Here is a 57,671-nt window from a genome sequence, read left to right as displayed (position 1 = left end):
CACCGGTAAAGCGGATGCGGGAACCCTTGTCCACCAGAGTGGCGTAGGCCAGGGTTTCGGCAAAGCCCCAATCCACCAGCTTCTCGCCAGCGGCCATCAGACGGCGGTCTTCGTAAATCTTCTCGACCTGACGCTGTAGCACGTGAGTGGCCGGATACTGGCTCACCCGCTCGCCGAGGCTCTTAAGGTGATCCATCGGCACGGCACTCTCATAGGCCATGTTCCAGTCGTGGCCCAGATAAGGGGTCCAGTCGACGGAGTGCAACTCCATCGGCCGCCACTCCTTGCTCACCCGCTCGCCGCGATCCAACGCTTCGCGATACTCGTTGACCAGTTCGGTCGCCCGCTCCTGAGCGAGGCTTCCCTCGGCCACCAGCTGATCGGCGTAGATCTTGCGCGGGGTCGGGTGCTGCTTGATCTTCTGGTACATCAGCGGCTGAGTGGCGCTCGGCTCGTCCGCTTCGTTGTGACCGTGACGACGGTAGCAGACCAGCTCGATCACCACGTCGCGTTTGAAGGTGTTGCGGTAATCCAAGGCAATCTGGGTCACCAGCACCACGGCTTCCGGATCATCCCCGTTGACGTGCAGCACCGGCGCCTGCACCGCCTTGGCGATGTCGGTGCAATATTCGGTGGAACGCAGGTCACGGATATAGGAGGTGGTGAAACCAACCTGGTTGTTGATGACGATGCGCACCGTCCCGCCGACACCATAAGCACGGGTCTGGGACATGTTGAAGGTCTCGGCCACCACGCCCTGACCGGCCATGGCCGAGTCACCGTGAATGGTGATGGGCAACACGCTGGAGCCATCCTTGTCACCGCGACGATCCATACGGGCACGGACCGAGCCGATGACCACAGGGTTGACGATCTCGAGGTGAGAGGGGTTGAACGCCAGCGCCAGGTGGACGTTGCCACCCGGGGTGGCGAAGTCGGAGGAGAAGCCCATGTGGTACTTCACATCACCGGTACCCCAGGATTCGCCATGCTTGCCGGCAAACTCGTCGAACAGATCCTGAGCGCGCTTGCCCAGCACGTTGATCAGCACGTTGAGGCGACCGCGGTGGGCCATACCGATAACGGCCTCTTTGCAGCCCTGCTCACCGGCGCGACGGATCAGCTCCTTGAGCATGGGGATCATGGCGTCGCCACCTTCCAGCGAGAAGCGCTTGGCTCCCGGGAACTTGGCGCCCAGATATTTCTCCAGCCCTTCGGCAGCGGTCAGGCTCTCGAGGAAACGGGTCTTCTCTTCGAGGGTGTAGCTCCCCTTCCCTTCAATGGATTCGAGACGCTGTTGCAGCCAGCGCTTCTCTTCCGTGGAGGTGAGGTGCATGTAGTCGGCGCCGATGGAGCCGCAATAGGTCTTCTTCAGCGAGGCGTAGAGGTCGGAGAGCACCATGGTCTCGCGACCGATGGCGTAGGAGCCCACATTGAAGGTGGCCTCCATATCTGCGCCCTGCAGGTTGTGGAACGCGGGATCCAGTTCGGCAACGGTTTCACGCTGCCACAGGCCCAGCGGGTCCAGATTGGCATTCTGGTGACCACGGAAACGGAAGGCGTTGATCAGCTGCAATACCCGCACCTGCTTGGCATCCACTTGCGGATCGGAGACGGGGGCACTGTAGCGAGAGGGATCCTTGGCCAGACGACGGAAATAATCGCGGACCTGGGAGTGGGGTTGTTCAACCGCATGGCCATTGACCTGGGGCAGCTCGCTAAACAGGCTGCGCCACTCGTCGGACACGGAGTCAGGATTTTCCAGGAAGGATTCGTACAAATCCTCAATATAGCTTGCATTCGCACCAGCCAGGTGAGATGACTCCAACCAGGCCTTCATCACGCCGTTATGCATTTCTATCCCTTGTACTTCTTGTTACTGCTGCGCAGCTTGTAGGGGTCAAATAGCCATCCTGCCACGGGTGGGATGGCTATCCAGAGGTCGGGCCAGCACCTGGCCGGCCCTGATACTAAACAGCCCGATTGAGCAACATCGACTTGATCTGGCCAATCGCCTTGGTCGGGTTCAAGCCTTTCGGACAGACGTTCACGCAGTTCATGATGCCATGGCAGCGGAACACGCTGAAGGCGTCGTCCAGATTCCCCAGTCGTTCGGTGGTCGCGGTGTCGCGGCTGTCAGCCAGCCAGCGGTAGGCGGCGAGCAGCCCGGCCGGACCGATGAACTTGTCGGGATTCCACCAGAAGGAGGGGCACGAAGTGGAGCAGCAGGCACAGAGAATGCACTCGTACAGGCCGTCAAGCTTGGCGCGCTCTTCGGGGGATTGCAGGTGCTCACGCACCGGCGGCAACTTGTCATCATTGATGAGGAAGGGTTTGACCTTCTCCCACTGGGTGTAGAACTGGGTCATGTCGATCACCAGATCACGGATCACCGGCAGGCCGGGCAAGGGGCGGATAACGACGTTATTGCCCTTCTTCAGCAGGTCGGAGAGCGGGGTGATACAGGCAAGACCGTTCTTGCCATTCATGTTGAGACCGTCTGATCCACAGACCCCTTCGCGGCAAGAGCGGCGGAAGGCGAGCGTGGGATCCAGCTCTTTCAACTGGATCAGTGCGTCGAGCACCATCATGTCGGAACCTTCAGGAATATCAAGACGATATTCCTTCATATGGGGGACGTTATCAACATCCGGATTGTATCTGTAGACAGAGAATGTGACGTTCATAGGGCTGGCTCCGCAATCAGTAAGTCCGGACCTTGGGCGGGAACGCCTCACGGGTCTTGGGTGACATGTTGACAGCGCGACGGGTCATGGACTCGGTGTCCGGATGATAGAGGCTGTGGCACAGCCAGTTCTCATCGTCGCGATCCGGGAAGTCGAAGCGGCAGTGAGCACCGCGACTCTCGGTACGGAAGTTGGCGGCAACCGCCGTGGCAAACGCCGTCTCCATCAGGTTGTCCAGCTCCAGGCACTCGATGCGCTGGGTGTTGAACTCTTTGGAGGTGTCATCCAGACGGGCTGACTTGAGGCGTTCGCGGATAACCTTGAGCTCGGCCAACCCTTCTGCCATCGCAGCACCTTCGCGGAACACCGAGAAGTTATTCTGCATGCAGCGCTGCAGGTCTTTGCGGATCTGCACCGGGTCTTCCCCGTCACGGCAATTTTCCCAGCGGTTGAAGCGGGCCAGTGCGGCATCCAGATCCGACTCGGAAGCATCGCGGCCGTGATCCATCTCGCCCAGGGTGTTGACCAGATGCATGCCGGCAGCGCGGCCAAACACCACCAGATCCAGCAGGGAGTTGCCACCCAGACGGTTGGCACCGTGTACGGAGACGCAGGCAATCTCGCCCACCGCAAACAGACCGACCACCGGTACATCGTTGCCATTCTTGTCCTGAGTCAGGCACTGGCCATTCACGTTGGTCGGCACGCCGCCCATCATGTAGTGGCAGGTCGGAATGATCGGGATCGGCTCTTTGACCGGATCCACGTGGGCGAAGGTGCGAGAGAGCTCGCAGATCCCCGGCAGACGGGATTCCAGCACCTCTTTGCCGAGGTGATCCAGCTTGAGCTTGATGTGCGGGCCCCAAGGACCATCGCAGCCACGGCCTTCACGGATCTCGATCATGATGGAGCGGGCCACCACGTCGCGACCGGCCAAGTCCTTGGCGTTCGGGGCGTAACGCTCCATGAAGCGCTCGCCATCTTTATTGAGCAGATAGCCGCCTTCACCACGGCAACCTTCAGTTACCAGCACCCCTGCCCCGGCGATGCCGGTCGGGTGGAACTGCCACATTTCCATGTCCTGCACGCCGACGCCGGCACGCAACGCCATGCCGACACCGTCACCTGTATTGATGTGGGCATTGGTGGTGGACTGGTAGATACGACCGGCACCGCCAGTCGCCAGCACGGTGGCCTTGGCCTTGAAGTAGACCACTTCACCGCTCTCCATATCGATGGCAGTACAACCCACCACATGGCCATCCTGGTTTTTCACCAGATCCAGCGCATACCACTCGGAGAAGACGGTGGTCTTGTTCTTGACGTTCTGCTGATAGAGGGTGTGCAGCAGGGCGTGACCGGTACGGTCGGCGGCCGCTGCGGTACGGGCAGCCTGCTCGCCACCGAAATTCTTGGACTGACCACCAAACGGACGCTGGTAGACAGACCCGTTATCGAAACGGGAGAAGGGCAGCCCCATGTTCTCCAGCTCATAGATAGCCTCGGGGCCGGTTTTGCACATGTACTCGATGGCTTCCTGATCACCGATGTAATCGGAACCTTTTACCGTGTCATACATATGCCACTGCCAGTTGTCATCGTGGGCATTGCCCAGCGCAACCGTGATCCCGCCCTGGGCGGAGACAGTGTGAGAACGGGTTGGAAAAACCTTGGACAACAGAGCGCAGCTCTTGCCGGACTGGGCAATCTGCAGCGCGGCGCGCATACCGGCACCACCGGCACCAATCACCACCGCATCAAATTCACGAGTTGGAATAGTCACCTTACACACCCCACAGCACGACGAAACCCGTCATCAGATAGACAAACAGCACCACGACCAGGGCAAATTGCAGCGCCCCGCGCAGCCCTACCGGCTTGATATAGTCAGTCAGCACCTGCCACAGACCAATCCAGGCGTGGATCAGTACGCAGAGCAGGGTCAACAGGGTGAATACCTTGGTGAATGTTTTGGCGAAGAAGCCTGCCCACACCTCGTAGGTGATGTCGTTGAACGCGACAAAGCCCACCAGATAGAGGACATAACAGGTCATGATGAGGGCGGTGGCGCGGATCAGGATGTAATCGTGAACGCCGCTGCGCCCGAAGGTTGCAGAATTGGTTACCATACAAGCACTCCCGCCAATACAGCCAGGATCGCGGTGATCACGAAGGCCACGCGGGCGCTCTGATTGCCGGATTCCAGCTCTTCCCAATAGCCCATATCCATGACCAGATGACGCAAGCCGCCCACAATGTGGTATGCCAGCGCAGTCAGGATCCCCCACAGCACGAGTTTGACCAGGAAGTTGTCCATGATGGCAACCACGGTTTCAAACCCTTCGGGAGAGGCGAGTGAAGTACCAAGCATCCACAGCAAGATGCCCAGTGCAACAAAGGTAATGACCCCTGAAACACGGTGCAGGATGGATGCAATGGCAGTGACAGGAAAGCTGATCGTCTGTAGGTCGAGGTTGACCGGTCTCTGTTTGTTTTTCACGCTTGCCCACTCAGCTCCATTGAGCACGTTAGTTATTGTTTTAACTCACACTTGAGGGCACGGAATGGTGATTGTTGGTTTTTTGTTACCAAAACACTCTGAAAAAGCCAAAACGCGAGTTTTCGGTTTCACATCAGGCTTTGCCAAAGCGTTTCAAACACCCGCAGCCATGACCCACGTGGCGCAGTATATCGGCGGCCTTAACCGAAGACAATCAATTAGCTACAAAGAAAACACAAAACCGCAAACTCGATCGCATATTTAATTTAACATTTCATTAATGCCATTAATGGGGTTTCAGCAAAATTGACATTGATAAGGAACTCTGTTTCAAATAAGGCGCTCCAGCCACTTCGGTATGGGTAACAACCTTTGCCAGCGTCATAAAAGTCGTAATAGAGTAGGACTGGAACCAAATTATAAAGAGCAAAGGAGACGTGCTATGGCTGATAAGATAGCCACCCTACACCTGCCCGGAAAAGATCCGGTCGAACTGCCGATCCTCTCCGGCACCATCGGCCCGGATGTCATCGATGTCAGAAAATTGGGATCACAGGGGTATTTCACCTTTGACCCCGGTTTTATGGCCACCGGTTCTTGCAAATCTGCCATTACCTACATTGACGGGGATCAGGGTGTCTTGCTGCACCGTGGTTACCCCATCGCCCAGTTGGCCACCCAGGCCACCTATCTGGAAGTCTGCTATATCCTGCTGTACGGCGAAGCGCCGACCAAGGCGCAATATGCCGAATTCGAACGTCTGGTCACCCGCCACACCATGGTGCACGAGCAGATCGCCTTCTTCTTCCGCGGCTTCCGTCGTGACTCCCACCCCATGGCCATCATGTGCGGTGTAGTCAGCGCCCTCTCCGCCTTCTATCACGATGCCCTCGACATCAATAACGAGCAGCATCGCGAGATCTGTGCCTTCCGTCTGCTCTCCAAGATGCCGACTCTGGCCGCCATGTGTTACAAGTACTCCATCGGCCAGCCGTTCATGCAGCCGCGTAACGCCCTCTCCTATGCCGGTAACTTCCTGCACATGATGTTTGGCGTGCCGACCGAAGAGTACAAGGTCAACCCCATCGTTGAACGCGCCATGGATCGTATCTTTACCCTCCATGCGGATCACGAGCAGAACGCCTCCACCTCCACCGTTCGTCTGGCTGGATCCTCCGGTGCTAACCCGTTCGCCTGTATCGCCGCGGGGATCGCCTCCCTGTGGGGACCGGCCCACGGTGGTGCCAACGAAGCCTGCCTGCGCATGCTGGAAGAGATCGGCTCGGTGGATCGCATCCCCGAGTACATCTCCAAGGCCAAGGACAAGAATGATCCGTTCCGTCTGATGGGCTTCGGTCACCGTGTCTACAAAAATCACGACCCTCGTGCCACTGTGATGCGCGAAACCTGCCACGAAGTACTGACCGAGCTGCAGATCAAGGATCCGCTGCTGGACGTGGCCATGGAGCTGGAGCGTATTGCGCTCTCCGACCCCTACTTCGTCGAGAAGAAACTCTACCCGAACGTGGACTTCTACTCCGGCATCATCATGAAGGCGATCGGCATCCCGATGAGCATGTTCACCGTGATCTTCGCCATCTCCCGCACTATCGGCTGGATTGCGCACTGGAACGAGTTCCACTCAGACCCGGACAGCAAGATTGGTCGCCCACGCCAGCTCTACGTGGGCCACCCGCTGCGCGAGTTCACTCCACTCGAGCAGCGCTAACCACTGCGCTGATATGGTTTGTTACAAAGGCGGTCATTGACCGCCTTTTTGTTTGCCGCTCTAATGCCCCCTTTCGCGTTAAGGAGTCCATTATGAAACCACTGTTTATCAGCGCAGCCTTGCTGCTGACCGCCTGCCAGAGCGCCCCCGCCTCGTCACAGGGGGAGACCCTCTATATCAACAGCCAGTTGGTCGATTGCGTCGGGGTTGGCCCAATGCAGTGCATGCAGGTTCGCAGTGATGAGCAGCAGCCCTGGACGCTGTTCTACCAGAATATTGAAGGTTTCCAGTTCGAGCCGGGTTACCGCTACCAGCTCACTGTCAGCAAGGAGCAGCTCACCGATGTGCCGGCCGATGCCCCCTCCGTGCGCTATCAGCTGATCAAGGTGGTGAACAAGGTCGCCAGCAAGTAACAAACACGATCAAAAAACGGGGGATGGCTGATGCCATCCCCCGTTGGTTTATGGGTACTGCGCCTCATCAGGCACGATCAGGTCGGCGCCAGCGCCATATGCAGCAACGGATAGGGCTTGCCCTGACCATCCAGCGGCGAGCGACCCGTCACTGTGAATCCCATCTTCAGATAGAAGCCCACCGCCTGTTCGTTCTGCTCGTTAACGTCAACCAGCGTCGCGCCGCACTGGCTGATGGCATGGGCCACCAGCAAACGCCCCACGCCACTGCCGCGCGCCTCGGGAGCCACAAACAGCATCTCCAGCTTGCCCTCGTGTACCCCGCTAAAACCCGTAATGTGCCCCTCTTCTGTGCGGGCACAGTGCAGTGTCACCGCATCGAAGTAGTGCTCCAGAATAAGCGGTTTGAGCGCGAGGATCTCGGCCTCGGGCAGAAAGTGGTGGGTCGCCCGCACCGAAGCCTCCCACAGATCGATCAGGGCCGGATAATCGGCCCGGGATACCGGAACAATCGTCATAAAATAACTCGATATGATAACCAGCGGGAAGAGACACCTTCCCGCTGGCAACGGTGATTAACGCGCCTGCACCGCCTGCAGCAGCACCGACATATCAGCGCCAAAGTTGCGGCTGCAGATCGCTTCGCGAATATCCGCTTCGCTATAACGGCTGCCCGGATAGACCACCACGCAGGAGGTGTCGCCCGGTTTGAGGAAGTGGGTCTCGCCAAACGGGGTATAGCGGGTGGCACCGATACTGATGAGCGCATGGGGAGGATGTCCCGCCTGCGCCAGCAGTCCCTGAATGTGCTCCGCCGGCCCTTCATCCTGCTGATGATTGAACTTGTCGATGGCCCAGTCGAGCAGCTTGCCGTGGAAGTAGCTGTAGTCGATGGCGGCGCTGTCTACCCCGTAGGCGTGCAGCTCGCCATCGCGCTCCAGATAGCAGGCGATACGATAGTCATCGAGCTCGCAACCGGCGGCAAAACCGGAAAGCGGCAGCAGCTTGGCCGCCAACCCCTTGCTCTCTTCGCCCCAGTTCTTCTTCTCGCTGATCTTCTTGGCGTTGGGACGGCGGATGGAGCAGTCGTTATAGGCACCAAAGGCGCGGGGATGGATCGCCACCACCTGCTTGCCGGCATACTCCAGCTCGCACCAGAGGGCTACTTCCGGCTCGATCTGCACCTTCTCGTCACCGCTGACCGCCGCTTCCGGCAGGAAGATCGCCTTGTCGCTCAACGGGAATACCCCGAGCTGACCCGGATGGCCCGGCACAAAGAAGGGAAACAGCGCCTTGGGCGCCGTGGTGTCGCGCACGACTACCGCTACGAAGTCCGATGCTTCGCCCGCCTGCTCCAGATGACCGGCGAAATTGCCCGCGACCCCGAGTCCGATAAACTTGCTCTCTGCTGCTATCTGCATCTTGCTCACCTGCATCTTGCCCACGCAAGGTAGCAGGCCCGTCACCCACTACCGCTAAAGTGGCAAGATTAAACCACAAGGGGCCCGCCTTCGCCCAGTCCGGCCCTGTCGTGATGTGCGCCAGTCCGCTTTTTTAGGGACGAGAAGGCTGTGGCGAACCAGCGATTGCGCACTCATTCAGCTACGCGGTCACCGCGCTGGAAACAGTGCGTTTCCGACCTATCCCCTCTTTCTCCTTGGGACTCAACTTCATCTTTGTTAGGCTGCCTGCCACACAGGCTCACAGAGGGATCTTCTTGATGTCACAGGCGCACTTTCAGGGCCGCTTCGAAGTCGAGTTCAAATATCAGCTGACGGATCGCCCCGCCTTCCTCAAGGCACTGCTCGCCCTCAATCCGGAGATCATGCTGGAGGATAATCTGGAGCAGGATCGCTACTTCGACACCCCGGATGATGCCCTTGCCCAGGCTGGCAAAAGTCTGGCTATCCGCACCATGCAGCCCTCCGGCATCCAGCTCTGGATCGTCAAGGGGCCCGAGACGGATCGCTGCGAGGCGGTCAATATCAATAATGCGGACAAGGCCGTCAGCATGCTCTTGACCATGAACTACCGGCAGATACTCGTGATCACCAAAAGGCGCAGCATCTACTTTATTGGCCCGTTTCACGTCACCCTGGATCATCTGGCCGAGATCGGGGATTTTGCCGAGCTCGCCATCATGACCGATGACGAGGAACGCCTCCCGGCGTTTCGCCAGCAACTGCTCGCGCTGGCAGATCAGTTGGGACTTTCTCCCGATGCGCAGGAGCCTCGCTCCTACCGCACCCTGTACATGCAGGCAATACGCACCACATAACCAGAGGATGCAACTCAATGATCGACAAACTCGCCTGGCTCACCTTTAAAGATCAGCAGCTGCTCTGCGCCCGCTCCCACGGCAAGGACATCTATTACATCCCAGGCGGCAAGCGGGAACCGGGCGAGAGCGACGAGGCGGCGCTGATCCGCGAGATTGAGGAGGAGCTGGCCGTTACCCTGCAGCCCGATACCCTGCGCTTTGCCTGCGAGTTCAGCGCCCAGGCCGATGGCAAACCGGCAGGAGTCGTGGTGAGACTGCGCTGTTACACCGGCGAAGCGAGCGGCACCCCAATCGCCTCGGCAGAAATTGCCGAGCTGCGCTGGCTCGACAGCTCTCACCTCGATGAGCTCTCCCCCGTCTCCCGCCTGCTGTTTACCTGGCTGGTTGAGCAGAAGCTGATCCGCTGACAAGCCGTACTCGCGGCGAGCATAAGTACCTACCTCATATGAACCAACGGTGGCAATCAGCCACATAACAGCGCAACGACAAGGATGTCAGATGAACGTTGTGGAAGTTAAGAGCGCAGCAACCTACCAAAGTGCACGCAACGCCGAGGCTCCCTTGCTGCGACAGTCATCTTCTACAAACCGCTCTGACCATCCCCTATGCCTTATACAAATACAGCAGGGCCGCACCAAGCGGCCCTGCTTGTTGCCAGCGTGACTGTTTGTTGCAGCAATATGGCTTGCGACGGATTGCCACGATAGAGCCATTGCTCCTGTATGCCTCAACACCGCCAATTGCTCACCCCAAAATACAACCAAATAAACAGAAAGATTAATTAATGATTAAAACACCCCCCTTTTCTTCTTCATCTATTGCCTCATCAGGCGTATCGTGAGAGACCCATTTGATAATCAAATCTATGTTGTTCACTGCCTTGAGGAATAATGGATGCCCACTTTGCCTCGTACAGTTACCTCCCCCAAAAAGTTCATCATCGGTCAACACCTTCTCCCGCAACTCCATGAGCACGTTAAAGATTTTGGTGACTATGCGTTGCTCATCAGCGATGAGTTCATTCTGGAGCGGGTACGGGAAGAAGCTTTGGCGGGGCTCCTGCAGGCAGGCCTCAGGGGAGTGGTCGACAAGTTTCGCTATGAATGCACCGAACAGGAGATCCACCGCCTGACCCACCTTGCAGAGCAATATGGTGCGAACGTGATTGTCGGGATCGGCGGCGGCAAGACGCTGGATGTCGCCAAGGCCGTGGCCTTCTATCTGCGCCGTCCGGTTGTGCTGTTCCCGACGATTGCCTCCACAGATGCCCCCTGCACGGCACTGGCGGTGATCTACAACCAGGCGGGGGAATTTGAGCGCTATCTGTTCCTGCCGCAAAATCCGGACGTGGTGCTGGCTGACACTGCCATCATTGCCGCCGCCCCTCCCCGCTTCTTTTCCGCAGGCGTTGGCGATGCCCTGGCCACCTATTTCGAGGCGCGCGCCTGCTATCGGGCGGACGGGCTCAATCTGGTCGGCAAGCGCCCTTCACGTACTGGCCTTGGTCTGGCACAGCTCTGTTACGAGCTGCTTGGTGAGAACATCGAGCTGGCCATGGATGCGATACGCCACCATGTCTCGACTCCGGCGCTGGAGCAGGTTATCGAGGCCACCATCTACCTCAGTGGCGTCGGCGCAGAAGCCGGTGGGCTGGCCGCCGCTCATGCAATCAACAATGGCATGTCACTGATCGCGGATCTCCATCGTGCCCAACATGGCGAGAAGGTGGTCTTCGGCCTGCTGACCCAACTCGTGCTTGAGCGCGCCCCGCAACATGAGCTTGATGAGGTGTTTCGCATCATCGACTGTGCAGGCCTGCCCATGACACTGCAAGAACTGGGGCTCACCCACTTTGATGAAAGCGAGTGGCGCAAGGTGGCGCAGCTGGCCTGCGATCCCCTCGATACCATGGGCAACATGCCGATGACAGTGAGTGAACAGGATGTCTACGCCGCCATGGTAGCGGCCAATGCCATGGCTGAGCGTTATCGCCTCTGCCATCCCCGCATCTGATTGCTTGCCGCACTAAATAGGCAAACAGTAAAAAGGCTTGCCCATTGGCAAGCCTTTTTCATCTGCATCCCCCCCCTTGTCGGGATAGACGAAAGTCCGCGTTGACTCAGGGGAGTTTCACCGCTCGCACTTCAACCTCTGGCAGGGCGAAGGCATCTTGCGCGGTGATGAGTTGCAGCTCGTAAGCCTGCTGGCGCCAGGTCTCCTGCAGCACCGCATCCACCGAGGCGTTGGTGCGCTCGAACGCGCTAACCGCATCGTGACCGGCCAGCAAATTGGCCAGCATCAGGGCGCTGATAAGATCGCCAACCCCCACCGGCTGGCGGGCAAAGTCGTAGAGCGGACGGGCAATCAGGTAATCCCCTTGCGGGGTCGCCAGCAGCATCTCGAAGCGGCTGGAGTCCTGCGCCGCACGACCGAGATGCTTGACCAGCACCAGCTTGACGCCGCGGGCCAGCAGCTGATGGGCAGCCGCGCGGGTCTGATCCAGATCAGCCAGATGGGTATCGCAGAGGGTCTCCAGCTCCAGCAGGTTGGGGGCCATCATGTCGGCCACCGGCAGCGCCTGCTCGGTCAGGAAACGGGTGACGCCGGGAGCGACGATACACCCCTTCTCCGGGTGCCCCATCACAGGGTCGCAGAAGTAGATTGCATCGGGGTTGGCCGCCTTGACGGCGTTGACCACGGTCAGGATCTCGTCTCCCTGTTCGGCGGAGCCAAGATAACCGCTCAGCACGGCGTCACACTGGCTCAACACCTCGATATTGCCCAATCCTTTCACCAGCGCACTGATATGACCCGCCGGCATCGCCATTCCCTGCCACCCCTGGGCATATTGGGTGTGGTTGGAAAACTGCACCGTGTTGATGGGCCATACATCCATACCAAGGCGACGCATGGGGAAGACGGCCGCGCTGTTGCCGGCACAACCAAAGACCACGTGGGACTGAATAGAGAGAACGGATTTCATCGGGAATACCACAGCAAAGGATCAGCAAGGTGGGCAATATATCGGATGAAGATAACGATGCGCCACCTTGGCGCGGGATGAACAGGCAATTTCCTGACTAAAGACAGGTTTTTTACGCCATATGGCCCGCGTCAACAGGGTGAGCGGCGCCATGATCCGCCGCGTCCGTCCGTCACATCCCGTTACGTTCAACAGCATGACGGGCAAAGTGATAGACCCATCCCTCATCACAAGGCATGTCACTGGGTGGCGAAATCAGCTCAGGCAATACCGTCACCTTGCCACCAGCGGCATATTGCAGCGCCATCAGGGCGCAGAGCGCCGCATCGTAGCGATCGGTGCCGACCAGCACATCCGCAGGCAGCTGTGCCGCCAGCTCGGGCCATGCCGGGGAGGCCTTGCCGCCCACTTTGGCCAATGCCGGATAGACCTCCAGCACGGCGCGACTGGTCTTCGGAGCAACGGTCGGCACCAGTTGCAGATCCGAGAGTCGCGGCAGCATGGAGAGCGCTAGGGTGGCGTTGTTGCCGAGCCGGTCGAAGGTAGCCGACAGCGGCTTCTTGCCGTACTGCTGATACAGCCAGCGCTCGCAGTCGCGGTAGGCGTAGGGGTTGTCTATCTCCCGCTCGGGCACGGCACAGCTGTGTGGCTGGCCATTGAGCAGATCCCGCAAGGCACGGGGAAAGGCGAGCGGAGCATCGATACCGAGCGCCAGTTGCGGGCAGGCTTCTACCTGCATCAGGGTCAGCTCGTTTTGCAGGGCCGGACGCAGCAGGGCGGCCAGATCCGGCGCCACCCGCGAGCTCAGACGAAACAGCGGCGACACCCCGAGCCAGTGCAGGCGGTTGGATTCGGCCTGCCAGCCCACCACGGCCACCGCCTGGGCACTGCCCTGCCAGCCACGCACATCCCAGCCGATCCCGATTGCACTCATTTGCCCTGCCGTCATCAATTACCTCTGTTCGCCTGTCACAAGTTGCAAGAGGCACAGGGTAATCAGCAGAGGCCCTTAACGCAAAGCGAACCGCCCACTCAGAACGATTTCTGGAAGTTCACCAGCGGCAGAATGGGGAACACACCGTTGGCGGCATAGTTGGCCAGCCCGATCTGCAAGCCGTCGAGGTGCTTGGTCGCATTGATAAAGCCAATCTGGAAGGTGGTACGCTCGGCATAGTTGACGAAGCCAACGTTGGCCAGCGCATTGCCCTTGGCGATATTGACCGCTCCCCAGTTAAGCCCCTGTACATTGTTGGTCAGGTTGACCAGCCCCAGATTGACGCCGGTATCTTGCCCTTCGTGCCAGTTGATGGCGTTGATGGCGACCCCGCCAAACTGGTGGCGCACCCGACCAGCACCGAGGAAGATCCCGAGCTGCAGGCCGCTGAACTGATCCACATCGGAGAGGGCGAAGATCGGCAGATCAATACCCTTCACCTGACCGGTCCGGCCGTAGAGCAGCGAGGCGCGCGCCCCTTCCACCTGATGGGACGCGGGCAAATTGACCCCAGGCAGCGAGACCTGCACCGGAGTACTGGCCTGCGCGACACCGCACAGAGTAAGGGCGCTGCATGCCAGCAGCAGGCGGGAGAGTGTCATGGAAAGTTCCTTGGGCCATTGAGAGTGGCCCGATCCTAACAGTCAGGGGCTAATGTGGGCACACCAGCAGGGACGAGGTGCGTCACGATACGTCACGGGTGGCCCTCTCACCTCTCCATCAGGTCTTGCGAAAGCGCCACCTTAAAGACAATCGGCCACTTTTTCGCAGCGAGTGGCCCCTCTTCCTTTCTTTGCCTGAGCGAACTGCCTAAAATAGTCGCCCTGCTGTATCCGGCATTCATCCATCTAGAGGATTTCCCATGGAGACGTTTCTGCTCGAAGGTCACCCCTTCGTTGCCTTGTGTGACCTTATCAAACATCAGGGGTGGGCCGATTGTGGCGGCGCCGCCAAAGCCCTCGTTGCCGAAGGGCTGGTCGAGGTGGACGGTCAGGTGGAGACCCGCAAGCGCTGCAAGATCGTGGCCGAACAGGTGGTCAACTTCAACGGCATGAAGGTCGTGGTGAAAGAGGGTGTCAGCCCGGAGATTGGCTAAACCCGTTTCGGGGAGCCACTCTCCGGCAACCCGCTAGCTGGCCTTGATCGACAGGGTCAGCACAAAACGCGCCATCGCCTCATCCCCGTTCAATGACGGGCAGGTGGCCACCACCCGGATGGGGCGATTAATGCGCTGACCGCTTGCCAGCGACTCGTCGATCATGGCGTCAATCTCCTCCCCCGCTGCGCAGTCGAACTGCACATCCCCCTCCGGTCGTTTCAAAAACTCCCCCTGCACATCCTTGAAGGCGAAGTGCACCTTCTTGCGCCGCTGCCGCCCCTTCTCCATCACCAGTAGACCACCTACCAGATCGGCGCCGGTCGCCAGCGCGCCAAAATACATGCTGCCCAGGTGGTTGCGGGTACGCCAGCCAAGAGGAATGCGAATGCGCAGCGCTTTGGCGTTCATCTCTTCGATGATCGGGGCACAAAACCCGATGACGGGAATATAGCGCCAGGCAAACAGCCGAAGCGCCAGATTGGCTTTGAAGCCTTGCAAATCCATATGCGAACTGATCCGATGAGTTAATGTAAACAACATGTTGCCTGCATCTGCGCCATTCGACAAGCACAGGGATCACGGTTACGACCTTTGCCCAACGCAAAAAACAGAGGGAACCGCACCGGTTCCCTCTTTTCGCTCATGTCGCTGTTACAGCAAATGTGCCGATCAGGCGCGCTTCTCTTCCAGCCAGGCCCCCTGACTCTGCATCTCGAACAGCTGGGCATAGTGACCGCCGAGGGCCATCAACTCACCATGGGTACCCCGCTCGTTCACCTGACCGCGTGAGAGCAGCAGGATCTCGTCCGCATCGACGATGGTCGAGAGGCGGTGGGCGATGGCGATGGTGGTGCGGCCACGACGGGCAGCAGAGATCGCCTGCGACAGCGCCAACTCGGTCTGGGAGTCCACGCTGGCCGTCGCTTCATCCAGAATGAGGATACGCGGATCCCCCACCAGCGCGCGGGCAAAGGAGAGCAGTTGCCGCTGACCGGCGGAGAGGTTCTTGCCTCCCTCCTCCATCAGGGTGTTGATCCCCTGTGGCAAGCTGCGCACAAACTCGGCCAGCTGCACCTCGCTCAGCGCCTGCCAGAGCCGCGCTTCGTCTATTCCGGCCCGACCGAGACGCAGGTTCTCCGCCAGGGTGCCGACGAAGATAAAGGGATCTTGCTGCACCAGCCCGATGCTGCGGCGCACCGCCGCCAGCGACAGGGTATCCAGTGCGTGATCATCGAAGCGGATCTGCCCCTGATCCAGCGGATAGAAGCCCATCAGCAAGCTGATGATGGTGGACTTGCCGCTGCCGGTATGGCCCACCAGCGCCAGCATCTGGCCCGGTTTTGCGGCAAAGCTGACCTCCCGCAGCACCTGTTGCTCACCATCGTAGGAGAAGCTCACCCGCTCGAAACTGACCCGCCCTTCCAGCGGGCGCAGCTCGCCCTCGGTGCTCTCGCGGGTTTCATCAAGCAGGGCAAAGACCCGCTCCCCCGCCACCATCGCCTGCTGCAACTGGTTAAGCTGGTTGGTCATCTCGATGAGCGGCTCGATCATCCGCCCCAGATAGCTGATAAAGGCGTAAAGCACCCCTACCTGAATAGCACCCGCGTGGCTCCCCCCCTCATGGGCAAACAGCGCCAACAGGCCGATCAGCACCATCATGTAGAAGAGATCGATGAGCGGACGCAGCAAAATGCCGTTGATCTTGAGGCTCTTGATCCGTGCCGACCAGTGTTGCTGGTTCACCTCGGCAAAGGCGTTGGCAAAGTGGCGCTCCTGCACCATCGCCTGGATCACCGGCATCCCCTGCAGCGACTCGTTGAGGCGGCTGTTGATGTCGGAGAGTAGACTGCGGGTCGCTCGCACCACCGGCACGCTCAGTTTCTGGTAGAGCCACATCACCCCACCCACTGCGGGCAGCAGCAGGGAGCAGACCAGCATCAGCCGCAGATCCAGCAGCGCCATCGAGATGAGGATGCCGCACAAGAGCACCACTTTTTGCACCAGCAAGCCGATCACCTGCACATAGAGGTTCATGATCGCCTCGGTGTCGTTGGTGATGCGGGAAATCAGCGAGCCGGAGCGATGCTTGTCAAAGTAGCGGGCCGGCAAGCGGATGGCGGTGGCAAACACCTGCTCGCGCAAGGTTTGCACCACCGCCTGGGCGATACGGTTAAAGCGCAGGGATTGCAAATAGAAGCCCGCCGCCGAGAGTACCTGCAAGCCCAGATAGCCCGCTGCAATCAGGGCTATGGTGGGCAGCACGATATTGCGAGGCGCCAGATAGTCATCGATAAAGAGCTTGATCAGCAGCGGCCCGGCCACTTCGGCGCCGGTGGCGAGCAGCAGGCAAATCCCCGCCTGGATCAGCCAGCGAGGATACTGGGCGCAGTAGGCGAGCAGTCGTTTAATGGTCGGATTCACAGGCTCTCCTCCACCGCTTCTTCGAGACGCTGATAACGCACCATATCTGCATACCAGCCATTGTGCGCCATCAGGGCACCGTGATGACCTCGCTCGCTAACGGCCCCCTGCTCCAGCACCAGGATCTCGTCGGCCTGCTCCACCGCCGTCATGCGATGGCTGACCAGGATCAGGGTGCGACGATGGGCTTTGAGAGCGTGCAGAATTTGCTGCTCGGTGTGGGCATCCACCGCCGAGAGCGCATCATCGAGCACCAGAATGGGCGCATCCAGCAGCAGGGCGCGGGCAATGGCCAGCCGCTGTTTCTGGCCGCCGGAGAGGGTCACCCCTTTCTCCCCCACCTCGGTCTCATAGCCCTTGGGGAAACGCACAATATCATCGTGGACACAGGCAATGCGCGCCACCCGTTCGACCTCCTCGCGGCTCGCATCGGGTTTGCCCAGGGCGATATTGGCGGCGATAGTGGTGGAAAACAGGAATGGCTCCTGCGGCACATAGGCAAACTGGCTGCGCAGTGTGGCGAGCGGCAGCTGGTCAATCGGAACGCCACCCATGACAATCGAACCGTGAGTCGGATTGGCAAGGCGCATCAGCAACTTGAGCAGGGAGCTCTTGCCTGCCCCGGTGCGCCCCACCACCCCGAGCATCCCCCCTTGCTTGAGGGTAACGTCGATATCCGCAAGCAGGGTGCGCTGCTCAAGTTGATAGCTCACCCCTTTGATCTGCAAAGGAAACGCAGAGGTAAACACGGCCGGCTGGGCGGGCTCTTCGATATCGCTACGCTCCCCCAGCAGGCTTTCGATACGGGAGTAGGCAGCGCTGCCCCGCTCGATGATGTTGAACAGCCAGGCGATGGCAAACATCGGCCAGATCAGCTGGCCGAGGTACATGGTGAAGCTGGTGAGCTCACCCAGGGTCAACTCATCGCGCAGCACCAGCACACTGCCCCCCGCCACCGCGAGGAAGTAGGAGCAACCGATACAGAGATAGATGACCGGATCGAATTTGGCATCGATGCGGGCCACCGCCATATTGCGCTCCCCCGCCTGTTTGGTCAGCTCGGCAAAGCCTTCATCTTCCAGCGATTCAACCGCATAGGATTTCAACACCCGCACGCCGGAAAGGGCCTCCTGGGTCTTGTTGTTGAGCCTGGAGAAGGCCCCTTGCGCAGCCTTGAACTGGGTGTAGATCTGGGTGCCGAAGCGGTTCATGAAATAGGCCATCACCGGCAGCGGCAGCAAGGAGACCAGCGTCAACTGCCAGGAGTACTGGCTGCACATGATGGAGAGCACCAATACCCCGACCATGATGGAGTCCACCAGAGTCAGCACCCCTTCGCCAGCGGTCATCTCCACAGCCTGAATGTCATTGGTGGCATGGGCCATCAAATCGCCAGTACGGTGGCGCTGATAAAAATCGGGGCTCATCCGGGTGAAATGGCTGAACAGGCGATTGCGCAACACATAGGCCAGACGGTAAGAGGCACCAAACAGCATCACCCGCCAAACGTAGCGCAGCAGATAAATCAGCACACCCAGACCAAACAGCCCCGCCAGATAGCGCATCAGGGTACCATTGTCGAGACCGCCCCTGGTGATGCCATCCACCACCCAGCCCACCACTTTGGGCGGAATCACGGTCAACAGGGCCACCATCAGCAGCAGGGAGATGGCGGCCAGATAACGGGGCCACTGCTCCTTGAAAAACCAGCTCAATCGTAAAAATACGCTCACATCACCAACCTTTAGCGCTCTCTGCCCGTGACCGCTCCAAGGAGCGGCCATCAGAGAAGCCACGCAGAAATAGAAGAATGAAAACAATCGCCTCCGGCTGGAGGCGATTCGAACGAAAGCTCATCATATCCCGAACCGGGATGGTTGAGAATAATTACTATTTAATTCACTGTGACATGCGATCATCCCCTGATGAATAGGGATTATACGAATTTTCATGCTGCTCACCGGTCAACAGGAAGTGTGACACCTCTTCCCGGGTCTGGCTAAAGACCTGTTGCAACTGCTCCAGATCCGTCTCGCTTAGCACCTCGTTTTGCCGCAAGCGCCACTCCAGCTCGCCAGCCACCAATTGCAGACGGGCCGCCGAGATATTGGCAGACACCCCCTTGAGGGTGTGCAGCAGCTTGCTTGCCACCTCGGGCTGCTGACGGCGCAGGGCGGAGCGGATCTCCCACAGATCGTCCTTGTGCTCCGACATGAACAGCTTGAACAGGATCTGCAATGCCTCCTTGTCCTGCTCCAGCCGCTTGAGGGCATCCTGCAGATCGAGGATCCCGATCATATCCGGCGGTTTCACCTCCATGATCCCCGCCTGCTCCACCCCTTGCGGCTTTACCCACTGCAGCAGGTTGTTGTAGAGATCCAGCTTGCTCACCGGCTTGGTGACATAACCATTCATCCCCACCCCCAAACAACGCTCCTTGTCACCGGGCATTGCACTGGCGGTGAGGGCAATGATGGGCACATCGTGTTTGTCGACCATCTTACGGATCTGGCGGGTGGCATCGAGTCCGTCCAGCACCGGCATCTGCAAATCCATCAGGATCACGTCAAAAGGCTGCTCGGCGACCCGTTCCACCGCCTCCCGACCATTGCTGACCACACACACTACCGCATCGACGCGCCGCAGATACTCGATGATGAGCTGCTGATTGACCCGGTTGTCTTCCGCCAACAACACTCGAGTACCCTGCAACAGGGATTTGAAGTGTTGCTGATCCCCCTGTGCCTCGGCCTTGCGCAGGTTGAGCTCGTAGGAGCTGCCGTTGAGCAGTTCGTCCACCTTGGCCAGCAGGGCATTTTCGGTCATCGGTTTGGGCAGAAAATGGGTCAGCCCCATGCTGTCCATCCTGGCGTGTAGCCCCTCTCTGGCCCAGGCACTGATCATCAGGATGGGGATCCGCCGCCACTGACTGTGCTGATACATCTCCAGCGCCAGATCGAGCCCATCCTCCTGACCCATGCGCCAGTCGAGGATCGCCAATCGCAGATTCGGTCCCTCTTCACGGAGCAGCTGACGGGCGCGGGAAAGGGAGTTGACCGGCAGCACCCGCACTCCCGCGCGAGTCAGAATGTCCCGGGCCAAATCCAGCACCAGTTCGTTGTCATCCATCACCATCACCAGCGGCTGGTTTTCGAAGAAGACTTTCCGTCCAGCCACACCGTAGACCGCCTGCGCCATCGGGATATCGAACTTGAACAGAGAGCCGACGCCAGGCTTGCTCTCTACGGTGATCCGCCCCCCCATCAGCTCCACCAGCCGCTGGGAGATGTTGAGTCCAAGACCCGAGCCGCCATATTTGCGGGTATTGCCCGCCTCCAGCTGGGTAAACGCCTGAAACAGTTGGGTCTGCTTCTCTTCGGCAATGCCGATGCCGGTATCGCGCACACTAAAGCAGATCCGCATTGGGTGAGGATTGGCCAGCTCGATGCAGACTTCGACTTCACCGCGTTCGGTAAACTTGATGGCGTTGTTCACCAGATTGACCAGCACTTGTCCCAATCGCAGGGGATCCCCACGCAAGAAGACCGGCACCTCCGGTGACTTGCGAATAACCACTTCCACGTGTTTGCGCTCCGCCAGATCGGCAAACATGCCCGCCAGCGAATCGAGCTGCTCGCTGAGATCGAAGTCGATCTCCTCCAACGTCAGCTTGCCTGACTCCACCTTGGTCAAATCAAGGATGTCGTTGATCAGCAGCAGCAGGGTATCGGATGAGGATTTGATCTTGCCCAGATAGTCCCGCTGTTGCTGATCCAGTTCGGTCTGCAGTGCCAGCGAGCTAAAACCTATGATGGCATTCATGGGGGTGCGGATCTCATGGCTCATGTTGGCCAGAAAATCGCTTTTGGCCTGGGCCAGCAAGCCGGTCTGGCGCGACAACTCGCTCAGCTTCTGGTTGCGGCGCCACAGGGTGAAAGCCACCAGCGCAAAGCAGATCAAAGCCCCGCACAGCACCATCAGATAGAAGCGGTTCATCAAAGAGGAAGCGCGCTCCAGCTTGTCGAGTTTCCAGCGCACCAGACTCTCGATCACATGCATGTCGATGAGCTGGTAACGCAAGGTGTGATAGGCAATCACCTGCTGGCTCATCTCCTTGCTCAGGCGGATCAGGGTAGCGATCTCCGGCAAGTTGCCATAACGGGATTGCAACTGCTGTTGCAACTGGTCCAGCGTAGTCTGTTCACGTTTGTCCCAACTGCGCTGCAGATAGTTGCTCAGTTGCGCCAGCTCCTCCAGGTCGCGATGGAGAGCACTGTCTGACGGGCTTATCCCCCGCACCTTTTTAATCTGGGCCTGCAGGGGCGCATTGAGGTACTCGATAGCCATCTCAATGGCATGAAGCCTGGCCAGCGCCATCAGATAGGTGTCCATGTCATCAAGCAGAGCCTGGGAAAGGTCGTCTTGCACCAGCTCGGGATCGCTTCTGACTTCCCGTACAAAACCGTCAAGGGTGATGGATAACTGGTTCAGGCGCTGCTGGACATTACTGTCATTGGCCTGCTCCCGCCCAAGCAGATAGACGGTATCGGCGTTGATCCGGTTCAGCACCACCTCGGCCGCGTCATTCAGGTCGTGGGCCTGTTGCTGCTGACTGAGCGACTGCCAGCAGTAGCCCGAAAAGGCGAGCAGCAAGGCAACGATCAGCCCTGGCACAGCACGGTTTTTCCGTGATCCTTTATTCATCCCGTCTCGACTCTCATCTCGTGGTCGCTGAATTATCCGGTTAGGCAATGAACCCTGGGGGAATTATCCACTCCCGCTGGGCACTGTGTTACCGTTATTGCTCTGATATTTCGCTATTGTTTCGCGATTGCTTCATTCTGGCTTCTCATCATATCCCCGGCCAGAGCTGATTTAGAAGGAACCAATTATGTCATTTATCACTACTTATTGTAGCCACTGCTTTACCAGGAACCGCCTGCCCGTTACCCATATCGATACATCTGCCAAATGCGGGCGCTGCAAAGCCCTCCTGTTCAACCAGACCCCTTGCCTCGGGAAGGCGGATAACTTCGATACCCTGATCAACTCAGATATCCCGGTCGTGGTCGATTTCTGGGCCAGCTGGTGCGGCCCCTGCCAGCAGTTTGCTCCGGTATTTCATGAGGTTGCCCATGAACTCGAACCACGGATGCGCTTTGTCAAAGTCGATACCGAGCAGCAGAGCACCATTGCCGCCCGTTACGCCATTCGCAGCATCCCCACCCTGATGGTCTTCAAACAGGGTAAACTGGTGAACCAGATAAATGGATCCTTGCCCAAGAACATGTTCAAGCAATGGCTGGAACAGTTCATGGATGTTTGATTTATATTTCGCACATGTTTTATTTATGTGTTCATTTCCTCATTTTTATCAATGAGTATGTGAGTAGAGGCTGATTTTCAACATGTGAGTCTGTTTCAAACAAGTGAATGGATGTAATCTCGGCAACACAAAAACAACCATAAATTAACCGAGAGAACATTATGCACACATCAGCTGTACCCTCTGCTCCATCTCGCTGGCTGGACATCAAATCAGGGATCGTCATCCTGGATGTTTTGCTACTTTGTGCCATGCTCGCCTGGCTCCCGTTTGACCCCATGGTCAACAAGGGGCTGGGTATTCTGGTCTTTATCGCCATCCTCTGGCTGACCGAAGCACTGCACGTCACCATCACCGCACTGCTGGTACCCCTGCTGGCTACCGTGCTCGGGGTGTTTGACATGAGCAAATCCCTCACCGATTTTGCCAACCCAATCCTGTTCCTCTTTTTTGGCGGTTTCGCCCTCGCGGCAGCCCTCTCAAAACAGGGACTGGATACCCTGATGGCAGGCAAGGTGATGCACCTGGCCAATGGTCATCTGGGTTGGGGCGTCATCCTGCTCTTTACCATCACAGCCGCCATGTCGATGTGGATCAGCAACACCGCTACCACCGCTATGATGCTGCCACTGGCGATCGGTATGCTGGCACGCCTCGATAGCAAAAAAGAGCGCGCCACCTTCGTCTTCGTATTGCTGGGGATCGCCTACAGCGCCAGTATCGGCGGCATCGGTACCCTGGTGGGTAGCCCACCCAACGCCATCGCAGCCGCCCAGATGGGGATTGGCTTCACTGACTGGATGAAATTCGGTGTTCCAGTAGTGCTGATCCTGATGCCCTGCGGCATTGCCCTGCTCTATCTGGTAACCCGCCCGCGTCTCAGCCACCGCGTCGAGATCCAGGATGTCACCATCAACTGGACCCGCGAGCGTAAAGTGACGCTGGCAATCTTCCTGACCACCGTTGTGCTCTGGATCGGCTCACAACCCATCTCCAACGCCTTTGGCGGTATTCCGCAACTCGACACCCTGATTGCCATGGGCGCCATCGTAGCCATCGTAGTCAGCCGTGTCGCAAGCTGGGATGACGTCAACCAGAACACCGACTGGGGCGTGCTGATGCTGTTTGGCGGCGGTCTGACCCTGAGCGCCATTCTCAAGGCCACTGGTACCAGCGCCTTCCTGGCCAGCCATTTGTCGGCCGTGCTCTCCAACGCCAACATTTTTGTCGTGTTGCTTATGCTGGCCGCCTTCGTGGTATTCCTGACCGAACTGGTCTCCAACACCGCCACCGCCGCACTGTTGGTTCCCCTGTTTGCCGGTGTCGCCGAGGCGCTGGGTGTATCACCTGTGGTGATGTCGGTGTTGATCGCTATCGGTGCCTCCTGTGCCTTTATGCTGCCGGTCGCCACGCCGCCCAATGCCATCGTCTTTGCCAGTGGCCACATCCGCCAGAGGGAGATGATGAAAGCCGGTATGGCTCTGAACGTGGTCTTTACCGTGTTGCTCGCCCTGCTGGCCTACTTTGTTGGCGATATCCTCTGATCCAGCTCCCCCCAATAAACAAAAACCCCCGCATTGCGGGGGTTTTCTCATTTATGAATCTGATTAGCCGATGTTGCAGGCCTTCAGATCCCAGATCCGATCCACATAGTCCTGAATAGAGCGGTCGGAGTTGAACTTGCCCATGGTGGCCGAGTTGATGATGGCCTTCTTCGCCCACAGTGCCGGCTCCCGATACCAGGTATCGATCAGCTTGTGTGCATCCGAGTAGGACTGGAAGTCCGCCAGGGTCAGGTAAGGGTCTCCCCCTTCCAGCAAGGAGCGCTTGATGGAGGCCAGCTCACCCGGACGACCAGGCGTGAAGTAGTCGGTATCAAACCAGTCCAGCACGGCTTTGAGCTCGGAGTTGGCATAGTAGAAGTCGTACGGGTTGTAACCACGCGCCTTCAGCGACTTCACTTCGTCCACGTTCAGACCGAAGATGGCACAGTTTTCGGCACCCGCCTCTTCAGCGATCTCGATGTTGGCTCCATCCAGCGTCCCGATGGTGATTGCACCGTTGAGCGCCATCTTCATGTTGCCGGTACCGGATGCTTCATAACCTGCAGTAGAGATCTGCTCGGAGACATCTGCCGCCGGGATCAGCTTCTCGGCTAGACTCACGCGGTAGTTCGGCATGAACACCACTTTCAGCTTGCCCTGGATACGAGCATCGTTATTGACCCGATCCGCCAGCTTGTTTATGGCATAGATGATGTCTTTGGCCAGCTTGTAACCGGGCGCCGCTTTGGAGCCGAAGATAAACACGCGCGGATGCATGTCATAGTCCGGGTTGGCCAGCAGACGACGATAGAGTGCCATGATGTGAATGAGGTTCAGCTGCTGGCGCTTGTACTCGTGCAGACGCTTGATCTGAACGTCAAAGATCGCCTCGGCACTGACATCGATACCTGTTTCGTCTTTGATGACCTTGACCAGCTTCTCTTTGTTGTGACGCTTGATGGTCATGAACTGCTGCTGGAACGCCTTGTCGTCTGCAAACTTCACCACGCCACGCAGTTTGTCCAGTTGCAGCGGCCACTCCTTGCCCACTACTTCGTTGTAGAGGCCAGCCAGTTCCGGGTTGCACGCCAGCAGCCAGCGACGCGGGGTCACCCCGTTGGTCACGTTGCACATTTTTTCCGGCCACAGCTCGGCATACTCGGGGAAGAGATCTTCCTTCACCAGCTTGGAGTGGATCTCGGCCACACCGTTCACTTTGGACGAACCGATCACGCACAGGTTGCCCATGCGAACCTTGCGTACATCACCCTCTTCGATGATGGAGAGCTTGGCCTTGATGGCATCGTTGCCCGGCCACTTGGGCTCCACCAACTCGTTCAGGAAGCGGGCGTTGATCTCGTAAATCACTTCCAGATGGCGAGGCAGTACTTTCTCGAACAGGCTGACCGACCACTTCTCCAACGCTTCCGGCAGCAGAGTGTGGTTGGTATAAGAGAAGACCTGATAGCAGATAGCCCAAGCGGCATCCCAGTTCAGATCTTCCTCGTCAACCAGCACCCGCATCAGTTCCGGGATGGCGACAGTCGGGTGAGTATCGTTGAGCTGAATGGCAATTTGCGCGGCAAAGTTGCTGAAGTCACTGCCATGGACCCGCTTGTAGCGGCGCATGATGTCCTTGATGGAGCAAGCACAGAAGAAGTACTGCTGGATCAGACGCAGCTCTTTACCTGCATCGGTCTCATCGTTCGGATACAGCACCTTGGAGATGGTCTCGGCCTGGGCTTTCTCAGCCTGGGAGTCGATGTAACCACCGGCGTTGAACACGTCCCAGTCGAAAAACTCGGAGGCGCGGGATTCCCACAAACGCAGGATGTTGACGGTGTGACCGCCAAAACCGACCACCGGAATATCCCAAGGCACCCCTTTAATCTTGCGACCGGCGTGCCATACCTTCTTCAGGCCGCCATTGTCACCAAACACGGTCTCGACGTAGCCATAGAGCGGCACTTCTTGCACCGATTCGGGGCGGCAGATCTCCCAGGGGTTGCCATATTCACGCCAAGAGTCCGGACGCTCGATCTGGCGGCCATCCTGGATTTCCTGACGGAACAGACCGTGTTCGTAGTGGATACCGTAACCAACCGCCGGATAGTTCAGAGTGGCCAGCGAGTCGATAAAGCAGGCAGCCAGACGACCCAGGCCGCCGTTGCCAAGTGCCATGTCCGGCTCTTGTTCGCAAAGGTCGGTCAGTTCCAGACCGAGTTCGCCCAGCGCCTCTTCGCAAGTCTTGTAGAGGGAGAGGTTGTGCAGGTTGTTGGAAGTCAATCGTCCCATCAGGAATTCAGCAGAGAGATAGTGAATCGCACGAGTATCTTTCTTGAAATGAGTCTGCTGAGTGCGGGTCAGGCGCTCGTACACCTGTTCATTGACAGCCGCAGCAGTGGCTTTCCACCACGCTTCGGGAGAGGCTTTCTGTTCGCTTGTTCCCAAGGTAGAACGCAGGTGACGCACGATACTCGCCTTGAGCTGATCTTTATCCAGTTGGAGATCCTGGTCTGTCTTCTTCTTGGTAGCCATAAACCATATTCCTTCGTTACAAATAAAATTGTTATCCCGCTTGCGGGACCGGCGCTGTTGTTATCTCAAAATATGTACCGGCGTGAGAATACTAACTAAAGCGGCAGAATTAAAAGTTAACGCAAGTCACACTTTAACCGATAAAAACAGCCTGAAAAGCTTGAAAACCCTTTCCTTTAATTGATCGCACAAAAACAAACATTCCCTTTATTATCATAAACTTAATGAAACAATAAAAATATTCTGGCATGAATAGGTTTTCAGAGATTGCCAAGCCTTGAAAATCCCTGAAAATAGGCAGCAAGACGGCACATTGAAACCGGTTTCAATGTGCCTGAAAAATTACCGTATAAATATGAAGCAATCATTGCACCCTTAAAGATGTGCCTTGAACTGATTACTCAATGGATCGTAATGGTACCCAATCTGATCCAGACGTCCTGCCAACTGCTCTTCACTCATATCGTAATAGGCCAGTAACTCCTCCAACCCGTCACACTCAAGCCTTAGCTTCTCATTGATGATGCCAAGCAAGATGTTGGCATCAAGACGTTGCAAGGTACTGATATCCATGGCGGCACCTCCTGTAAATGACCTGTATAACCATGGGCGGTTACGCAAGGTTTGTCCATAGTACGAAAAACACCCAGCCAGCTTTATATTAAATAGTGTTTAAAAACATAACCTTACTAACGACACATGCCAACACCATCACATTTTTCAGCAAAAACTCCTTGTCACTGCCACAGGATATAACTACTGTATACACATACAGCTTGGATATTCATACAGGAAACCCATATATGAACCAGCCCCTGCACTCACTGCCCTTTGCGATGAATCGTGTCATGAGCAAGCCCTGGCCAACCAGAACCGCCTGCAAAGCGGAGTTGGCTCATTATGGTGTGACTATCCAGTCTGATGATCAGTTTCTGAGCGAGCTGACAAAGCTTGGGGAGGCTCATACCGGCTGGATCTTGTTGATCGCCCCGCCGGGACGCCCCACAGTCAGCCGTCTGGAAGAGCGAGGTATCGATCCCAAGAGAGTGCTGGTGGTACATAGCCCCAAAATCAAGAACTGGCAGCAAACCCTGGAGCGCAGTCTGGGCAATGGTCACTGCGCCGCCGTATTTACCTGGCTACCCGAGCAGATCGAGCTGGATCACGTCAAGCTGCAGCGACTGGGACAGCAATCTGGCGTACTCACCCGCTTCTTTGGCGCGAAACGGACTAACCTCGGCACACCTCTGCTGGCCTATGCAGAGCAAGATATCTACCTCAATCATTAAGAAAAAAAACGAACACCTACGCAGGCTCTCCCGCGGGGCGCAGTGACAGAAGGGCGCAACCAATATGTGACCAGCGGCTTTATTTGAAAGACAAGCGTGCAACAGCCTGACGGTAGGCATCGGAGATCATTTGACCCTGCTTGCTGCAAGCAGACAAACATCAAAAGATGTAACAGATAAAGAGGCAGAAAATAAAACCTGAACTGGACAATCATGCAGCCCAAGTATTCAAACCTGCGGGACTTCCTGCCCACCAGCGAACCCGTTTGAGCAATATGATGAGGCTGAAAGTCATTGCATTCATTTGAGCTGATCACGACAATTTGCCCACCGGAGTGACCCTCTCCTTGAAATACTGGGTAACAAGGGGTATAACCACGCGTTTTATCAGGTGTAATAAGTGAGCGGTATGATGCAAGCCCCCTTTTGGCAGACCAAGAGTCTGCAGCAGATGACTGAATCCGAATGGGAATCCCTCTGCGATGGTTGCGGAAAATGCTGCCTCAACAAGCTGATCGATGAAGATACCGACGAACTGGTTTTCACCAATGTCGCCTGCAATTTGCTTAACACCAAGACCTGTCAGTGCTCTGATTACGCCAATCGTTTCAAAAAAGAGCCTGACTGTCTGCAGATCACCCATGACAAGATCGCCGAATATGACTGGCTTCCCTCAACCTGCGCATATCGCCTGCTGTCTGAAGGTGACGCTCTTCCAGAGTGGCATCCTCTGCTGACCGGCAGTCGTTCTGCGATGCATCAGGCTGGTCAATCCGTCCGTGGCAAAGTCATTCACGAGGATCAGGCGGGTGAATGGATCGATCACATCATCACTTGGGCCAGCTGACACGCTCAACCCGCTATTCTCCAGAGGCAAGGGCTGCACAATGTGCAGCCCTTGTTGTTTCTGCAAGCAGGGTTTGTAGCTTCACACATATCTGGCTGGCTAAACCAGACCCCCTCCCAGCTGCGCATTGAGAGAGGCAGAGGCAGAGGCAGAGGCAGAGGCAGAGAATGATTCCATAGTCACAGGCTTATGGGTATTGCTTGATACTCGCGATGGCGCCTCTGTTCACCCCTTAAACCTGATCAGCTGTTCCACGAGCCATAGCAACACTGATGCAATGGCAGGCAAAGCAATCGCCCTATTCCCTTAGAGCATGAATAACGAGTTATCGCATTACAGGCTGTGCCAAGTTCAACCCTGATGAACACCTGCGCCATAGCACTGTTCAAATACCCCAAGACAACTGTCAGGTGAATACCATCTCCATACATGTTGTGATTACGATGGAACTGGATGTAAGCCTACTCCCCTGAATCACACGCATAAAAAAACCGGCGCCTTGGCGCCGGTTTTTGCTCACTATCTCTCGATTACAGAGAAGCAGTGAAGGTACGGGTGATGACGTCTTGCTGTTGCTCTTTGGTCAAAGAGTTGAAGCGAACGGCATAACCGGATACGCGGATGGTCAACTGCGGATATTTCTCCGGGTTTTCCATGGCGTCCAGCAGCATTTCACGGTTCATCACGTTAACGTTCAGGTGCTGACCACCCTCTACGTTGGATTCGTGGTGGAAGTAACCGTCCATCAGGCCAGCCAGGTTGGCTTTCTGGGCTTCCATATCTTTACCCAGTGCGTTCGGAACGATGGAGAAGGTATAGGAGATACCATCTTTAGCGTAAGCGAACGGCAGCTTGGCTACGGAAGTCAGGGAAGCAACAGCACCTTTCTGGTCACGACCGTGCATCGGGTTTGCACCCGGACCGAACGGAGCACCAGCACGACGGCCATCCGGGGTGTTACCGGTCTTCTTACCATATACCACGTTGGAGGTAATGGTCAGAACAGACTGGGTAGCAACAGCACCACGGTAGGTGTTCAGCTTCTGAATCTTCTTCATGAAGCGCTCAACCAGGTCACAGGCGATATCATCGACGCGAGCGTCGTTGTTACCGAACTGCGGGTATTCGCCTTCGATTTCGAAGTCGATGGCAACGCCATCTTCGTCACGAATCGGCTTGACCTTGGCGTACTTGATGGCAGACAGGGAGTCAGCCGCTACAGACAGACCAGCGATACCACACGCCATGGTGCGATATACGTCACGGTCGTGCAGCGCCATCAGAGAGGCTTCGTAGCTGTACTTGTCATGCATGTAGTGGATGATGTTCAGCGCAGCAACGTATTGCTTGGCCAGCCAATCCATGAAGTGGTCCAGACGATCCATTACGTCGTTGTAGTCGAGGTACTCGGACTTGACCATCTCGGTTTTCGGACCGACCTGGATCTTGAGTTTCTCGTCCATACCACCGTTAATTGCATACAGCATGGTCTTGGCCAGGTTGGCACGAGCACCGAAGAACTGCATCTGCTTACCAACGATCATCGGGGATACACAGCAAGCGATGGCGTAGTCATCGTTGTTGAAATCCGGACGCATCAGATCGTCGTTCTCGTACTGAACGGAAGAGGTCTCGATGGATACCTTGGCACAGTACTTTTTGAAACCGACCGGCAGCTTCTCGGACCACAGGATGGTCAGGTTCGGCTCAGGGGACGGGCCCATGGTGTACAGGGTGTTCAGCATACGGAAGCTGTTCTTGGTGACCAGGGTACGGCCGTCAACGCCCATACCAGCCAGGGTCTCGGTCGCCCACATCGGGTCGCCGGAGAACAGTGAATCGTATTCCGGAGTACGCAGGAAGCGAACCATACGCAGCTTCATGACCATGTGGTCCATCAGCTCCTGGGCTTCTTGCTCGGTGATCAGGCCTTTCTGCAGGTCACGCTCGATGTAGATATCCAGGAAGCTGGAGGTACGACCGAAGGACATGGCTGCACCGTTCTGGGACTTGACTGCCGCCAGGTAGGCGAAGTAGGTCCACTGTACGGCTTCTTTGGCGTTCTTGGCCGGTACGGAGATATCGCAACCGTACTTGGCAGCCATCACCTTCATCTGTGCCAGGGCACGGTGCTGCTCGGAGATCTCTTCGCGCAGACGGATGGTGGCCTCCAGGTTGACGCCGTTTTCCAGGTCAGCTTGCAGGGACTTGAACTGGGCCAGTTTGTCGGCCATCAGGAAGTCAACACCGTACAGAGCAACACGACGGTAGTCACCGATGATACGGCCACGGCCGTAGGCATCCGGCAGACCGGTGATAACACCAGACTTGCGGCAGTTCAGGATGTCTTTGGTGTAAACGTCAAACACGCCCTGGTTGTGAGTCTTGCGGTATTCGGTGAAGATCTTCTCGACCATCGGGTCCAGTTGACGACCGTACACTTCGCAAGATGTTTTAACCATCTTGATACCGCCGTTGGCGATGATGGCGCGCTTCAGCGGCTTGTCAGTCTGCAGACCAACGATCTGCTCCAGGCTCTGATCGATATAACCGGCATCGTGTGCGGTAATGGTGGAGGGCAGGTCAGTATCAAAATCAACCGGCGCATGAGTGCGGTTCTCGATTTTGATCCCTTCCATGACCTTGTCCCACAGCTTGGTGGTCGCTTCGGTCGCGCCAGCCAGGAAGGACTCGTCACCTTCATACGGGGTGTAGTTCTTCTGGATGAAGTCACGGGTGTTGACAGAGGTCTGCCATTCACCGGCCGCGAAGCCTTCCCATGCTTTTTGGAACTGTTCGTTAAGTTCTGCCATTTTTCATTACCTCACACGGTATTGATGTAGTATCCCGCAATCATCCTTAATGATGACGACGGAAGATAAACCAGTAAGTCAGACCAACCATCACGCCACCACCGATGATATTGCCGATGGTCACGGGGATGAGGTTGTGTAGGACGAAGTTGGATACGGTCAGGTCAGCAAAGGTTGCCGGATCCTGGCCGATGGCCTGCCAAAATTCCGGACTAGCCACGCTGTGGATAGCGATACCAACCGGAATCATAAACATGTTTGCGATGCTGTGCTCGAAACCTGAGGCAACGAACATGGCAACCGGCAGCAGCATAACCACTACCTTGTCAGTCGCGCTGCGGGCACCAAAAGCCATCCAGGCAGCAAGACATACCATCAGGTTACAGAGGATACCCAGCGCCACCGCTTCAAAGAAGGTGTGGTGAATTTTGTGCTGGGCCACTTTGAGGGCATTGAGACCCCACTGACCGTCTGCGGCCGTGTACTCGGCAGAAACGATGATCAGCGCCACCATCAGCAGACCGCCAATCAGGTTGCCGAAGTAGACCAGACCCCAGTTCTTGAGCAGCTGAGCCCAGCTGATGCGATTGGCAGCCTTGGCCACCAGCGTCAGGGTGGTGGAGGTGAACAGCTCGGCACCGAGCAGCACACAGAGGATAAGTCCGAGAGAGAAGCAGAGACCGCCCACCAGCTTGGCCATACCCCAAGGCATGGAGCCGGTTCCGGTAGTCACTGTGATGTAGAAGATAAATGCGATGGCGATGAAAGCGCCTGCGGTAATGGCCAGTGGAATGACCTTGTATGCCGGCTTGGTAGCCTTGGCATAGGTGATGTCTTCAGCCAGTGCAGCGATGGCTTCGGGCTTGAGACAATCGAATGGAGATTCAGCTTTCAATTATTTTCTACCTGAATGTTTTGCCTGTTGAAATCATAACAAAGGGCCAAATAGCCAAAATTGACATTGATCAAGTTTATCAGAGTGCGAATGTAATTTTACTACAAATATTTTAGTGCGATGGCTACGCCACTTTACACCAGGTATCAGCTGAAACAGAAATATCACATTTTTAATGCAATGATTTTAAAGAATTTATTCTAGAGCATGGAAATGTGGCATTGGCAAGATATCTTTGCAGATCGACAGCACATCCCCTGCCCTGCCATCAACCCCCTTAGGGGTATTTTTTGTTTTTTATTTCATCTTTGAATAACAATCCCGTGCCTTGCCGCACGATAAACAGAAGGGGCCACACGGCCCCTTCCTTTACAGCAACGATCACGCCCAGTGATGGGCTCGCTTGGCCTTCTGCAGCTTCTCGTAGGCCGCCAGCAGCTTCTGGTGCAGCGGGAACTGGGAGAGCGACAGATCGGCCGCCTCCAGCCCGTGGAAGCGTGCTTCGCCAGTGGCGTTGGCCCATGCCTGTGCCAGCGTCTCTTCACCATACATGCGAGTGAAGACGGCGCGATACTGCTCCGGATCCCGCTCCTCGTCGAGGAACAACTCGACGCAGGCACGCAGGGCGCGGTAGTAGCTGGCACGCTCGGCAGTAAACACCGACTGGTTGAACTCCATGGTCCAGTCGATGAGATCGAGAGCAGTCTCCAACTCACCGGCGGCCAGCGCCAGCATGGCTTTCAGCTCGCCAACGCGCAGGGTGTGCAGCGCTGTACCCTTGACTGCGGCGATGCCCAGCAGCTCGCGTACACGGGTACGCTCGTCGTGCCCCTCTTCATCCAGTTGATCAAACAACGCCATGTACTGCTCGGCATCCCAATCCAGTGATGGCAGCGCCAGGATCACTTCGCGCAGGTTGGCGCCCATGTTGTTGTTGGCCAGCAGCAGATCTTCGGCCGGATAGATGTCGGACATGCCCGGCACCAGAATGCGGCAGGCGTAGACCCCCAGATGCTCGTAGTCGGCGATATAGACCGGCTGCTCCAGCTCATGGAAGATGCCGATCAGGTGGTCGAACTCCTCCTGCGAGGTACCACGGAAGTCCCAGTCGGCAAACTCGAAGTCCGCATCCTGCTTGAACAGATCCCAGCTGATGAGGCCCGAGGAGTCGATGAAGTGGGTCTCGAGGTTGTGGTGATCCGCCACCTGCTCGTTGTCGAATGACGGCGGCACAAACACGTCGAGATCCTTGAGACCACGGCCCTGCAGCAGCTCGGTCACGGTACGCTCGAAGGCCACTTCGAAGCGCGGGTGGGCGCCGAAGGAGGCAAAGCAGGTGCCGTTGCTCGGGTTGAGCAGCACCACACAGATGACCGGATAACGGCCACCCAGGGAGGCATCGAAGCTGTAAATGGGGAAGCCTTCCGCTTCGAGCGCCGCGATGGAGGCGGCAATCCCCGGATAACGGGCAATGACCTCGTCCGGGATCAGCGGCAAGCTGATGGCCTCGGCGATGATCTTGTTCTTCACGTGGCGCTCGAACACCTCGGAGAGCGCTTGAGTGCGCGCTTCGGTCTTGGTGTTGCCAGCGCTCATGCCGTTGGAGACATAGAGGTTGCCGATGATGTTCATCGGGATGTAGACGGTCTCGTGATCGGACTGGCGCTCGAACGGCAGGGCGACGATACCGCGCTCCTCGTTGTTTGACTGCAGATCCACCAGCATGTCGGCGGTCACTTCACCATCCGGGTTGTAAAACTTGCGGGTGAAGCTGTCTAGCAGACCGGCCGGGAACTGGTCACCCTCGATGGGGAACCACTTCTCGTTCGGGTAGTGAACGAAATCGCCGTTGGCGACCTGCTCGCCCAGATAGAAGTCGGCGAAGAAGTAGTTGGTGGAGAGACGCTCGAAATATTCGCCAAGGGCAGACGCGAGGGCCGCCTTCTTGCTGGCACCCTTGCCGTTGGTGAAGCAGAGGGCGCACTCTTTGTCGCGAATATGCACCGACCAGACGTTCGGCACGGGGTTGAGCCAGGAGGCCTCTTCAATATCAAAGCCCAAGGCTTGCAGCTTGGTCTGGAAGCGTTCGATGGAGTCTTCCAGCGCCGCGTCCTTGCCGGGAATAAAAGTGTGGTCAGTCATCACGATATCCTGATTTTTATTGGCTCATGTTCGGCCGCAGATAATAGCAGGGGTCGGCGGCTTTGGCAGGACAAAAATCAGTAAACAGGGATGAGTCGCACGGTGAGAAACCGGCTTGCCCCCTCTCCCCCGCCACAAACAGCGTGGGCCCGGGGATTGCCCGGGCCCGCTGGTTACGCGACGCGATAAACCGTCAGAGCTGCTTGCCCTGGCTCGCAATCACCTGGCTGTACCAGTGGAAGCTCGCCTTCTTGATCCGGCGAAGGGAGCCCCCCTGCTCGTCACGCTCCACATAGACGAAGCCGTAGCGCTTCTGATAGCCGTTGAGCCAGCTCAGGATGTCGGTGAACGACCAGGCGCAGTAGCCGAGCAATTCCACCCCATCCTGCATCGCCTCCTGGCACGCCTTGACGTGGCTGCGCAGGTAATCGATGCGGTACGCATCATTCACCTTGTCGCCCGCCTCCAGCTTGTCGAACTCGCCAAGACCGTTCTCGGTGATCATCAGCGGCAGACCATAGCGGGAAGAGAGGCGACGCAGGGCGATACGCATCCCGGTCGGATCGATGGCCCAGTCCCAGTTACTGGTCTCAAGGTGCGGATTGGGCGCCGTCTTGTAGAGGCCGGGGATGCCGCTGGACGGTGTAGTGCCCTTCTTGCCGGTGGTGTTGATCCGCTGCAGGGTCTGACCGCCCAAGGGGTTATCTGTGTAGGTCAGGGTGTAGTAGTAGTTGACGCCAATGTAGTCGGGCGTCCCCTCTCGCAGCAACTCCATATCGCCCTGCAGGATCTCCGGCGCCTCGCCGTTTTCTCGCAAGTAAGCGAGCGCCGCCTGCGGATAGCGGCCAAAGCAGTAGGCATCCAGCCACCAGAGGTTGTTGAACTCCTCGGCGTTCTCATAGGCCAGCATATCTTTCGGATCGCACGACGCCGGATAGGCAGGGGAGTAGGCAAAGCTCGGGCCAATCAAGCCATTTGGCACATGCTGGCGAAACGCCTTGATCACTCGGGCATTGGCCAGAAACGCGATGTGGTTGGCGGCAAAAAAGCGCTTGCGATCCTGCACGGCAGGCGGATGGGTGCCGAGCTGATAGGCGTTAGTCAGGTTGTAGTTCTGCTCGTTAAGCGACACCCAGTACTTCACCTTGCCGGCAAAACGCTGATAGAGGGTCACGCAGTAGCGCTCGAAATCCTCGATAATGCGTCGGTCTTCCCAGCCGCCGTACTCATCCTGCAGCGCCTGCGGCAGATCCCAGTGATAAAGGGTCAGTACCGGTTCGATCTGGTGGGCCAAGAGGGTGTCGATCAGCTTCTCGTAGAAGGCCAGCCCCGCCTCGTTCACCTCCCCCCGACCGGTGGGATAGATGCGCGGCCAGCTCACCGAGAAGCGGTAAGCCTTGAGCCCCATCTCGGCCATCAGCGCCACGTCCTCTTCCATGCGGTGGTAGTGATCCACCGCCACATCACCGTTGCTCCCCTCAAAGGTCTTGCCCGGCAGCTTGGTGAAGAGATCCCACACCGAGGGCCCCTTGCCATCGGCATTCCAGCCCCCCTCCACCTGATAGGCTGCGGAGGCGGCGCCCCACAGAAAATCGCTCGGGAAGTCGTTGAACTTGTGGTGATGCATCTGGTGTTGCTCCTTCTGCGCTGATGGTGTCAGCCATCTCTGATAACTCGGCGCCCCTGTGCCGGGACATCCGAAATGAATTGGCATAAGCATCCATCACTTCTAAAATTCCGTCCAATGACAAATTTGACCACTCAACATTCCCAACAGGAATGAAAGGAGCCCTGATGGAGCTACGGGATCTGAAAGCCTTCGTCACTCTGGGGGAGGTACTGCACTTCGGCCAGGCGGCGGTACGTCAACACGTTACCCAGTCGGCCCTGAGCAAACAGATCAGGCGGCTGGAGGAGGAGCTGGGCGGCGAGCTGTTCGAGCGCAACGCCAGTACCACTCGCCTCACCGGACTGGGCAGGGCGCTGTATGAAGATGCCCGCGCTGTGGTCATCCAGAGCGAGCAGCTCTCGCGCACCGCCCGCGACGTGCTGGCGGGCAATGTCGGCACCCTGCGCATCGGCTTTGGCGTGGCCACCAAGATCCTGGTGCCTGCCGCCATCGCCCGCTTTCGCGCCGAGCGACCGCAGGTGACCATAGAGCTCAACGATCTCTCCACCCACCACCAGTTGCTGGCGCTGAGTGAAGGCAAGCTGGACCTCGGTTTTTGCCGCCTGCCCGCCCCCAAGGGGTGGCACGCCCTGCCGGTGGTCGAGGCCCACTTTGTCGCCGTGCTGCCCGCCAGCTACCGCGATGTGAGGGAGTTGGCGGATCTGGTGGACAAGCCGCTGGCGATCCTGCGTCGTGACAAGGCCCCATCCTTTTACGATCACCTGATGAACTATCTGGCCCAGAGCGGGCTGCGTTTTCGCGATATCCAGTACGTCAACGACTTCGCCGCTGGCGTCGCCACCGCGGCAGCCGAGATCGCCTGGACCCTGGTCCCCTCCTCCACCACCATAGAGCACCCGGATGTGCTCACCCTCCCCTTGAGAGACGGGGAAGCCTGCTGGACCATTGGCCTTATCCGTCCTCCCCACAGCAAGGGGCCCTTGATCGATGCCTTCTGGGCAACCATCGCCGATATGACGCCAAGATAGACACGCCGTTGGCAAACCGCAGATGGCGGCAACGCATCAACGATAGCGTTCGACGATACGCGCCAACTCGCCGCTTTGTCGCAGCTGTTGCAGGGCACGGTTGAACTCGGTTATCCGGGTATTGAAGCGGGAGTGCTTGCCGATGCAGAGATTGAACGGGGTAGAGGCAAGCTGCAGCGGCACCTCGACCACCAACCCGGAGAGACCCAGCTGGTTAAGTTTGAAGCGTGCCACCAGTGGGTCTGTCACCATCAGGTCCCCCCGCCCCGCCGCCAGCATTTTGAAGACATTATCGACATTGATGGTGTGATGAACGGTGAAGCCCGCCAGATTATCCTTGCCCCAGCCGTTACCGAAATAGTCGAGAAAGGTAAGTGATTTGAAGTCGCTCAAGCGGCTGGCACGCTGAAAATCGGTCATCCGGGGGTGGCCAAGCCGGGTAAATACCGTCAAAACCGTCGTGGTAACGGGCTCCTCCACCACCAATGTGTAAGAGCGGCGCTCCCGGGTGGCGATGGTGACAAAGCCATCGGCCTGCGCCATCCGCACCAGTTTTTGCGCCCGTTGCCACGGATAACCTTCATGGCGCACCCGCAGCCCCATCTGCGCTGCCACCCGATCCATCACGTCGATCATCAGCCCACGCATCTTGCCCTGTTCGTCACGCCACGAATATGGGGCAAAGTCGTCAAAGTAGACCAGCTTCAACTCGGCCGCTGGTGCCGCCCATGCACTCTGCCACATCAGCAATCCCCACAGGATTGCGCTCCCCAGACTGACTCTCATGGCCGCGACTCCATCCACTTCTGCCAACTCTGAGCCTAGTGCAAAGCGGGCTGCGGCAAGGATAAGAAGCCAGTGAAACAAGTGGCCAACGAAAAAAGAGGGGAAGCAATGGCTTCCCCTCTCTCGTTCGTTTTTCAGCACGCCACCTTATCGATGGCGGCTACGACCTTCTGATCACGCCAGCTCGGCCCGCAGCGCCTTGGTGGCATCGACCATCACCTTGAGGGCGGCCTCAGTCTCTTCCCAGCCGCGGGTCTTGAGGCCGCAATCCGGGTTGACCCAGAGCCGCTCGGCCGGGATCTGTTTGGCCGCCTTGCGCAGCAACCCCTCAATCCAGCTCTGGCTCGGCACGTTCGGCGAGTGGATGTCGTAGACGCCCGGGCCTATCTCGTTGGGGTAGTTGAAGCGCTCGAACGCTTCGAGCAGCTGCATCTGGCTGCGGCTGGTCTCGATGGTGATCACGTCCGCATCCAGCGCCGCCACCGCCTCGATGATGAGGTTGAAGTCGCTGTAGCACATGTGGGTGTGGATCTGGGTGCTGTCCGCCACCGGGCTCGCACTCAGACGGAAGGCGCGCACCGCCCAGTCAAGATAGGCCTGATGATCCTGCTTGCGCAGGGGTAAACCTTCGCGGATCGCCGGTTCGTCGATCTGGATGATCTTGATGCCGGCGGCTTCCAGATCTGCCACCTCGTCGCGAATGGCGAGGCCAATCTGCAGGGCGGATTGCTCGCGGCTCACATCTTCCCGCGGGAAGGACCAGCAGAGGATGGTCACGGGGCCAGTCAGCATCCCCTTGACCGGCTTGTCGGTCAGGCTCTGGGCAAACTTTGTCCACGCCAGGGTCATGGGGGTCGGGCGGTCGATGTCGCGGGTGATCACCGGCGGCTTGACGCAGCGGGAGCCATAGCTCTGTACCCAGCCGAAACGGGTGATGGCAAAGCCATCCAGCAGCTCACCGAAATACTCCACCATGTCGTTGCGCTCAGCCTCACCATGTACCAACACATCCAGCCCGATGGCCTCCTGACGCGCGATGGCATCGCGGATCTCGGCCTTAATGCCAGCCTCGTAGGCGCTGTCATCGATGCGACCAGCGCGCCAATCCTGCCGCAACACCCGGATCTGAGAGGTCTGCGGGAAGGAGCCGATGGTGGTGGTGGGCAGCAGCGGCAGTTTGAGATCCGAGCGCTGCAGCTCGGCCCTGACCGGATAGGGGCTGTGGCGATCAAAATCGCTGTTGGTGAGGCTGGCGAGCCGTGACTGCACCGCTTTTTTGTGCACACGGCTGTCGGACTCCCGATCGACGATGGGCTGGCTGTAGGCGGTGATTTTGTCGAGCTCGCCCCCATCCAGATACTCTTTGAGCAGTCCCAGCTCGAAACATTTTTGCAAGGCGAAGGCGAACCAGCTGCGGGTCTGGGGATCCAGCTCCTGCTCCAGTGTCAAATCCACCGGGCTATGCAGCAATGAGCAGGATGAGGCCACCCATAGCCGCTCGCCGAGTTTGGCTTTCAGTGCACTCAGGGTCGGTGCCAGCTTGGCCAGATTGGCACGCCAGACGTTGCGGCCGTTGATCACCCCGGCTGAGATGACCCACTGAGCGGGCAGATGCGGAACCAGGGTCTCCAACTGCTCGGGGGCGGCCACCAGATCCAGATGCAGGCCATCAACTTTCAGGCTGGTGATGATGTCGCGCTGATGAGCCACCGAGCCGAAATAGGTGGTGAGCAGCAGCTTGCAGGGGCCCGCGAGGCGCTCGTAGGCGTTGAGGTAGGCGAGGCGCCACTCGTCCGGCAGGTCCAGCGTCAGCGCAGGTTCATCGATCTGTACCCACTCCACCCCTTGGGCGGCCAACTTGGCCAGGATCTCCTGATAGACAATCAGCAGACGATCGAGCAGTTCAAGGCGGGAGAAGCCGCTCTCTTTCTCCTTGCCGAGCCACAGATAAGAGACCGGCCCCAGCAGTACCGCCTTGACCGGCAGCCCCAGCACTTTGGCCTCTTCCACCTCGTCAAAAAGCTGGCTCCAGCCCAGCTTGAAGCGCTGATCACGGCTGAACTCCGGCACCAGATAGTGATAGTTGGTGTTGAACCATTTGGTCATCTCGGCGGCGGCCGCCGCCGGGCCGGTCGGCGCACGGCCCCGGGCCACCCGGAACAGGGTGTCGAGATCGGTCTCGCCATGACGGTGGCGGGCAGGCACCGCATCCACCAGCAGGCTGGTACCGAGCACCTGATCGTACCAGGCAAAGTCGCCCACCGGCAGCAGATTGACCCCGGCGCCGTGCTGGGCCTGCCAATGGCGCTCACGCAGCGTCTTGCCCACGGCAACGAGTTCGGCCTGAGTGGTCTCGCCACGCCAGTAGGATTCGAGGGCAAATTTCAGCTCGCGCTTGGCGCCGATACGGGGGAAGCCCAGAGTGTGTGCTCGTGTCATAGGTTCATTTCCTTATGCTCATTCATCTGATGGGAAACTGGATGATTTAGCCATCCAGATGTTTACACATCCAAAATGACAAGATAAGGTGACGCTGGCTATTGAATCCTCTTCAAGTGGCTCTCAAATAATCCTCAACTGACCGCCGGTAAGGTTCACCGCGAGGATACAGAGGCCGATTTTTACAGGTGCAAGAGGTGCCGCAGTCAAGAAGCGCAGCAGGCCACCGCCGGCCGCAACCTCAGCGCATACGCAATCTCACAAGGAGCCATCTTATGGCAGTGCCAAGCAATGCAGGGATAGAGATCAAACACTTGAAAACATTGACCGCGCTGGCCGAGCAGGGCTCGCTGGCCGGTGCGGCGCTGACCCTCAACCTCACCCAGTCCGCCCTCTCCCACCAGCTCAAAGAGCTGGAGACCCGCCTCAATCTGGAGCTCTACCTGCGCAAAAGCCGCCCGCTGGTGCTGACCGCGGCAGGCAGCCAGCTGCTCGTCCTCGCCCGTCAGGTACTGCCCGCCCTGGCCCAGACCGAGAAGCAGTTGCAGGCCCTGCAGAGCGGCGATGCGGGCAGGCTGCATCTGGCGCTCGATTGCCACAGCTGCATCCAGTGGCTGCTGCCGCTGTTGCCCGATTTTCGCCGCCAGTGGCCCGGGGTGGACCTGGAGGTGGAGTCAGTGCCGGGCTTTGATGCCATCAATGCCCTGCTAGGCGGCCAGCTCGATCTGCTGCTCACCTCCGATGTGCAGGCCCGCGGCGATCTCCACTTCGAGCCGCTGTTTGCCTTCGATCTGACTCTGGTGATGGCGCCGGATCATCCCCTCTGCCACCAGAGCCACATCGAGCCGGGCGATCTGGGGGCGGAGGTGCTGCTGGTCTATCCGGTGGAGCGCAGCCGCATGGATATCTTCAGCCGCTTTTTGCAACCCGCCGGGGTGGAGCCCGCCCGCTGCAAGCCGGTGGACAACACCTCGGTGATGCTGCAGATGGCCGCCGCAGGCCTCGGCGTCGCCGCCCTGCCGCGCTGGGCCAGCGACGAGTTTGTCAGACAGGGGATGCTCTGCGCCCGTCCCCTCGGCAGCGGTATTCGTCGCCATATGTATGGCGCGGTGCGGGCCGCCGATCGGGATCAAGCCTGCCTGCAGAGCCTGTTCGAGCGCATTCGCCGCAAGATGGAGGGATAGCCCTCCTCAGCGTGGCTGACCGACCTCTGCCAGCAGTGCAGGCAACTGCGCCTTGATAAAGTCGATGAGGGCCCTGACCGCTGGTGACAGACCGCGCCGCGCGGGATAGAGCATCACCAGCTTGCCATCTTTGGGACGCCACTCTGGCAGCAGTTGTTGCAGCCGCCCATCCGCCAGCTCACTCACGCAGGCGTAAAGTGGCAAGCCCACCATCCCGAGCCCCGCCAGCGCCGCCTGTTTGAGGGTTTGCACATTGTCGCTGCGCAGCAGCGCATTGACCGCCACCTCCTCACTCTCCCCACTGTCGTGCCGCAGCCGCAGCAGATCTGCCTGACGATCCAGCGAGCTGAAAAGCAGGGCATCCTCTCCTTCCAGCTGGCGTGGATGCGCCAGCGCATTGTGGCGCGAGAGCCACGCCGGGGTCGCCAGCACGCCCCACTGCACCGTGCAGAGCGGCACCTGCACCAGACTGGAGGGGGGCTGCTCGAAGGCCACCCCGCGGATCACCACATCCAGCCCCTCCTCCAGCAGATCCAACTGCCGATTGCTGGCTTGCACGGCGAGCCTCACCTTGGGGTATTGGGCCATAAAAACGGGCAACAAGCGGGCAAGCAGCGCATCGGCAATGGTAATGGGCACGCTGATGCGCACCAGGCCGCTCGGCTCCTGCTGCCGTTGCCGCACAGCCGCCTCTCCCGCCTGCACCTCGGCCAGCATCGCCTGACAGTGGCGATAGAGCACCTCACCGGCATCGGTCAGGCTGAGCTGGCGTGAGGTACGTTGCAGCAGCCGGGTATCCAACCGCTCCTCCAGCAGCCGGATCCGGCGCGAGATCCGCGACTTGGGCACGCCAAGCGCCCGCGCGGCGGCAGTGAATCCCTGTCGCTGCACCACATGGGTGAAGAGATAGAGATCATTCAAATCAAGTTCCAGTGGTGTCATCGGGCAGCCTTGGTCAGGGTGAGGTGCATTCACATCGTTCCACCAATAGAACGATAAGAACCTATTTCACCAGATTGTCGCCATTTTTGCAGCCATCATAATGGCCCTGTCCACATCAGACGGTTACTGCGCGGGCAATCCGCCCCACCAGCAAGGGCCGTTTGACTGTTACAATATCACAAGGAGTTCACCATGAAACTGCGACAAATCTGCTCTGCCACCCTGCTCGGTCTGGCGACCCTGACCGCCACGCTGGCCACCACAGCGACACCGGCCATGGCCGCCGAGGCTGCCAGCCATCCGACCGTATCACCCAACCGCTATCTGGAGATGCTCTCCCGAGACAATGCGGTACTGCTGCTGGTCGACCATCAGGTCGGCTTGCTGAGCGGCGTGCGCGACACCACGGTGGGCGAGCTCAAGCACAACGTGGTGGCGCTGGCCAACGCCGCCCGCGCCCTCGGCGTGCCGGTGATCGTGACCGCTACCATGCCCGATGGGATGTGGGGCCCCACCATGCCTGAACTGACCAGTGCCCTGCCGGATGTGAAGGTGATCAACCGCACCGTCATCAACGCCTGGGACGATCCTGCCGTGCGCGCCGCCATTGAGAAGACCGGCCGCAAACAGCTGATCATCGCCGGGGTATCCCTCGAGATCTGCGCCAGCTTCCCGGCCCTCTCAGCCAAGGCTGCCGGCTATGATGCCCGGGTGGTGCTTGATGCCTCCGGCACCTTCAACGAAGCCAAGCGCACCACTGGGCTGCAACGCTTGCTGGGGGCCGGAATCCCGGTCACCGACTACGCCTCTGCCGCGGTCGAGATGCTGCGCAGCAACGTCGACCCCAAGGCGCACGATGTCTACAACGCCCTCGACATGCCTTTCGCCACCCTGGTGTGGCAGATGCAAGAGGGTGCCAAGAAGTCGTAACTCGCCTCGCCTTCGGTCAGATGACCGAAGGCTTCTTTTGTCTTCAAGAGGTTATATCGATGACCAGACGCCTGACTCTCTCCGCCCCCGTCAAGGGCCAACCGCTACGCATTGGCAGCGGCTTTGAAGCCAGCCATTTTGGCGAACACTTTTTCAACGGTCTGATAGACCCCGTGGTGATGGTGGATCACTTCCAGATGACCGCCCCCACCTTCGAGCCCCATCCCCACGCCGGGATCTCTGCCGTCACCTATCTGTTCGAGGACTCGACGAGCCCCCACGTCAACTACGACTCCCTCGGCAATCAGGGCCCCATCGAACCGGGGGCGCTCCACTGGCTGGCGGCCGGGCGCGGGGCCGTACATACCGAGCAGCCGGAAGGGGCATCGCCCTATGTCCACGCCCTGCAGATCTTCGTCAACCTGCCTGCCCGTCAAAAGATGATGTCGCCTTTTGCCGTCCACGCAGCCGCCGCCACCATCCCCGAGTTTCATGGCGAAGGGGTGCGAGTACGGGTGGTCGCAGGCCACAGCAACGGGATAACGGCACCACACTCGGTAGAACTGCCCCAACCCTTTACCCTGCTCGATGGCCATTGCGCGCCCGGCAGCCGCTTCACCCATCTGCTGGCGGCAGGCTGGAATGCCATGATCTATCCCCTGACCGGGTCACTGACCCTGCAGGCGGAGGGAGAGCGGCACCTCATCCCGGCAGGTCACGGGATGGGTGTCAGCCTCTCTGCCGATGGCGGCGAGGCGGTGGCTCTGCAGCTTGAGGCCACCGAGCCCTGCCACTTCGTGCTGCTCTCAGGCCAGGCGCTCAATGAACCCCTGGTCAAACATGGCCCCTTCGTGATGAACAGCCACGACGCCATTGCAGATCGGCTGCATGCCTATCAGCGCGGCGAATTTGGTCAGCTCAACGATGAGTGGCTGCGCAACGGCCAATATCGGCCATGAGCACGCTCATTAGCCACCAGCCACAAAGCACGCGCTGGCCTCTGGTCTTCCTCGCCATTTTTGCCGGTGCCAGCGGCGCCCTCTGCCTTGGCAAAGTGCCCGCCGTACTCGGCATACTGCGCAGCGAGCTGGGGCTGACACTGGTCGAAGCAAGCTATCTCGCCTCAGCTTTCAATACGCTGGCGATCCTCTGCAGTCTCTTTCTCGGCCTGTTGCTGACCCGCTGGAGTGGGCGGCAAACCGGGGTTGTCGGGCTTTTGGTTATCGTCACAGGCGGTGCGTTGGCGCTGCCCGCCACCGGGCTGGCCATGATGCTGCTGTCGCGTATTGTCGAGGGGATTGGCTTTTTGCTGGTCTCGGTGGCCATGCCCGCCTTTATCGTGGCGGTGACCCGGGAGGAGGATAAACGGCTGGCCATAAGCCTGTGGGCAGTCAACCTGCCCCTCGGGGCGGCGGCGGGTATGCTGCTCACTCCCTGGCTCACGGCGCAAGGTGGCTGGCGACTGGCCTGGCTGATCCTGATGATCCCGCAACTCTCTGCCCTGCTGCTTCTGCTCGCCAGTCGCTCGGCAGATGGGCTGCGGGTCGGGGGGCCCCAAAGCGCGGCTAACGCAGGCCGCCCACTGCGCCAGCTCACGGTGCTCCGACAACAGGCACTCTGGCGCTACGGGTTGGCGTTCACGCTCTACAGCCTGATGCTCTGGGCGCTCTTTGTCTGGCTGCCAACCATGTTGCAAGGCACTCCCGGGATTGGCCAAAGCCAGATTGCCCTGCTCTCTGCGCTGGCGGTGGTCGCCAATATTCCCGGCAACCTGATGGGGGCATGGCTGCTGCGCAGGGGCGTAGCGCGAGATCGGCTCATCAGCTGGGCACTGGGCCTGATGGCGCTGTGCGGCATGCTCGCCTTCTGGCCCGGCCTGTCGCCGTGGTGGGCCTATGGACTCTGCCTCGCCCTCTCCCTGGCGGGCGGTATGGCGCCGCCAGCCACCCTCTCGTCTGCGCAGGGAGTGAGTCAGGGGCCGGTGCAACTTGCCATCGTGCAGGGCTTTTTTGTCCAGCTCGCCAACTTCGGTCAGCTGCTTGGCCCCCTGTTGCTGGCGGCCCTGATGACGGACAGCGGCCACTGGGGAAGCGCTCGCTGGCTCTTTCTGGGCGGCTTGCTGCTGGTCGCGCTGCTCTATGCCGCGGGCCACCTGCCGGGCTCAAGCATGGCTGCAAAACAGGCTCGATCGCATTCGCGGCAAGATGGAAGATGACGAATAGAGAGGGAAACATCACAGTTATCGCAGGGAATGCTGGCCGGACAAGAGGCGGTTCAGTATGTTAACTGTTTAATCTTTCTTAACGGTAGCTGCCATGTCTCAAGTCGATCTCAATCTCTTTCGCGTCCTCGATGCGGTGATCCGCTATGGTGGTGTCACCACGGCCGCCGAGATGATGGAGATGACCCCCTCGGCCATCAGTCAGGCCATCAGCCGCCTGACCACTCTGGTGGGCGAGCCGCTGTTTGTCCGCCAGGGACGCGGCATCACCCCCACGGCGCGAGCGCTCAGTCTGCACCACGAGATCATGGTGCCGCTGCACGACATGGAGCGCAGCCTGCAGCGCACCGATCTCTTTGATCCCCAGACCAGTCGGCGCACTTTTCGCATCGCGGGGGTGCCCGATATCGATATCTTCTTCCTGCCGGAGCTCAACAACCTGCTGCAGACCCGAGCCCCCAACTGTCAGCTGGAGTGGAACACCCAGGTGCAGGACGAAGCCCTGCGCCAGAACAGCCTCTATCTGCACAGCGTGGATCTGGTGCTGGCCACCAAGCCGATGGCGGAGCAGGGGATCGAAAACGAGCAGATCATGTCCCAGGCCCTGCGCATCGCCTGTCGCAAGGATCACCCCAGGATCCGCCAGGCCCCCGACATGGCCACCTTCTTCAACGAAAAGCACTTGGTATTGCAAACCAGGCGGCTCGACAGCTTGCTGCTCAACACCCTGACCAAGGCGCCGCTGCCGCCGCGCCAGATTGCCTACGAGAGCGACTCCCTGCTCACCGCCCTTCATCTGGTGAGTCGTACCGACTGGCTCTGCGTCGCCAGCCAGTGGCATATGGAGAAGCTGGGGCAAGCGCTGGATCTGGCCAGCTATCCCCTCCCCTGGCTCTCGGAGGATTGCCCCGTCTACATGAGTTGGCACAAGAGCTCCGGTCAGGATACCGGGCTTAATTGGCTCAAAGATCAGGTGCGGGCCGTCAGTTCGTTTTAAGTATGCTTAACAGTCAAGCATGCCCATCTCCTCATCCGGGCTATCGCTCTTCTCGACAAACCGCCTTATGGATAATCCCCCTTCAGGATAATCGGGGGCCTTTTCTCAACCATTAAGGCGCAGCTCATGACGACATCGTCGTGCCGAAATAGCTGCGCAGTGCCTCCACCACCCGTCGCACTTTCTCCGGGATCTCCCGCTGCGGCGTGATGGCGTGGATCTCCATCGGCTGCACCCGAAAACCAGGCAACAGTTCGAGCAGACGCCCCTGCGCCAGATCCTCGCCAATCTCCCCCTCCGGTTGCAGCGAGATCCCCTGCCCTGCCAGCGCAAACTGGCGCAGGGGCAACACGTTATTGCAGAGCACCTTGGCCTTGAACCTCACCCTGTGCTCGCCCCCCTTCTCATCCTGCAGCAGCAAACCGTTGCCCAGCATGTCGCCACAGAGCCAGTCGTGAGTGGCCAGATCGGCGGGCGTGCGCGGCGTCCCCTTGCGCGCCAGATAGGCGGGGGCGGCGCAGAGCAGCATCCGGGTCTGCCCCAGTTTGCGGGCCACCAGGGTCGAGTCGGGCAAGGTGCCGACCCGCAGCGCCACGTCGATCCGCTCGGCAATCAAATCCCGCTTCTCGTCGTCGGCGATGATCTGGATGGTGAGGCCGGGGTGGGCCTGCAGCAGCGGTGAGAGGGCCAGCGCCAGCGGCTGGCCCGCCATCCCCACCGGGGCAGTGATCCGCACTTCCCCGAGCAGAGCGTCGCGCACCTCCGAGAGGCGCAGCTCGGTCTCGCTCAGAGTCTGCTGCAACGCCCGACACCCTTGCCACACCACCTCTCCCGCCTCGGTCAGACTGAGACGACGGGTGGAGCGATGGAGCAGGGGCAGTCCGAGCAGGCTCTCCAGCTGACTGATATGCTGACTGACGGCGGAGGGGGTCATGCCAAGGGATTTGGCTGCCCCTGTCATGCTGCCCGCTTCCACCACGGCGGCGAAGATGGCGTAACGTCTGAGCTGCTCCATTATTAAATCCAGCTTATAAGTGAATGCATTTTTGAGGTGATTATTAAATCATAAATGGCGGCGTAGGATAGCCCCATTCCAACAGTGAAGGAGAGTTCCCCATGAAGATTGCCCTGATCGGTGCCAGCGGTTTTGTCGGTTCAGCCATCCTGAACGAGGCCATCAGCCGCGGCCATCACGTCACCGCCATCGTCCGCGATGTCAGCAAGGTGGCCGCCCATCCGCAGGTCACCGCCGTGGCGGTGGATGCCCAAAACCCGCAGGCATTGGCCGAGGTGCTCAAGGGGCACGATCGGGTGATCAGCGCCTACAACCCGGGCTGGACCACACCGGATATCTACGACCAGTACCTCAAGGGCGCCAACGCGATCGTCGCAGCAGCCAAAGCGGCCAACAGCTGGCTGCTGGTAGTAGGTGGCGCCGGCAGTCTGGAGGTCGCTCCCGGCGTGCAACTGGTGGATACCCCTGAGTTCCCGGCCGAGTGGAAACAGGGGGCACTGGCGGCCCGCGACGGTCTCACCGCCCTGCGTCGTGAAACCACCCTCGACTGGCGCTTTGTCTCTCCCCCGGTGTTCCTCGAACCGGGCGAGAAGTGCGGTGGCTATCGGATTGGTGGCGATCAGGTGCTGTTCAGCGGCGAACAGCCTGCCGGGATCACCGCCGGTGATCTGGCTGACGGTGTGCTGAACGAGGTGGAAAAACCGGCTCACCAGCGCCAGCGCTTTACCCTGGGTTACTGAGAGCCAGCAATCGGTTAAGGCCAGAATGCGCGGTCACTCACCTACGCTTCCGGTCAGGTGAACACCCGCTCAACCAGAAGGGAGGCATCCGCCTCCCTTCTGTTTTGGTCATTTTTGCCGCTGGCAGCTTGCCTCTGGTTATCACTCTCCCCCTCATCATTGCCCCTTTACCCCACAATGGCTGCGCAAAAAACCTTCAGCCCATCAGTTTCCGAATTACATTTCGAATTTTGTATATAACTAAGAATAATTTGTTGTTTCATTCTTATAACACCGAACAGTAGCATCCCCTTTATCCCAGATGGCGCCACACTGTCGCGCCATCCCGTTTGCCGCTTATCAGGTCTGCCAACAGCGGAGGCAGTGCAAGAGATGGCGCCAGAGATAACGAAAGAGTGAGGAGGTGCACATGGAACATTCACCACTGCCGATCATCGATCTGGCTGCCCTCAAGGGGGCGCCCGAGGTGCGTCGCCCTATGCTGGCCAGGCTGGCCGCGGCCGCCCGCGATGTGGGCTTTTTCTATCTGGTCGGCCACGGCTTGAGCAAGGTTGAGATGCTAGAGACCCTGGCGCTGGCAGAGCGCTTCTTTGCTCTGCCGGAGCAGGAGAAGCTGACGGTGCAGATGGTCAACAGCCCCCACTTTCGCGGCTACAACCGGGTCGGTGCCGAGCTGACCCGCCAGCGGCCGGATCTGCGAGAGCAGTTCGATATCATGAATGAGGCGCAAGCCCTGCCTGCGGCCTTGATCCGTGAACCCTGGCAGCGGCTGATCGGCCCCAACCAGTGGCCGACCGCCCTGCCCGAGATGAAAGGCCATCTGCTGGCGTGGCAGGATCGGCTGAGCGGTATCACCCTCACCCTGCTCGCCGCTTTTGCCGAGGTGCTGGCACAACCGGCCAACGTGTTTGACGACAGTATTCGCGGCGCCCCCTACCAGCACATGAAGCTGATTCACTACCCGGGGCAAGAGGCGGGTGGCAGCAGTCAGGGGGTCGGCGCCCACAAGGATCCTGGCTACCTGACGCTGGTGATGCAGGACAATCACTCGGGGCTTGAGGTCGAGACGGCCGACGGCTGGATCTCCGCGCCCCCCCTGCCGGGAGCGCTGGTGGTCAATATCGGCGAGCTGCTGGAGCTAGCCTCCAACGGCTATCTCAAGGCGACCCTGCATCGGGTGGTGAGCCCGCCGTCCGGCGTATCGCGCCTCTCCTGCGCCTTCTTTATGGCGGCGCGGCTCGATGCCACCGTGCCACTGCTCAGCCTCTCCCCCGCGCTGGCAGCGCAGGCGCAAGGGCCGGAGAGTGACCCGACCAACCCGCTCTTCTATCAGGTGGGGGAGAACGTGCTGAAAGGGCGGCTGCGCTCCCACCCGGATGTGGCGGCCCGCAACTATGGGGAACCCGCTCGCCTCCCGCGCACTGAAAGCGAAGCGATACCGGCCTGAACAGCGCAGAGATCCGCCGGCGGGTATATGCATAAGCCACAGCCGCGTGCACATACCCGCGCTGACAAACACAACAAGCAACGAACGACAAAACAAGTCATGGCCAGAGCCTGGCCATCACGGAGCAACACGATGAAATTCAAGACCATGAGCGTACACAGCGGCCAGCGGATCGACCCCCAGACCGGCGCCCTCACCACCCCGCTCTACCAGAGCAGCACCTTCAGCTACTTCAACGCTCAAGCGGGCAAGGAGCGCTTTGCAGGTCAGGCCCCCGGCTTTATCTACAGCCGCTTTGGCAACCCCACCACTGCCGAGCTGGAGCAGAAGCTGGCGGCGCTGGAAGGGGCTGACGAAGCGCTAGTGGTGGCGAGCGGCATGGCGGCGGTGAGCGCCATCATGTATGCCCTGGCCGACAGCGGCGATGAGGTAGGCTATATCGGCCCGCTCTACGGCGGCACCGATGAGTTCCTCAAGCAGACCTTCAGCCGTGCCGGCATCAAGGTCACCGCCTACGAGAGCGATCGGGATCTGCTGGCCAACATCCGCCCTGCTACCAAGGTGGTACTGTTCGAAACCCTGACCAACCCCACTCTCAAGGTGGTGGATCCGCGGCTGGTGGTGGAAGCGGCCCGCAAGGTGGGCGCCATCACAGTGTGTGACAACACCTTCCTCACCCCCTACCTGCTGCGTCCGCTGGAGCTCGGTGTCGACGTGGTGATGCACAGCGGTACCAAATATCTGGGTGGCCACGGCGACATCATCGCCGGGGTGGTGGCGGGCTCCCACGCTCTGATGAAGTCGATCCGCACCGTGGCCCTCAAGCATATCGGTTCTCCCATTGGCCCACAGGAGGCCTACCTGCTGCAGCGCGGGGTCAAGACCCTGCCGCTGCGGATGGATGCCCACCTGCACAATGCCCAGAAAGTGGCCGAGTTTCTGGCCGCCCACCCGGCAGTGAAGAAGGTGATCTACCCGGGGCTTGCCAATCATCCGGGCCACGATGCTCTCAGCGCCTTCGCCAGCGGCTTTGGCGGCATGGTGAGCATCGAGCTGGAGGGCGGGTTTGAGCGCTGCGCCACCCTGCTCGATAACCTGCAGCTGTTCGTGCAGGCGGTGAGTCTGGGGGATCTCGAGAGTCTCGCTTGCCATCCGGCCAGTACCACCCACGCCGCCATGGACGAGGCGAGCCGCCTCGCTGCCGGAGTCAACGACGACCTCATCCGCTTCAGCATCGGGGTGGAAGATGCGGACGATCTGATCGCCGATCTGGCCACCGCGCTGGCACAGATCTAACCGGGAGCACACATCTCACTTGCCCGCCAAATGGCGGCGAGTGAGATGCCCCAAACACAACAACGGCCCATCAAGGGCCGTTGTTGTTTGTTGCGCTATGGAAAGACGGGATTTACTCCTCCCACACCACCACCTGGGATGAGGGCCAGCGATCCCCGACCTGGGCGTACTTTTGCTCCAGCAGGTGACGCTTGATCTTCATGGTGGGGGTCAGCACGCCGTTTTCGATATTCCAGGGAGTCTTCACTACCAGAATGCCGCGAATTTTGGCATGAGATTCCAGCTGATCGTTGACCCGTACCCGCGCCGCTTCCAGTCTGGCGTTGACCTCCTCACGATTGCCCTTCATGGCACTCTCGGCCAGCTGCACCAGCGCAATGGGCTGCGGCATGCCGTAACCAATCACGCAGAGCTGTTCGATAATGGGCTCCTGCCCCAGCAGCCCCTCGATGGGCACCGGCGCCACATACTTGCCCTTGGCGGTCTTGAACACATCCTTCATCCGGCCGGTGATGGTGAGATAACCCTCCTTGTCCAGCTTGCCCATATCGCCGGTGTGGAGCCACCCCTCGGCATCGATGGCCTCGGCGCTGTGCTCGGGATCCTTGTAGTAACCCAGCATCATCCCTTCGCAGCGGCAGAGGATCTCCCCCTCGTCGGAGATCTTGATGGTCACCCCAATCCCCGCCTTTCCGACGGTGCCGATCTTGTCGGCGCGGAACGGGTAGTTGATGGTGGAGTAGGCGTGGTTCTCGGTCATACCCCAGGCTTCAGTCACCTTGAGGCCGATGCTCAGATACCACTCAAGCAGCGCAGGGGAGACAGGCGCAGAACCGCAGCCCAACACCCGGGCCTGATCCAGTCCCAACCCCTTTTGCAGCTTGCGTTTGATAAGGCCGGAGATAAGCGGGATCTTGAGCAGCAGTTCAAGTTTCTTCTGGGGCAGCTTCTCGTGGATCTTGATGCGGAACATGGCCCACAGCCGTGGTACCGAGATAAAGACGGTGGGACGGCAACGTTTGACATCTTCGATAAAGGTATCGAGGGATTCGGGGAAGGCGATGGTAGCGCCGCCATAGAGACTACCGCCGTAGATGTAGACCCGCTCGGTAATGTGGGCCAGCGGCAGGTAGGAGAAGCCCCGATCGGCCTGGCTCAGGCTCACCGTCTCCACCAGCTTCTCGCACGACCAGGCGTAGCGCTCGACGCTCAGCATGGCCCCTTTCGGCTTGCCGGTGCTGCCGGAGGTGTAGACAAGACTCAGCAGGGAGTCAGAGGCCTGCACCGGGCTGTCAGGGATCGGCTCGTGCGCCTCCAGCAGGTCATCCCACTGGTGGCTGGCCGGCATGGTGTCGTAGGGGAAGGCGATACGCAGCAGATCGGCGGGTACGCCCGCCTCCTGACTCTTCCAGTCATCCAGCTTGCCGACGAAGATCGCCTTGGCCTCGCTGTGGCGCAGCACATATTCGATGGTGTCGACGTTGGCAGTCGGGTAGATGGGCACGCTCACATACTGCCCCATCTGCATCGCCAGATCGGCGATAAACCACTGGGCGCAGTTCTTGGAGAGCAGCGCCACCTTGTCACCGGCCACCAGACCGAGGTGACGCAAGGCCGTCACCATCCGCCGCGCTTCATCGGCCACTTCACCCCAGGTGAAATCGACATATTCGCGGTTGATGGTTTGACGCAGGTAGGTTCGATCAGGACACTGCCGCTCCCAGTGATAGAGCATCTCGAGCGGCAGTTTATTGGCAATGCGTGAGGAGGAGGCCATAGTTTAATCCCTGAAACAAAAGGCGAAACTTATTATTAACCTTTCACTAACTTCAGGGGAAGAATAAACTCAAACTTCAGTTTGAATTGTGTATCCGATCAAGCTTCTGCGTCTTGTTGCAAACGACTCCACATCGCCTGCACCAGTTTTTCATCCTCTTCAGAAAGCTCACCTTGCAAGATCGCCTCGTTGAGGCTGCGCAGCACATAGCTCTTGACGTCCCGCACCAGGGTCTTGCCTTCCAGCTCGGCCCGGGCAACGGCCAATGAGATATGACCTCGCAGGTAACCCCCCGCAAACAGCTCATCGTCGGTCGCGGTAGCAACCATGCTGTCGATCAGTCCCAACAACTTGTGCTCAAAATCGTGAATCGTCATGTAACGCAGCCTCATTTGCGGCAAAAAATTCGGGGGTATGGAACCGCAATCCGGTTGATTGCAGCTCTCTGGCGCCAGGCCAGCAGCGTCCTTGGCGTCCTATTCCGGGTTGGCCACCGGGTAGATGACCTGATCCTTGTATCCCGTGGTTATTCGCAGATAACCACGCAACGCCCGGTTTAACTCGGTATCATCGGTGTCCACCAGCAGCGGCCTGCCCGCAAGGGCGGCAAGCTTGGCTTTGGTTGCCAGCACCTGGATATTGTCCAGCCCGACACACCGAATCACCTCGGGACTCAATTGCTGATTTCCGCGCCCGAACAGATGTCCCTGTCCGCCTATCAGGGTAATGATCAGTCGGCAGCGACGGCCGCGGATCCGGGTCAGGATCTCGGCGGCGCTGAGATCCTGCCCGATAAGTCGGCCATTTTCCACCAGATCCACACCGAGCAAAGTATTTTCCAGACCGAGCTCTGCCATACAGGCTGCCACCGTGCTGCCGGAGCCCATCAGATAGAGGGTATCGGGCTCCATCTGCTCCACCACACCGGCGGCGAGATCCGCCAACACCAGCTCTTCGGACTCCTTTCCCCCCTGCTTGACCGCCTGCACATAACGCAGATCACCGGGCACCTTCAGCTGGCCGTAGTGGCGGGCCCGCACCTTGCCCGCGCGAAACGCCTCCTCGTCGATGTCGCGCACCTCGGCATCGATCAGGCTGAGCAATTCCCCTGCGATCATCCGCGCCACCACCCGCCCGCTGGCTGCGGAGGTCACCCCGTAGACGCCGGAGTGGATCTTGCACCCCGCCGGAATGCCGAGCACATGGCAAGACTCCCCCACCGCGGCGCAGATATCCCGCGCCGTGCCATCGCCACCGGCAAACAGCAGCAGATCGACCCCGGCTTCGCGCATCAGCTCGGCAGCGTGGCGGGTATCGTCAGCCGAGGTGCTATCCCCGGCCGGTTGATAGATGATCCGACAGGGCAACCCCAGCTCGCGGGCCACCGCCTCCCCCATCTCTCCCGCCACCGTCAGCAGTTCGAACGGGACGCTCAGCTCGCACAGTGGCAACAAGGCTTGCCGCGCCCGCTCCTGCGCCTTGGGCACGGCACCACGAGCAAGCGCCTCATCCACCACGCCGTCACTGCCCTTGAGCCCCACTGCGCCGCCAATCCCGGCGACCGGATTAATAATGAACCCTAATCGAAACATGCCAGCCTCCCTTGCGATGGCCACCATTTTTATCTTTTCCCCCCTCTGGGACAAGCAGTGGCGCCCCTGCTAGAATGCGCTGCTTCAATTTTCCAACCAATTTTCAACCAAGGTTCAATCATGCTGGAATGGGTTCTTGATCCCTCTGCCTGGGTCGCACTCGCCACCCTTACCCTGCTCGAGATCGTGCTGGGCATCGACAACATCATCTTTATCTCCATCCTGGTGGGTCGCCTGCCGGAGGCGCAGCGTCAAAAAGCGCGCATTCTGGGTCTGGGGCTCGCCATGGGTACCCGGATCCTGCTGCTGCTCTCGCTGGCCTGGGTGATGCGCCTCACCGATCCGCTCTTCACCGTGCTGGGTGAAGCCATCTCCGGCCGCGATCTGATCCTGCTGCTGGGGGGCCTGTTCCTCATCGGCAAGAGTGCTCACGAGATCCACGTCACCCTGGAAGGGGCAGCCGAGCCGGAGAGCGTCAGCAAAGCGGCCTCAGGCTTTATCAGCACCCTGATCCAGATCGCCATCCTCGATATCGTGTTCAGCCTCGACTCGGTGATCACCGCGGTCGGCATGGCCGATCACGTGCCGGTGATGGTGCTGGCCATCATGATCGCCGTCCTCATCATGATGTTTGCCGCCAAATCCATCGGTGATTTTGTCGATGCCCACCCCACCATCAAGATGCTGGCTCTCTCCTTCCTCACCCTTGTTGGTTTCGCCCTGATGGCGGAGGGGATGGACCTGCACATTCCGAAGGGATACATCTACTTCGCCATGGCCTTCTCGCTGGTGGTGGAGATGATCAACATCCGCCTGCGCAGCCATCACGACAATAACGGGCAAAATAGCGCGCAGTAACCCTGCCCCCACATGCCCTCGCGACCCCAGCTGTCGCGATCAAAAAGAGCGCCGGTCGGGCGCTCTTTTTTTATGGGTAACGAAACGATGAAAGGGTTATTGATCGCTGATGACTATGGCAACCCGGCGGTTGGCGGCCCGGCCCTCTCTGGTCTTGTTATCCGCCAGCGGCATGGTCTCGCCACGGCCATGGATCTCCAGATTGGCCGGCTTCATGCCGACCGAGACCAGCACATCGGCCACCGACTGGGCCCGCTTCAGGGAGAGCTGCTGGTTGTAGCTGCTCTCGCCGGTATTATCGGTGTGCCCATCCACCCGCGCCTTGTCCAACCCTACGCCAAGCAGTGTTTTACCCAGTTTTTCAACGGATTGGCGAGTCTGGGGATTGAGCGCCCCCACGTTGTTGGCAAACAGCACCCGGTTGGCCAGATCCAGCGTCCACCCCTCATCGGTCAGATAAAAGCCCTGCTCCTTGAGCACGGCGATTTGCTCCGGGGTCAACCCTTTGGGCGCGCTCTGGCAACCGGCCAGCAGCGACAACATCAACCCCAGCAGGGTCACTTTCAACAGGTGGGTGATCTTCATGATTTGCTCCTTGTTTATGTTGTTATTCTTGCCAGTCAGGTGATGGTTTGCTGTTCGCTGCGGCGCGCCCGTTTCGCCAGATACATGGCTGCATCGGCCTGATCACACAGCACGCTGGCACTCATGCCCGCCTGATAGACGGCGAAGCCGACACTCACCTCTGCCACCAGCTGACGACCGTCACGCAGCGCCACCGGTTCGCTCATCGCCTGCTGGATGCGGCCAATCACCTCTTCCACCTCATGCTGTCGCTGGAGTGGGCCAACCAGCACCGCAAACTCGTCACCACCGAGGCGAAACACCAGATCATCCGGACGCAGCTGATGTTGTACCCGTCTTGAGAGCGCGATCAGCACATCGTCACCGGCGTTGTGCCCCAGCGTGTCATTAATTTGCTTAAAGCGATCGCAGTCGAGATAGAGCAGCGCAAATCCCTCTTGCTCGCCGAGGGAGATGGCCTGCGCGAGCCGCGCTTCAAACAGGGCGCGATTGGGCAGTCCGGTGAGGGCATCGTGAGTCGCCTGATGGAGCAGGCTGGCATTTTCGCGGGCTTGCTGGGCCTGCCAGGCTTGCAGCTCGTCCAGCAGGGAGTTGAAGTCATCCCCCAGCTCGTTAATCTCGACGATATCGGCCGGTGGCGCCCGCATCCCCAGGGTGCGCTGTCGACGTACCGAGTGGGCGACAAGTGCCAGTTTGCGCAGCGGTGCGGTGATGGAGACCTGCATCCGGTCGGCCACATAGAGTGCCACCATGGCGCTCAGCATCAGGCAAACCACCATCACCAGCAGCGCCGAGAGCAAAAACAGCAACAGATATTCACCGTGGCCGCGCAGCTCGATGGTGGCGATCTGCTCGCCACCCCGCAGCATGGGGAGTTTGACAGGCCCTGGCATCAGCAGTTGGGCCAGATAGTCTTCGAGCGTAACCAGCGGGTTGCTTCTGGGGCGCTCCCAACTGGCGAGCAGCTGACCATTGGTCAGCACGATAGTGGCTTCGGCCACCTCTTCCTTGGCAACGATGCCACTGAGTGCCTCGCTCGCCGCCTCCTCATCGTGGAACACCACCGCCGCCTCGGCGCTGTAGCTGATGGCGCGGGCTACCAGCTCCAGATTGTGGTCGGCGTAAAAACGCACTACCAGCAGGGCCACCAGAGTAAAAAAGAGTCCCGCCACGCTGACGGCTGTGATGGCGGCCACCAGATGGGTTCGCCCCAGGCTCTGACGCAGGGTCAGACGGCGGGGAGCCGCGCTCACCTGTCGTCTCATGGGACCACCTTGTCGGCATGGGCCAGCTTGAGCACGGCGGGATGCACCCGCACTCCGCTCAGGGCCAGGGCATCGAGGTTCACTTTAAACCGCACCCGCACGCTGTCCGGCGAGGTCTGCAGGCAGAACACCGAGCTGGTGGAGCAGTCGTGGTTGTATTCGCTGATGCTGAGCACTGGGTGTCCCTGCAGGCGGGCAAACAGCGCAATCCGGGTCGGCTCGTCGAGCACTCCCAGATAGAGCACATCGCAGTGATCGCTGATGGCCGGATCGCTCGCCTCGTAACGATGGACCTGCACGGTACGGCCATTGGCTTGACGATCGATGGTAAAGAGGGCGCCGGCCTTAACCATCCCCTCATATGAGCGAGGCGTGGCGCGGCTTCTGAGGTATGATCGCCATCCTTGACCAGCTAATACCCAACAGACTATCCCCATG

General features: G+C 59.1%; 49 protein-coding genes and 1 pseudogene (1 of these 50 running past the window's edge). 20 read left to right on the top strand and 30 right to left on the bottom strand.

The features are described from left to right. The 5 genes from sucA to sdhC all read right to left on the bottom strand — a co-directional run. A protein-coding gene (gene sucA, locus AB5Y90_RS14830; RefSeq protein ID WP_005333548.1) for a 2-oxoglutarate dehydrogenase E1 component crosses the window boundary here: on the bottom strand, positions 1-1,855 show its 5' portion. 953 nt of this gene lie to the left of the window's left edge; only the first 1,855 of its 2,808 coding nucleotides appear in the window; the start codon lies at positions 1,853-1,855; its stop codon lies off the left edge, out of view. A gap of 115 nt (positions 1,856-1,970) precedes the next feature. After that, complete coding sequence (locus tag AB5Y90_RS14825) at positions 1,971-2,687, bottom strand: succinate dehydrogenase iron-sulfur subunit (protein WP_005333549.1); 717 nt, start codon at positions 2,685-2,687, stop codon at positions 1,971-1,973. Positions 2,688-2,703: 16 nt separating this feature from the next. Continuing rightward, positions 2,704-4,470 carry a succinate dehydrogenase flavoprotein subunit gene (gene sdhA, locus AB5Y90_RS14820; RefSeq protein ID WP_040066317.1) on the bottom strand — a complete coding sequence of 589 codons (1,767 nt, stop codon included), beginning with the start codon at positions 4,468-4,470 and terminating at the stop codon, positions 2,704-2,706. A gap of 1 nt (position 4,471) precedes the next feature. Beyond that, a complete protein-coding gene (sdhD, locus tag AB5Y90_RS14815; RefSeq protein WP_005333558.1) occupies positions 4,472-4,816 on the bottom strand; it encodes a succinate dehydrogenase, hydrophobic membrane anchor protein in 345 nt (114 codons plus the stop codon). Beyond that, a complete protein-coding gene (gene sdhC, locus AB5Y90_RS14810; protein ID WP_005333571.1) occupies positions 4,810-5,187 on the bottom strand; it encodes a succinate dehydrogenase cytochrome b556 subunit in 378 nt (125 codons plus the stop codon). The genes sdhD and sdhC overlap by 7 nt, the downstream gene beginning before the upstream one ends. 442 nt (positions 5,188-5,629) lie before the next feature. On the opposite strand from sdhC, the gene AB5Y90_RS14805 reads away from it, so the two are divergent. Further along, a complete protein-coding gene (locus tag AB5Y90_RS14805) occupies positions 5,630-6,916 on the top strand; it encodes a citrate synthase (RefSeq protein ID WP_307896687.1) in 1,287 nt (428 codons plus the stop codon). 92 nt (positions 6,917-7,008) lie between these two features. After that, positions 7,009-7,329, top strand: coding sequence for a DUF4377 domain-containing protein (locus AB5Y90_RS14800; protein WP_019446103.1), 321 nt, complete (start codon positions 7,009-7,011; stop codon positions 7,327-7,329). 77 nt (positions 7,330-7,406) lie between these two features. Here AB5Y90_RS14800 and AB5Y90_RS14795 read toward each other — a convergent pair whose 3' ends face one another. Both AB5Y90_RS14795 and AB5Y90_RS14790 read right to left on the bottom strand, forming a co-directional pair. Then, on the bottom strand, positions 7,407-7,847 hold the full coding sequence (locus AB5Y90_RS14795) for an acetyltransferase (protein ID WP_307896686.1): 441 nt from the start codon (positions 7,845-7,847) through the stop codon (positions 7,407-7,409). A gap of 57 nt (positions 7,848-7,904) precedes the next feature. Beyond that, entirely contained in the window at positions 7,905-8,750 is an 846-nt protein-coding gene (locus AB5Y90_RS14790; protein ID WP_118854763.1) for a DUF5718 family protein, read from the bottom strand. A 299-nt stretch (positions 8,751-9,049) separates the two neighbouring features. Between AB5Y90_RS14790 and AB5Y90_RS14785 the strand changes: the two genes are divergently transcribed. The 3 genes from AB5Y90_RS14785 (at position 9,050) to AB5Y90_RS14775 (ending at position 11,623) form a co-directional block, all read left to right on the top strand. After that, positions 9,050-9,607, top strand: a complete 558-nt coding sequence (locus AB5Y90_RS14785) for a class IV adenylate cyclase (RefSeq protein ID WP_307896685.1) — start codon at positions 9,050-9,052, stop codon at positions 9,605-9,607. 17 nt (positions 9,608-9,624) lie between these two features. Next, positions 9,625-10,017: an NUDIX domain-containing protein gene (locus AB5Y90_RS14780; RefSeq protein ID WP_159143829.1), complete on the top strand. Its 393-nt coding sequence runs from the start codon at positions 9,625-9,627 to the stop codon at positions 10,015-10,017. Positions 10,018-10,504: 487 nt separating this feature from the next. Then, positions 10,505-11,623 (top strand): glycerol dehydrogenase, encoded by a 1,119-nt coding sequence (locus AB5Y90_RS14775; RefSeq protein WP_307896684.1) that lies wholly within the window; start codon positions 10,505-10,507, stop codon positions 11,621-11,623. Between the two features lie 106 nt (positions 11,624-11,729). Here AB5Y90_RS14775 and pdxY read toward each other — a convergent pair whose 3' ends face one another. The 3 genes from pdxY to AB5Y90_RS14760 form a co-directional block, all read right to left on the bottom strand. After that, a complete protein-coding gene (gene pdxY / locus AB5Y90_RS14770; protein ID WP_043824274.1) occupies positions 11,730-12,593 on the bottom strand; it encodes a pyridoxal kinase PdxY in 864 nt (287 codons plus the stop codon). A gap of 172 nt (positions 12,594-12,765) precedes the next feature. After that, positions 12,766-13,542, bottom strand: a complete 777-nt coding sequence (locus AB5Y90_RS14765; protein WP_307896683.1) for a DUF429 domain-containing protein — start codon at positions 13,540-13,542, stop codon at positions 12,766-12,768. Between the two features lie 83 nt (positions 13,543-13,625). Then, positions 13,626-14,189 carry a hypothetical protein gene (locus AB5Y90_RS14760; RefSeq protein ID WP_005333596.1) on the bottom strand — a complete coding sequence of 188 codons (564 nt, stop codon included), beginning with the start codon at positions 14,187-14,189 and terminating at the stop codon, positions 13,626-13,628. Between the two features lie 260 nt (positions 14,190-14,449). Here AB5Y90_RS14760 and ybcJ point away from each other — a divergent pair, with 260 nt between their 5' ends. Further along, a complete protein-coding gene (gene ybcJ, locus AB5Y90_RS14755; protein WP_005361116.1) occupies positions 14,450-14,683 on the top strand; it encodes a ribosome-associated protein YbcJ in 234 nt (77 codons plus the stop codon). A 33-nt stretch (positions 14,684-14,716) separates the two neighbouring features. Here the strand turns inward: ybcJ and AB5Y90_RS14750 are convergent, their stop codons facing one another. The 4 genes from AB5Y90_RS14750 to AB5Y90_RS14735 form a co-directional block, all read right to left on the bottom strand. Further along, entirely contained in the window at positions 14,717-15,190 is a 474-nt protein-coding gene (locus AB5Y90_RS14750; RefSeq protein WP_307896682.1) for a DUF4442 domain-containing protein, read from the bottom strand. A 165-nt stretch (positions 15,191-15,355) separates the two neighbouring features. Then, positions 15,356-17,107, bottom strand: a complete 1,752-nt coding sequence (locus tag AB5Y90_RS14745) for an ABC transporter transmembrane domain-containing protein (protein WP_005352554.1) — start codon at positions 17,105-17,107, stop codon at positions 15,356-15,358. Then, positions 17,104-18,840 carry an ABC transporter transmembrane domain-containing protein gene (locus tag AB5Y90_RS14740; RefSeq protein ID WP_368167090.1) on the bottom strand — a complete coding sequence of 579 codons (1,737 nt, stop codon included), beginning with the start codon at positions 18,838-18,840 and terminating at the stop codon, positions 17,104-17,106. Before AB5Y90_RS14740 ends, AB5Y90_RS14745 begins: the two co-directional genes overlap by 4 nt. Before the next feature lie 166 nt (positions 18,841-19,006). Continuing rightward, a complete protein-coding gene (locus tag AB5Y90_RS14735; RefSeq protein ID WP_307896680.1) occupies positions 19,007-21,811 on the bottom strand; it encodes a response regulator in 2,805 nt (934 codons plus the stop codon). Positions 21,812-21,998: 187 nt separating this feature from the next. Here AB5Y90_RS14735 and trxC point away from each other — a divergent pair, with 187 nt between their 5' ends. Together trxC and AB5Y90_RS14725 are read left to right on the top strand one after the other, a co-directional pair. Then, complete coding sequence (trxC, locus tag AB5Y90_RS14730; RefSeq protein WP_201991472.1) at positions 21,999-22,433, top strand: thioredoxin TrxC; 435 nt, start codon at positions 21,999-22,001, stop codon at positions 22,431-22,433. A 161-nt stretch (positions 22,434-22,594) separates the two neighbouring features. After that, positions 22,595-23,977 (top strand): DASS family sodium-coupled anion symporter, encoded by a 1,383-nt coding sequence (locus AB5Y90_RS14725; RefSeq protein ID WP_005333606.1) that lies wholly within the window; start codon positions 22,595-22,597, stop codon positions 23,975-23,977. Between the two features lie 63 nt (positions 23,978-24,040). On the opposite strand, the gene AB5Y90_RS14720 is transcribed toward AB5Y90_RS14725, so the two are convergent. Further along, entirely contained in the window at positions 24,041-26,515 is a 2,475-nt protein-coding gene (locus AB5Y90_RS14720) for a glycogen/starch/alpha-glucan phosphorylase (protein WP_307896679.1), read from the bottom strand. A 375-nt stretch (positions 26,516-26,890) separates the two neighbouring features. Then, the gene (locus AB5Y90_RS14715) at positions 26,891-27,088 is read right to left on the bottom strand and encodes a DUF4250 domain-containing protein (protein WP_005333612.1); all 198 of its coding nucleotides are present in this window, start codon (positions 27,086-27,088) and stop codon (positions 26,891-26,893) included. Between the two features lie 230 nt (positions 27,089-27,318). Here AB5Y90_RS14715 and AB5Y90_RS14710 point away from each other — a divergent pair, with 230 nt between their 5' ends. Together AB5Y90_RS14710 and AB5Y90_RS14705 are read left to right on the top strand one after the other, a co-directional pair. Continuing rightward, positions 27,319-27,804: a cell division inhibitor gene (locus tag AB5Y90_RS14710; RefSeq protein ID WP_005333614.1), complete on the top strand. Its 486-nt coding sequence runs from the start codon at positions 27,319-27,321 to the stop codon at positions 27,802-27,804. A 412-nt stretch (positions 27,805-28,216) separates the two neighbouring features. Then, complete coding sequence (locus tag AB5Y90_RS14705) at positions 28,217-28,651, top strand: YcgN family cysteine cluster protein (protein ID WP_005352569.1); 435 nt, start codon at positions 28,217-28,219, stop codon at positions 28,649-28,651. A gap of 530 nt (positions 28,652-29,181) precedes the next feature. On the opposite strand, the gene pflB is transcribed toward AB5Y90_RS14705, so the two are convergent. From pflB to AB5Y90_RS14685, 4 genes are all read right to left on the bottom strand, one after another. Next, a complete protein-coding gene (pflB, locus tag AB5Y90_RS14700; RefSeq protein WP_005352571.1) occupies positions 29,182-31,464 on the bottom strand; it encodes a formate C-acetyltransferase in 2,283 nt (760 codons plus the stop codon). A 46-nt stretch (positions 31,465-31,510) separates the two neighbouring features. Beyond that, positions 31,511-32,359, bottom strand: a complete 849-nt coding sequence (gene focA / locus AB5Y90_RS14695; protein ID WP_005333620.1) for a formate transporter FocA — start codon at positions 32,357-32,359, stop codon at positions 31,511-31,513. 381 nt (positions 32,360-32,740) lie between these two features. Then, positions 32,741-34,501 (bottom strand): 30S ribosomal protein S12 methylthiotransferase accessory factor YcaO, encoded by a 1,761-nt coding sequence (gene ycaO, locus AB5Y90_RS14690; RefSeq protein WP_100645702.1) that lies wholly within the window; start codon positions 34,499-34,501, stop codon positions 32,741-32,743. 193 nt (positions 34,502-34,694) lie between these two features. Further along, positions 34,695-36,128 carry a glycoside hydrolase family 1 protein gene (locus AB5Y90_RS14685; protein ID WP_368167088.1) on the bottom strand — a complete coding sequence of 478 codons (1,434 nt, stop codon included), beginning with the start codon at positions 36,126-36,128 and terminating at the stop codon, positions 34,695-34,697. A gap of 167 nt (positions 36,129-36,295) precedes the next feature. Here AB5Y90_RS14685 and AB5Y90_RS14680 point away from each other — a divergent pair, with 167 nt between their 5' ends. Further along, positions 36,296-37,159 (top strand): LysR family transcriptional regulator, encoded by an 864-nt coding sequence (locus AB5Y90_RS14680; RefSeq protein WP_021231364.1) that lies wholly within the window; start codon positions 36,296-36,298, stop codon positions 37,157-37,159. Positions 37,160-37,195: 36 nt separating this feature from the next. Here AB5Y90_RS14680 and AB5Y90_RS14675 read toward each other — a convergent pair whose 3' ends face one another. Together AB5Y90_RS14675 and metE are read right to left on the bottom strand one after the other, a co-directional pair. Then, entirely contained in the window at positions 37,196-37,945 is a 750-nt protein-coding gene (locus tag AB5Y90_RS14675; protein WP_368167086.1) for a substrate-binding periplasmic protein, read from the bottom strand. A 174-nt stretch (positions 37,946-38,119) separates the two neighbouring features. Next, the gene (metE, locus tag AB5Y90_RS14670; protein WP_368167085.1) at positions 38,120-40,384 is read right to left on the bottom strand and encodes a 5-methyltetrahydropteroyltriglutamate--homocysteine S-methyltransferase; all 2,265 of its coding nucleotides are present in this window, start codon (positions 40,382-40,384) and stop codon (positions 38,120-38,122) included. A gap of 275 nt (positions 40,385-40,659) precedes the next feature. On the opposite strand from metE, the gene AB5Y90_RS14665 reads away from it, so the two are divergent. Beyond that, entirely contained in the window at positions 40,660-41,568 is a 909-nt protein-coding gene (locus AB5Y90_RS14665; protein ID WP_368167083.1) for a LysR substrate-binding domain-containing protein, read from the top strand. Positions 41,569-41,574: 6 nt separating this feature from the next. On the opposite strand, the gene AB5Y90_RS14660 is transcribed toward AB5Y90_RS14665, so the two are convergent. Further along, the gene (locus tag AB5Y90_RS14660) at positions 41,575-42,510 is read right to left on the bottom strand and encodes a LysR substrate-binding domain-containing protein (protein WP_368167081.1); all 936 of its coding nucleotides are present in this window, start codon (positions 42,508-42,510) and stop codon (positions 41,575-41,577) included. 192 nt (positions 42,511-42,702) lie between these two features. Between AB5Y90_RS14660 and AB5Y90_RS14655 the strand changes: the two genes are divergently transcribed. The 4 genes from AB5Y90_RS14655 to AB5Y90_RS14640 all read left to right on the top strand — a co-directional run bounded on the left by AB5Y90_RS14655 (position 42,703) and on the right by AB5Y90_RS14640 (position 46,658). Then, entirely contained in the window at positions 42,703-43,440 is a 738-nt protein-coding gene (locus tag AB5Y90_RS14655; RefSeq protein ID WP_139435419.1) for an isochorismatase family protein, read from the top strand. Between the two features lie 59 nt (positions 43,441-43,499). Further along, positions 43,500-44,399 carry a pirin family protein gene (locus tag AB5Y90_RS14650; RefSeq protein ID WP_216955407.1) on the top strand — a complete coding sequence of 300 codons (900 nt, stop codon included), beginning with the start codon at positions 43,500-43,502 and terminating at the stop codon, positions 44,397-44,399. Then, on the top strand, positions 44,396-45,655 hold the full coding sequence (locus AB5Y90_RS14645) for a CynX/NimT family MFS transporter (RefSeq protein WP_368167079.1): 1,260 nt from the start codon (positions 44,396-44,398) through the stop codon (positions 45,653-45,655). The genes AB5Y90_RS14650 and AB5Y90_RS14645 overlap by 4 nt, the downstream gene beginning before the upstream one ends. A gap of 100 nt (positions 45,656-45,755) precedes the next feature. After that, positions 45,756-46,658, top strand: a complete 903-nt coding sequence (locus AB5Y90_RS14640) for a LysR family transcriptional regulator (protein WP_368167077.1) — start codon at positions 45,756-45,758, stop codon at positions 46,656-46,658. A gap of 124 nt (positions 46,659-46,782) precedes the next feature. On the opposite strand, the gene AB5Y90_RS14635 is transcribed toward AB5Y90_RS14640, so the two are convergent. Continuing rightward, the gene (locus AB5Y90_RS14635; RefSeq protein WP_139731009.1) at positions 46,783-47,673 is read right to left on the bottom strand and encodes a LysR family transcriptional regulator; all 891 of its coding nucleotides are present in this window, start codon (positions 47,671-47,673) and stop codon (positions 46,783-46,785) included. Between the two features lie 101 nt (positions 47,674-47,774). On the opposite strand from AB5Y90_RS14635, the gene AB5Y90_RS14630 reads away from it, so the two are divergent. The 3 genes from AB5Y90_RS14630 to AB5Y90_RS14620 all read left to right on the top strand — a co-directional run bounded on the left by AB5Y90_RS14630 (position 47,775) and on the right by AB5Y90_RS14620 (position 51,156). After that, positions 47,775-48,413 (top strand): NAD(P)-dependent oxidoreductase, encoded by a 639-nt coding sequence (locus AB5Y90_RS14630; protein ID WP_368167076.1) that lies wholly within the window; start codon positions 47,775-47,777, stop codon positions 48,411-48,413. A gap of 409 nt (positions 48,414-48,822) precedes the next feature. Beyond that, positions 48,823-49,860 carry an isopenicillin N synthase family dioxygenase gene (locus AB5Y90_RS14625; RefSeq protein ID WP_368167074.1) on the top strand — a complete coding sequence of 346 codons (1,038 nt, stop codon included), beginning with the start codon at positions 48,823-48,825 and terminating at the stop codon, positions 49,858-49,860. A gap of 132 nt (positions 49,861-49,992) precedes the next feature. Then, complete coding sequence (locus AB5Y90_RS14620) at positions 49,993-51,156, top strand: PLP-dependent aspartate aminotransferase family protein (RefSeq protein WP_368167073.1); 1,164 nt, start codon at positions 49,993-49,995, stop codon at positions 51,154-51,156. 112 nt (positions 51,157-51,268) lie between these two features. Here the strand turns inward: AB5Y90_RS14620 and AB5Y90_RS14615 are convergent, their stop codons facing one another. From AB5Y90_RS14615 to AB5Y90_RS14605, 3 genes are all read right to left on the bottom strand, one after another. Then, a complete protein-coding gene (locus AB5Y90_RS14615; protein ID WP_368167071.1) occupies positions 51,269-52,933 on the bottom strand; it encodes an AMP-binding protein in 1,665 nt (554 codons plus the stop codon). A gap of 98 nt (positions 52,934-53,031) precedes the next feature. Further along, positions 53,032-53,310, bottom strand: coding sequence for a YfcL family protein (locus tag AB5Y90_RS14610; RefSeq protein ID WP_005333639.1), 279 nt, complete (start codon positions 53,308-53,310; stop codon positions 53,032-53,034). Positions 53,311-53,409: 99 nt separating this feature from the next. Then, positions 53,410-54,525, bottom strand: coding sequence for an ATP-NAD kinase family protein (locus AB5Y90_RS14605; protein WP_368167069.1), 1,116 nt, complete (start codon positions 54,523-54,525; stop codon positions 53,410-53,412). Positions 54,526-54,645: 120 nt separating this feature from the next. On the opposite strand from AB5Y90_RS14605, the gene AB5Y90_RS14600 reads away from it, so the two are divergent. Beyond that, entirely contained in the window at positions 54,646-55,383 is a 738-nt protein-coding gene (locus AB5Y90_RS14600; RefSeq protein ID WP_058056946.1) for a TerC family protein, read from the top strand. 96 nt (positions 55,384-55,479) lie between these two features. Here the strand turns inward: AB5Y90_RS14600 and AB5Y90_RS14595 are convergent, their stop codons facing one another. The 3 genes and pseudogenes from AB5Y90_RS14595 to AB5Y90_RS14585 form a co-directional block, all read right to left on the bottom strand. Next, a complete protein-coding gene (locus AB5Y90_RS14595) occupies positions 55,480-55,968 on the bottom strand; it encodes an OmpA family protein (RefSeq protein ID WP_005333642.1) in 489 nt (162 codons plus the stop codon). Between the two features lie 35 nt (positions 55,969-56,003). Beyond that, a complete protein-coding gene (locus AB5Y90_RS14590) occupies positions 56,004-57,233 on the bottom strand; it encodes a diguanylate cyclase (RefSeq protein WP_368167067.1) in 1,230 nt (409 codons plus the stop codon). Further along, positions 57,230-57,577: pseudogene (locus tag AB5Y90_RS14585) on the bottom strand (YfiR family protein); the annotation flags it as partial. The pseudogene AB5Y90_RS14585 and the gene AB5Y90_RS14590, both read right to left, overlap by 4 nt. Positions 57,578-57,671: the final 94 nt, after the last annotated feature.

Source organism: Aeromonas sp. R4-1 (assembly GCF_040908325.1).
Taxonomy (GTDB): domain Bacteria; phylum Pseudomonadota; class Gammaproteobacteria; order Enterobacterales; family Aeromonadaceae; genus Aeromonas; species Aeromonas veronii.
Note: the sequence above shows the minus strand (reverse complement) of the source record. Positions and strands in the feature narration are given on the sequence as shown.

What these genes read in the sequence shown, in the direction of transcription:
- AB5Y90_RS14825 (WP_005333549.1), bottom strand. Translation starts at nt 2,687, where the DNA reads ATGAACGTCACATTCTCTGTCTACAGATACAATCCGGATGTTGATAAC.
- sdhD (WP_005333558.1), bottom strand. Translation starts at nt 4,816, where the DNA reads ATGGTAACCAATTCTGCAACCTTCGGGCGCAGCGGCGTTCACGATTAC.
- AB5Y90_RS14805 (WP_307896687.1), top strand. Translation starts at nt 5,630, where the DNA reads ATGGCTGATAAGATAGCCACCCTACACCTGCCCGGAAAAGATCCGGTC.
- AB5Y90_RS14800 (WP_019446103.1), top strand. Translation starts at nt 7,009, where the DNA reads ATGAAACCACTGTTTATCAGCGCAGCCTTGCTGCTGACCGCCTGCCAG.
- AB5Y90_RS14795 (WP_307896686.1), bottom strand. Translation starts at nt 7,847, where the DNA reads ATGACGATTGTTCCGGTATCCCGGGCCGATTATCCGGCCCTGATCGAT.
- AB5Y90_RS14790 (WP_118854763.1), bottom strand. Translation starts at nt 8,750, where the DNA reads ATGCAGATAGCAGCAGAGAGCAAGTTTATCGGACTCGGGGTCGCGGGC.
- AB5Y90_RS14785 (WP_307896685.1), top strand. Translation starts at nt 9,050, where the DNA reads ATGTCACAGGCGCACTTTCAGGGCCGCTTCGAAGTCGAGTTCAAATAT.
- AB5Y90_RS14780 (WP_159143829.1), top strand. Translation starts at nt 9,625, where the DNA reads ATGATCGACAAACTCGCCTGGCTCACCTTTAAAGATCAGCAGCTGCTC.
- AB5Y90_RS14775 (WP_307896684.1), top strand. Translation starts at nt 10,505, where the DNA reads ATGCCCACTTTGCCTCGTACAGTTACCTCCCCCAAAAAGTTCATCATC.
- pdxY (WP_043824274.1), bottom strand. Translation starts at nt 12,593, where the DNA reads ATGAAATCCGTTCTCTCTATTCAGTCCCACGTGGTCTTTGGTTGTGCC.
- AB5Y90_RS14765 (WP_307896683.1), bottom strand. Translation starts at nt 13,542, where the DNA reads ATGACGGCAGGGCAAATGAGTGCAATCGGGATCGGCTGGGATGTGCGT.
- AB5Y90_RS14760 (WP_005333596.1), bottom strand. Translation starts at nt 14,189, where the DNA reads ATGACACTCTCCCGCCTGCTGCTGGCATGCAGCGCCCTTACTCTGTGC.
- ybcJ (WP_005361116.1), top strand. Translation starts at nt 14,450, where the DNA reads ATGGAGACGTTTCTGCTCGAAGGTCACCCCTTCGTTGCCTTGTGTGAC.
- AB5Y90_RS14750 (WP_307896682.1), bottom strand. Translation starts at nt 15,190, where the DNA reads ATGGATTTGCAAGGCTTCAAAGCCAATCTGGCGCTTCGGCTGTTTGCC.
- AB5Y90_RS14735 (WP_307896680.1), bottom strand. Translation starts at nt 21,811, where the DNA reads ATGAATAAAGGATCACGGAAAAACCGTGCTGTGCCAGGGCTGATCGTT.
- trxC (WP_201991472.1), top strand. Translation starts at nt 21,999, where the DNA reads ATGTCATTTATCACTACTTATTGTAGCCACTGCTTTACCAGGAACCGC.
- AB5Y90_RS14725 (WP_005333606.1), top strand. Translation starts at nt 22,595, where the DNA reads ATGCACACATCAGCTGTACCCTCTGCTCCATCTCGCTGGCTGGACATC.
- AB5Y90_RS14720 (WP_307896679.1), bottom strand. Translation starts at nt 26,515, where the DNA reads ATGGCTACCAAGAAGAAGACAGACCAGGATCTCCAACTGGATAAAGAT.
- AB5Y90_RS14715 (WP_005333612.1), bottom strand. Translation starts at nt 27,088, where the DNA reads ATGGATATCAGTACCTTGCAACGTCTTGATGCCAACATCTTGCTTGGC.
- AB5Y90_RS14710 (WP_005333614.1), top strand. Translation starts at nt 27,319, where the DNA reads ATGAACCAGCCCCTGCACTCACTGCCCTTTGCGATGAATCGTGTCATG.
- AB5Y90_RS14705 (WP_005352569.1), top strand. Translation starts at nt 28,217, where the DNA reads ATGCAAGCCCCCTTTTGGCAGACCAAGAGTCTGCAGCAGATGACTGAA.
- pflB (WP_005352571.1), bottom strand. Translation starts at nt 31,464, where the DNA reads ATGGCAGAACTTAACGAACAGTTCCAAAAAGCATGGGAAGGCTTCGCG.
- ycaO (WP_100645702.1), bottom strand. Translation starts at nt 34,501, where the DNA reads ATGACTGACCACACTTTTATTCCCGGCAAGGACGCGGCGCTGGAAGAC.
- AB5Y90_RS14685 (WP_368167088.1), bottom strand. Translation starts at nt 36,128, where the DNA reads ATGCATCACCACAAGTTCAACGACTTCCCGAGCGATTTTCTGTGGGGC.
- AB5Y90_RS14680 (WP_021231364.1), top strand. Translation starts at nt 36,296, where the DNA reads ATGGAGCTACGGGATCTGAAAGCCTTCGTCACTCTGGGGGAGGTACTG.
- AB5Y90_RS14675 (WP_368167086.1), bottom strand. Translation starts at nt 37,945, where the DNA reads ATGAGAGTCAGTCTGGGGAGCGCAATCCTGTGGGGATTGCTGATGTGG.
- metE (WP_368167085.1), bottom strand. Translation starts at nt 40,384, where the DNA reads ATGACACGAGCACACACTCTGGGCTTCCCCCGTATCGGCGCCAAGCGC.
- AB5Y90_RS14665 (WP_368167083.1), top strand. Translation starts at nt 40,660, where the DNA reads ATGGCAGTGCCAAGCAATGCAGGGATAGAGATCAAACACTTGAAAACA.
- AB5Y90_RS14660 (WP_368167081.1), bottom strand. Translation starts at nt 42,510, where the DNA reads ATGACACCACTGGAACTTGATTTGAATGATCTCTATCTCTTCACCCAT.
- AB5Y90_RS14655 (WP_139435419.1), top strand. Translation starts at nt 42,703, where the DNA reads ATGAAACTGCGACAAATCTGCTCTGCCACCCTGCTCGGTCTGGCGACC.
- AB5Y90_RS14650 (WP_216955407.1), top strand. Translation starts at nt 43,500, where the DNA reads ATGACCAGACGCCTGACTCTCTCCGCCCCCGTCAAGGGCCAACCGCTA.
- AB5Y90_RS14645 (WP_368167079.1), top strand. Translation starts at nt 44,396, where the DNA reads ATGAGCACGCTCATTAGCCACCAGCCACAAAGCACGCGCTGGCCTCTG.
- AB5Y90_RS14640 (WP_368167077.1), top strand. Translation starts at nt 45,756, where the DNA reads ATGTCTCAAGTCGATCTCAATCTCTTTCGCGTCCTCGATGCGGTGATC.
- AB5Y90_RS14635 (WP_139731009.1), bottom strand. Translation starts at nt 47,673, where the DNA reads ATGGAGCAGCTCAGACGTTACGCCATCTTCGCCGCCGTGGTGGAAGCG.
- AB5Y90_RS14630 (WP_368167076.1), top strand. Translation starts at nt 47,775, where the DNA reads ATGAAGATTGCCCTGATCGGTGCCAGCGGTTTTGTCGGTTCAGCCATC.
- AB5Y90_RS14625 (WP_368167074.1), top strand. Translation starts at nt 48,823, where the DNA reads ATGGAACATTCACCACTGCCGATCATCGATCTGGCTGCCCTCAAGGGG.
- AB5Y90_RS14620 (WP_368167073.1), top strand. Translation starts at nt 49,993, where the DNA reads ATGAAATTCAAGACCATGAGCGTACACAGCGGCCAGCGGATCGACCCC.
- AB5Y90_RS14615 (WP_368167071.1), bottom strand. Translation starts at nt 52,933, where the DNA reads ATGGCCTCCTCCTCACGCATTGCCAATAAACTGCCGCTCGAGATGCTC.
- AB5Y90_RS14610 (WP_005333639.1), bottom strand. Translation starts at nt 53,310, where the DNA reads ATGACGATTCACGATTTTGAGCACAAGTTGTTGGGACTGATCGACAGC.
- AB5Y90_RS14605 (WP_368167069.1), bottom strand. Translation starts at nt 54,525, where the DNA reads ATGTTTCGATTAGGGTTCATTATTAATCCGGTCGCCGGGATTGGCGGC.
- AB5Y90_RS14600 (WP_058056946.1), top strand. Translation starts at nt 54,646, where the DNA reads ATGCTGGAATGGGTTCTTGATCCCTCTGCCTGGGTCGCACTCGCCACC.
- AB5Y90_RS14595 (WP_005333642.1), bottom strand. Translation starts at nt 55,968, where the DNA reads ATGAAGATCACCCACCTGTTGAAAGTGACCCTGCTGGGGTTGATGTTG.
- AB5Y90_RS14590 (WP_368167067.1), bottom strand. Translation starts at nt 57,233, where the DNA reads ATGAGACGACAGGTGAGCGCGGCTCCCCGCCGTCTGACCCTGCGTCAG.